The organism is Pseudomonas sp. JL2, assembly GCF_031570495.1.
GTDB classification, from domain to species: Bacteria; Pseudomonadota; Gammaproteobacteria; order Pseudomonadales; family Pseudomonadaceae; genus Aquipseudomonas; species Aquipseudomonas rhizophila.
Map to the genome: position 1 here is coordinate 228,887 of NZ_JAKUDH010000002.1, position 56,775 is coordinate 285,661.

54 protein-coding genes (1 of these 54 running past the window's edge) are annotated in these 56,775 nt (G+C 60.9%); 26 read left to right on the plus strand and 28 right to left on the minus strand.

What is annotated here, in order from left to right:
- The 8 genes from hisG to MKS85_RS05105 all read right to left on the minus strand — a co-directional run.
- On the minus strand, nt 1–58 hold the 5' end (the start) of the coding sequence (gene hisG, locus MKS85_RS05070; protein ID WP_047228656.1) for an ATP phosphoribosyltransferase. It extends 578 nt beyond the left edge of the window; 58 of the gene's 636 nt are visible here — the first part of the coding sequence; it begins with the start codon at nt 56–58; its stop codon lies beyond the left edge, outside the window.
- Nucleotides 59–187: 129 nt separating this feature from the next.
- Nucleotides 188–1,453 (minus strand): UDP-N-acetylglucosamine 1-carboxyvinyltransferase, encoded by a 1,266-nt coding sequence (gene murA / locus MKS85_RS05075; RefSeq protein ID WP_092394064.1) that lies wholly within the window; start codon nt 1,451–1,453, stop codon nt 188–190.
- 22 nt (nt 1,454–1,475) lie between these two features.
- Complete coding sequence (locus MKS85_RS05080; RefSeq protein WP_047228657.1) at nt 1,476–1,715, minus strand: BolA family protein; 240 nt, start codon at nt 1,713–1,715, stop codon at nt 1,476–1,478.
- A 114-nt stretch (nt 1,716–1,829) separates the two neighbouring features.
- Nucleotides 1,830–2,147: a lipid asymmetry maintenance protein MlaB gene (locus tag MKS85_RS05085; RefSeq protein ID WP_188250974.1), complete on the minus strand. Its 318-nt coding sequence runs from the start codon at nt 2,145–2,147 to the stop codon at nt 1,830–1,832.
- Nucleotides 2,144–2,797 (minus strand): phospholipid-binding protein MlaC, encoded by a 654-nt coding sequence (locus MKS85_RS05090; RefSeq protein WP_047228659.1) that lies wholly within the window; start codon nt 2,795–2,797, stop codon nt 2,144–2,146. The genes MKS85_RS05085 and MKS85_RS05090 overlap by 4 nt, the downstream gene beginning before the upstream one ends.
- An 11-nt stretch (nt 2,798–2,808) precedes the next feature.
- On the minus strand, nt 2,809–3,276 hold the full coding sequence (mlaD, locus tag MKS85_RS05095; protein WP_047228660.1) for an outer membrane lipid asymmetry maintenance protein MlaD: 468 nt from the start codon (nt 3,274–3,276) through the stop codon (nt 2,809–2,811).
- Nucleotides 3,276–4,073, minus strand: a complete 798-nt coding sequence (gene mlaE / locus MKS85_RS05100; protein WP_047228661.1) for a lipid asymmetry maintenance ABC transporter permease subunit MlaE — start codon at nt 4,071–4,073, stop codon at nt 3,276–3,278. The genes mlaD and mlaE overlap by 1 nt, the downstream gene beginning before the upstream one ends.
- Nucleotides 4,073–4,882: an ATP-binding cassette domain-containing protein gene (locus tag MKS85_RS05105; protein ID WP_047228662.1), complete on the minus strand. Its 810-nt coding sequence runs from the start codon at nt 4,880–4,882 to the stop codon at nt 4,073–4,075. The genes mlaE and MKS85_RS05105 overlap by 1 nt, the downstream gene beginning before the upstream one ends.
- A 275-nt stretch (nt 4,883–5,157) precedes the next feature.
- Between MKS85_RS05105 and MKS85_RS05110 the strand changes: the two genes are divergently transcribed.
- The 10 genes from MKS85_RS05110 (at nt 5,158) to MKS85_RS05155 (ending at nt 12,164) form a co-directional block, all read left to right on the plus strand.
- A complete protein-coding gene (locus MKS85_RS05110; RefSeq protein ID WP_047228663.1) occupies nt 5,158–6,132 on the plus strand; it encodes a KpsF/GutQ family sugar-phosphate isomerase in 975 nt (324 codons plus the stop codon).
- Nucleotides 6,133–6,657, plus strand: coding sequence for an HAD family hydrolase (locus tag MKS85_RS05115; protein WP_047228664.1), 525 nt, complete (start codon nt 6,133–6,135; stop codon nt 6,655–6,657).
- Nucleotides 6,658–6,664: 7 nt separating this feature from the next.
- Entirely contained in the window at nt 6,665–7,237 is a 573-nt protein-coding gene (lptC, locus tag MKS85_RS05120) for an LPS export ABC transporter periplasmic protein LptC (RefSeq protein ID WP_047228665.1), read from the plus strand.
- Nucleotides 7,224–7,772: a lipopolysaccharide transport periplasmic protein LptA gene (gene lptA / locus MKS85_RS05125; RefSeq protein WP_047228666.1), complete on the plus strand. Its 549-nt coding sequence runs from the start codon at nt 7,224–7,226 to the stop codon at nt 7,770–7,772. The genes lptC and lptA overlap by 14 nt, the downstream gene beginning before the upstream one ends.
- On the plus strand, nt 7,772–8,497 hold the full coding sequence (lptB, locus tag MKS85_RS05130; protein ID WP_047228667.1) for an LPS export ABC transporter ATP-binding protein: 726 nt from the start codon (nt 7,772–7,774) through the stop codon (nt 8,495–8,497). Before lptA ends, lptB begins: the two co-directional genes overlap by 1 nt.
- A 163-nt stretch (nt 8,498–8,660) precedes the next feature.
- Entirely contained in the window at nt 8,661–10,154 is a 1,494-nt protein-coding gene (locus MKS85_RS05135) for an RNA polymerase factor sigma-54 (RefSeq protein WP_047228668.1), read from the plus strand.
- A gap of 76 nt (nt 10,155–10,230) precedes the next feature.
- Nucleotides 10,231–10,539: a ribosome hibernation-promoting factor, HPF/YfiA family gene (gene hpf / locus MKS85_RS05140; protein ID WP_047228669.1), complete on the plus strand. Its 309-nt coding sequence runs from the start codon at nt 10,231–10,233 to the stop codon at nt 10,537–10,539.
- A 12-nt stretch (nt 10,540–10,551) separates the two neighbouring features.
- On the plus strand, nt 10,552–11,016 hold the full coding sequence (gene ptsN / locus MKS85_RS05145; protein ID WP_047228670.1) for a PTS IIA-like nitrogen regulatory protein PtsN: 465 nt from the start codon (nt 10,552–10,554) through the stop codon (nt 11,014–11,016).
- Nucleotides 11,017–11,018: 2 nt separating this feature from the next.
- Entirely contained in the window at nt 11,019–11,876 is an 858-nt protein-coding gene (gene rapZ, locus MKS85_RS05150) for an RNase adapter RapZ (RefSeq protein WP_047228671.1), read from the plus strand.
- A 15-nt stretch (nt 11,877–11,891) separates the two neighbouring features.
- Nucleotides 11,892–12,164, plus strand: a complete 273-nt coding sequence (locus tag MKS85_RS05155; RefSeq protein WP_047228672.1) for an HPr family phosphocarrier protein — start codon at nt 11,892–11,894, stop codon at nt 12,162–12,164.
- Between the two features lie 122 nt (nt 12,165–12,286).
- Here the strand turns inward: MKS85_RS05155 and pmbA are convergent, their stop codons facing one another.
- Nucleotides 12,287–13,633 (minus strand): metalloprotease PmbA, encoded by a 1,347-nt coding sequence (pmbA, locus tag MKS85_RS05160; RefSeq protein ID WP_047228673.1) that lies wholly within the window; start codon nt 13,631–13,633, stop codon nt 12,287–12,289.
- A gap of 152 nt (nt 13,634–13,785) precedes the next feature.
- Here pmbA and yjgA point away from each other — a divergent pair, with 152 nt between their 5' ends.
- The gene (yjgA, locus tag MKS85_RS05165; RefSeq protein ID WP_003197830.1) at nt 13,786–14,310 is read left to right on the plus strand and encodes a ribosome biogenesis factor YjgA; all 525 of its coding nucleotides are present in this window, start codon (nt 13,786–13,788) and stop codon (nt 14,308–14,310) included.
- Between the two features lie 45 nt (nt 14,311–14,355).
- On the opposite strand, the gene tldD is transcribed toward yjgA, so the two are convergent.
- From tldD to mreB, 8 genes are all read right to left on the minus strand, one after another.
- Nucleotides 14,356–15,798, minus strand: coding sequence for a metalloprotease TldD (gene tldD, locus MKS85_RS05170; protein WP_047228674.1), 1,443 nt, complete (start codon nt 15,796–15,798; stop codon nt 14,356–14,358).
- 5 nt (nt 15,799–15,803) lie between these two features.
- Nucleotides 15,804–16,667, minus strand: coding sequence for a carbon-nitrogen hydrolase family protein (locus MKS85_RS05175; RefSeq protein WP_047228675.1), 864 nt, complete (start codon nt 16,665–16,667; stop codon nt 15,804–15,806).
- A 161-nt stretch (nt 16,668–16,828) separates the two neighbouring features.
- A complete protein-coding gene (locus tag MKS85_RS05180) occupies nt 16,829–20,632 on the minus strand; it encodes a YhdP family protein (protein ID WP_188250975.1) in 3,804 nt (1,267 codons plus the stop codon).
- Between the two features lie 61 nt (nt 20,633–20,693).
- Nucleotides 20,694–22,151, minus strand: coding sequence for a ribonuclease G (rng, locus tag MKS85_RS05185; RefSeq protein ID WP_047228677.1), 1,458 nt, complete (start codon nt 22,149–22,151; stop codon nt 20,694–20,696).
- A gap of 56 nt (nt 22,152–22,207) precedes the next feature.
- Entirely contained in the window at nt 22,208–22,804 is a 597-nt protein-coding gene (locus MKS85_RS05190) for a nucleoside triphosphate pyrophosphatase (protein ID WP_188250976.1), read from the minus strand.
- A 43-nt stretch (nt 22,805–22,847) separates the two neighbouring features.
- Nucleotides 22,848–23,336, minus strand: coding sequence for a rod shape-determining protein MreD (gene mreD / locus MKS85_RS05195; protein ID WP_047228679.1), 489 nt, complete (start codon nt 23,334–23,336; stop codon nt 22,848–22,850).
- Nucleotides 23,336–24,421, minus strand: coding sequence for a rod shape-determining protein MreC (gene mreC, locus MKS85_RS05200; protein WP_188251022.1), 1,086 nt, complete (start codon nt 24,419–24,421; stop codon nt 23,336–23,338). Before mreC ends, mreD begins: the two co-directional genes overlap by 1 nt.
- Nucleotides 24,422–24,563: 142 nt before the next feature.
- Nucleotides 24,564–25,601: a rod shape-determining protein MreB gene (gene mreB, locus MKS85_RS05205; protein ID WP_002555108.1), complete on the minus strand. Its 1,038-nt coding sequence runs from the start codon at nt 25,599–25,601 to the stop codon at nt 24,564–24,566.
- Nucleotides 25,602–25,895: 294 nt separating this feature from the next.
- Here mreB and gatC point away from each other — a divergent pair, with 294 nt between their 5' ends.
- The 6 genes from gatC to MKS85_RS05235 all read left to right on the plus strand — a co-directional run bounded on the left by gatC (nt 25,896) and on the right by MKS85_RS05235 (nt 31,155).
- Entirely contained in the window at nt 25,896–26,183 is a 288-nt protein-coding gene (gene gatC, locus MKS85_RS05210; protein ID WP_047228681.1) for an Asp-tRNA(Asn)/Glu-tRNA(Gln) amidotransferase subunit GatC, read from the plus strand.
- Between the two features lie 16 nt (nt 26,184–26,199).
- Nucleotides 26,200–27,651, plus strand: a complete 1,452-nt coding sequence (gene gatA, locus MKS85_RS05215; protein ID WP_047228682.1) for an Asp-tRNA(Asn)/Glu-tRNA(Gln) amidotransferase subunit GatA — start codon at nt 26,200–26,202, stop codon at nt 27,649–27,651.
- A 10-nt stretch (nt 27,652–27,661) separates the two neighbouring features.
- Nucleotides 27,662–29,107, plus strand: a complete 1,446-nt coding sequence (gene gatB / locus MKS85_RS05220) for an Asp-tRNA(Asn)/Glu-tRNA(Gln) amidotransferase subunit GatB (protein WP_047228683.1) — start codon at nt 27,662–27,664, stop codon at nt 29,105–29,107.
- Nucleotides 29,108–29,289: 182 nt separating this feature from the next.
- Nucleotides 29,290–29,667, plus strand: a complete 378-nt coding sequence (locus MKS85_RS05225) for a septal ring lytic transglycosylase RlpA family protein (RefSeq protein WP_076383559.1) — start codon at nt 29,290–29,292, stop codon at nt 29,665–29,667.
- Nucleotides 29,668–29,716: 49 nt separating this feature from the next.
- Nucleotides 29,717–30,778, plus strand: a complete 1,062-nt coding sequence (locus tag MKS85_RS05230) for a calcium/sodium antiporter (protein WP_047228693.1) — start codon at nt 29,717–29,719, stop codon at nt 30,776–30,778.
- Complete coding sequence (locus MKS85_RS05235; RefSeq protein ID WP_076383558.1) at nt 30,775–31,155, plus strand: carboxymuconolactone decarboxylase family protein; 381 nt, start codon at nt 30,775–30,777, stop codon at nt 31,153–31,155. The genes MKS85_RS05230 and MKS85_RS05235 overlap by 4 nt, the downstream gene beginning before the upstream one ends.
- 139 nt (nt 31,156–31,294) lie before the next feature.
- Here MKS85_RS05235 and MKS85_RS05240 read toward each other — a convergent pair whose 3' ends face one another.
- The 9 genes from MKS85_RS05240 to MKS85_RS05280 all read right to left on the minus strand — a co-directional run bounded on the left by MKS85_RS05240 (nt 31,295) and on the right by MKS85_RS05280 (nt 43,067).
- On the minus strand, nt 31,295–32,236 hold the full coding sequence (locus MKS85_RS05240; RefSeq protein WP_076383557.1) for an AEC family transporter: 942 nt from the start codon (nt 32,234–32,236) through the stop codon (nt 31,295–31,297).
- 259 nt (nt 32,237–32,495) lie between these two features.
- On the minus strand, nt 32,496–34,049 hold the full coding sequence (gene garD / locus MKS85_RS05245; protein WP_188250977.1) for a galactarate dehydratase: 1,554 nt from the start codon (nt 34,047–34,049) through the stop codon (nt 32,496–32,498).
- Between the two features lie 13 nt (nt 34,050–34,062).
- Complete coding sequence (locus MKS85_RS05250; protein WP_047228688.1) at nt 34,063–35,427, minus strand: MFS transporter; 1,365 nt, start codon at nt 35,425–35,427, stop codon at nt 34,063–34,065.
- 85 nt (nt 35,428–35,512) lie between these two features.
- Nucleotides 35,513–36,958 carry an aldehyde dehydrogenase family protein gene (locus MKS85_RS05255; protein ID WP_047228689.1) on the minus strand — a complete coding sequence of 482 codons (1,446 nt, stop codon included), beginning with the start codon at nt 36,956–36,958 and terminating at the stop codon, nt 35,513–35,515.
- 129 nt (nt 36,959–37,087) lie between these two features.
- Nucleotides 37,088–37,999, minus strand: coding sequence for a 5-dehydro-4-deoxyglucarate dehydratase (kdgD, locus tag MKS85_RS05260; protein WP_188250978.1), 912 nt, complete (start codon nt 37,997–37,999; stop codon nt 37,088–37,090).
- Nucleotides 38,000–38,427: 428 nt separating this feature from the next.
- Nucleotides 38,428–39,174 carry a FadR/GntR family transcriptional regulator gene (locus MKS85_RS05265; RefSeq protein ID WP_310662766.1) on the minus strand — a complete coding sequence of 249 codons (747 nt, stop codon included), beginning with the start codon at nt 39,172–39,174 and terminating at the stop codon, nt 38,428–38,430.
- Nucleotides 39,175–39,430: 256 nt separating this feature from the next.
- A complete protein-coding gene (locus MKS85_RS05270) occupies nt 39,431–41,158 on the minus strand; it encodes an ABC transporter ATP-binding protein/permease (protein ID WP_188250979.1) in 1,728 nt (575 codons plus the stop codon).
- A gap of 93 nt (nt 41,159–41,251) precedes the next feature.
- Nucleotides 41,252–41,812 (minus strand): response regulator transcription factor, encoded by a 561-nt coding sequence (locus MKS85_RS05275; RefSeq protein WP_047229017.1) that lies wholly within the window; start codon nt 41,810–41,812, stop codon nt 41,252–41,254.
- Nucleotides 41,805–43,067, minus strand: coding sequence for an ATP-binding protein (locus tag MKS85_RS05280; RefSeq protein WP_047229018.1), 1,263 nt, complete (start codon nt 43,065–43,067; stop codon nt 41,805–41,807). Before MKS85_RS05280 ends, MKS85_RS05275 begins: the two co-directional genes overlap by 8 nt.
- A gap of 366 nt (nt 43,068–43,433) precedes the next feature.
- Here MKS85_RS05280 and MKS85_RS05285 point away from each other — a divergent pair, with 366 nt between their 5' ends.
- On the plus strand, nt 43,434–44,150 hold the full coding sequence (locus MKS85_RS05285; protein ID WP_047229019.1) for an SIMPL domain-containing protein: 717 nt from the start codon (nt 43,434–43,436) through the stop codon (nt 44,148–44,150).
- 148 nt (nt 44,151–44,298) lie between these two features.
- Here MKS85_RS05285 and MKS85_RS05290 read toward each other — a convergent pair whose 3' ends face one another.
- Nucleotides 44,299–44,682: a DUF6124 family protein gene (locus tag MKS85_RS05290; RefSeq protein ID WP_107321874.1), complete on the minus strand. Its 384-nt coding sequence runs from the start codon at nt 44,680–44,682 to the stop codon at nt 44,299–44,301.
- An 853-nt stretch (nt 44,683–45,535) separates the two neighbouring features.
- On the opposite strand from MKS85_RS05290, the gene MKS85_RS05295 reads away from it, so the two are divergent.
- From MKS85_RS05295 to MKS85_RS05330, 8 genes are all read left to right on the plus strand, one after another.
- On the plus strand, nt 45,536–47,161 hold the full coding sequence (locus tag MKS85_RS05295; RefSeq protein WP_076383545.1) for an ABC transporter substrate-binding protein: 1,626 nt from the start codon (nt 45,536–45,538) through the stop codon (nt 47,159–47,161).
- A 380-nt stretch (nt 47,162–47,541) separates the two neighbouring features.
- Nucleotides 47,542–49,143, plus strand: coding sequence for an ABC transporter substrate-binding protein (locus MKS85_RS05300; RefSeq protein WP_047229026.1), 1,602 nt, complete (start codon nt 47,542–47,544; stop codon nt 49,141–49,143).
- Between the two features lie 170 nt (nt 49,144–49,313).
- The gene (locus MKS85_RS05305) at nt 49,314–50,693 is read left to right on the plus strand and encodes an OprD family porin (protein ID WP_139049138.1); all 1,380 of its coding nucleotides are present in this window, start codon (nt 49,314–49,316) and stop codon (nt 50,691–50,693) included.
- 75 nt (nt 50,694–50,768) lie between these two features.
- Nucleotides 50,769–52,364, plus strand: coding sequence for an ABC transporter substrate-binding protein (locus tag MKS85_RS05310; protein ID WP_188250982.1), 1,596 nt, complete (start codon nt 50,769–50,771; stop codon nt 52,362–52,364).
- A 74-nt stretch (nt 52,365–52,438) separates the two neighbouring features.
- Nucleotides 52,439–53,449 (plus strand): ABC transporter permease subunit, encoded by a 1,011-nt coding sequence (locus tag MKS85_RS05315; RefSeq protein WP_047229029.1) that lies wholly within the window; start codon nt 52,439–52,441, stop codon nt 53,447–53,449.
- 11 nt (nt 53,450–53,460) lie between these two features.
- Entirely contained in the window at nt 53,461–54,372 is a 912-nt protein-coding gene (locus tag MKS85_RS05320) for an ABC transporter permease subunit (RefSeq protein ID WP_188250983.1), read from the plus strand.
- 10 nt (nt 54,373–54,382) lie between these two features.
- Entirely contained in the window at nt 54,383–55,351 is a 969-nt protein-coding gene (locus MKS85_RS05325; protein WP_139049136.1) for an ABC transporter ATP-binding protein, read from the plus strand.
- The gene (locus MKS85_RS05330; RefSeq protein WP_047229032.1) at nt 55,351–56,331 is read left to right on the plus strand and encodes a peptide ABC transporter ATP-binding protein; all 981 of its coding nucleotides are present in this window, start codon (nt 55,351–55,353) and stop codon (nt 56,329–56,331) included. The genes MKS85_RS05325 and MKS85_RS05330 overlap by 1 nt, the downstream gene beginning before the upstream one ends.
- A 198-nt stretch (nt 56,332–56,529) precedes the next feature.
- Here the strand turns inward: MKS85_RS05330 and MKS85_RS05335 are convergent, their stop codons facing one another.
- Nucleotides 56,530–56,775 (minus strand): hypothetical protein, encoded by a 246-nt coding sequence (locus tag MKS85_RS05335; RefSeq protein ID WP_139049135.1) that lies wholly within the window; start codon nt 56,773–56,775, stop codon nt 56,530–56,532.

Sequence of the window (56,775 nt, forward strand, 5' to 3'; positions counted from 1 at the left end):
CCAGAAGCGGCAAGGTGTCATCAAGGATGCGGCCCTTGGACAGTGCAATGGTCAACATGGGAAACGTCAGTCCTTATCAAGGTACTCATGCCCGGTCGCAAGCGGCGCCGGACACACATCGAGGGTGTTACCACCCTCGACCTGAAACGAAATCAACAGGCGCGTCCCTGCGCCCATGCAGCCGGACCTAGCCCGGTACGCGACGGATCTTGGCGCCGAGCATCTGCAGTTTCTCTTCGATGCACTCGTAACCACGGTCGATGTGGTAGATACGGTCGATCAGGGTGTCGCCTTCGGCAACCAGGGCTGAAATCACCAGGCTGGCCGAAGCCCGCAGGTCGGTGGCCATCACTGGCGCGCCCTTGAGTTTCTCGGTACCGGTCACGATGGCGGTGTTGCCTTCGACCTGGATCTTGGCGCCCATGCGGTGCAGTTCGTAGACGTGCATGAAACGGTTTTCGAAGATCGTCTCGATCACCGCACCGGTGCCTTCGGCAATGGCGTTGAGGGAGATGAACTGCGCCTGCATGTCGGTCGGGAACGCCGGGTACGGTGCGGTCCGCACGTTGACGGCTTTAGGCCGCTTGCCGTGCATGTTCACTTCGATCCAGTCTTCGCCGCAGGTGACTTCGGCACCGGCTTCCTTGAGTTTCTCCAGGACGGCTTCAAGAATGGTCGGATCGGTGTCTTTGACCTTGACGCGGCCACCGGTGACAGCAGCAGCCACCAGGTAGGTGCCGGTTTCGATCCGGTCCGGCATCACTTTGTAAGTGGCCGAATGCAGGCGCTCAACACCATCGATGGTGATGGTATCGGTGCCGGCGCCGCTGATCTTGGCGCCCATGGCGATCAGGAAGTTGGCGAGGTCCACCACTTCAGGCTCACGGGCGGCGTTTTGCAAAACGCTGCGGCCGCGGGCCAGTGCGGCCGCCATCATGATGTTCTCGGTACCGGTCACACTGACGGTATCGAAGAAGAAGTGAGCGCCACGCAGGCCGCCTTCAGGCGCCTTGGCCTTGATGTAGCCACCCTCGACGTCGATCACCGCACCCATGGCTTCCAGGCCGCGGATATGCAGGTCCACCGGACGCGAGCCGATGGCGCAACCACCCGGCAAGGCAACTTCGGCTTCACCGAAACGGGCGACCATCGGTCCCAGTACCAGGATCGACGCACGCATGGTCTTCACCAGTTCGTACGGGGCGATCAGGGTCTTGATGGTGCGCGGGTCGATCTCGACGCTGAGCTTTTCGTCGATCACCGGTTCAATGCCCATGCGACCGAACAGCTCGATCATGGTGGTGATGTCGTGCAGGTGCGGCAGGTTCGCCACGGTCACCGGGCCATCGCACAGCAACGTCGCGGCCAGGATCGGCAGGGCGGAGTTCTTTGCCCCGGAAATGCGGATTTCGCCATCAAGACGAACGCCGCCGGTAATAATCAGTTTATCCATAAGAATCTCGACGCCCTTGGGCTCAGGTGCGCTCGGCCCAGGCCGCGCGGCTGAAAAATTTCATAGTGACCGCATGGATGCTGCCATCGGCGATCCACGGGTTCAAATGGGCATAGATCTGCTGCTGACGCTTCACCGGGCTCAACGCCGCCAGTTCATCGCTGATCACGTTCAGCTGAAAGTTGCAGCCTTCGCCCTCAACTTCAATGACAGTTTCGGGCAGCTTTCCTTCAAGGAAGCTCTTCACTTCTACGGCCTGCATGCTCAACCTCTATCGGCGCCCTGTGCGCACGGGTCGCACATCATACAAAAAAGCCCCGCGCCTGCGAACCCCGCGAAGCAGGACTCTGACGGGGGGCTTTTTCAGGGATGTGGGTCAGGAGTGCACCAACAGCTCGGTCAGTTCGCTGACCTGGGCTATTTCGCGCATGTCTTCGGGCATCCCACGGATGCTCCAGGTTTTTCCGGCAGCTTTGGCGTCACGCATGAAGCACAGCAGCAGGGACAGGCCGACACTGCTGGACTTCTGCACCGCCGAGCAGTCAATGACCAGCTCTGCGGCGCCGGCAGAGCCGATCAGCGCCTGGCCCTGCTTGCGCAAGACCGGGCCAGTGCGATAGTCCAGCACGCCACTGAGCAACAGCTCGCCAGATTCGCCCAAACGAACGGCCGACTCACTCGCCACCTCACTCATTGCGCCTGCTTCTCTTGAGCATCCTGGGCAACTTCCTTGGCCTTGGCCACTTCACCGGCCCAACCGTCGATGGTTTTGTCCAGATCATTGCCGTTTTGCTGCATCGCATCAGCGAACTGATCGCGGAACAGCTTGCCGATGTTGATGCCATTGATGATCACGTTACGCACCTTCCACTCGCCGTTGATTTTCTCGAGCGTGTAGGACACAGGGTAGATCGCGCCGTTATTGCCCTTGACCTGCATATCGACGCTGGTGCGGTTGCCGCTTTCGTCCTTGGCCGGCGAAACGGTGATGCCCTGGTTGTTATATTCGAGCAAGGCGTTGCCGTAGAACTGCATCAGGCTGCGCTTGAAGTTTTCCTGGAAGCGCGTCATCTGCGCCGGGGTCGCCTTGCGCGAGTACTTGACGGTCATGATGCTTCGGGAAATACCGTCGGCATCCACCACGGGGCCGACGATGCCGTTCAGCGCGTCGTAGAACGCCCCCGGATCCTGCTTGTATTTCTCTTTGTTGGCGGCCAGGTCTGCCAGCAACCGGGTGGTAGTGTCCTGGATGATTTCATGGGCCGAAGGCGCGGCCACGGCGTTGGCCATCAGCGGCAGCGCCGCGAGCAGCACCAACAGGCTACGTCGCAAGATAGAGATCATTCAAAAGCTCCTCATTTGGCGTCTTTGCTAACGGTATTGAGCAGGAATTTACCGATCAGGTCCTCAAGTACCAGCGACGACTGCGTATCGTGGATGGTCCCGCCATCCTTGAGCAAAGCTTCTTCACCGCCAACGCTGATACCGATGTATTTCTCGCCCAGCAGCCCGGCAGTGAGGATCGATGCAGTGGAGTCAGTCGGCAGGTTATCCACGCGCTTTTCCAGCTGCAGCGTCACCCGACCGGTGAAACTGTCGCGGTCCAGATCGATTGCCGTGACCTTGCCGATGGTTACACCAGCCATGGTCACTTTGGCTCTGACCGTCAAACCGGCGATATTGTCAAAATAAGCATAAAGTTTATAAGTGTCGGTGCTTGCGGTCGGCGCCAGGCCACTGACCCGCAGGGCCAACAACAGCAAAGCCAGGATGCCAGCCAGCAAGAAAAGGCCGACACCGATTTCCAGGGTGCGGTTTTGCATCAGAAATCTCCAAACATCAAGGCGGTCAGAATAAAGTCAAGGCCCAGGACCGCCAGCGAGGCGTACACCACGGTCTTGGTTGTGGCACGGCTGATCCCCTCTGACGTGGGCTCACAGTCATAGCCTTGAAACACGGCGATCCAGGTCACCACGAAAGCGAATACGGCACTTTTGATAACGCCGTTGAGCACGTCGTCGAGAAAATCGACACTGTTCTGCATGTTGGACCAGTAGGAACCTTCATAGACCCCCAGCCAGTCTACAGCCACCCACGAGCCGCCCCAGATCCCCACGACGCTGAAAATGATCGCCAGCACCGGCAGGGAAATGAAACCGGCCCACAAACGCGGGGCAATGATGTACTTGAGCGGGTCGACACCGATCATTTCCAGACTGGACAACTGTTCGGTGGACTTCATGTTACCGATTTCGGCCGTCAGCGCCGAACCGGCACGCCCGGCAAACAGCAGCGCGGTCACCACAGGTCCCAGCTCACGCAACAATGTCAGCGCGACCATCTGTCCAACCGCCTGCTCCGAACCGTAGCTGGACAAGATGTTGAACCCCTGCAGCGCCAGGACCATACCGATGAAGATCCCGGAGACCACGATGATCACCAGGGACATCACGCCCACCGAGTGCAGTTGCTTCACCAGCAGCCCAAACCCGCCACCCGTCGTGTTGCGCCCCAGCAGGGCATGCATCAGAAACAGCGAGGAACGGCCCAGCACTGCCACCACATCGATGCCGGAACGACCAAACAGGCGAACTCTTTCTATCAGTGATTTCTTGCGCATCAGCGCTTCCCCAGCAGATCGGTGCGGTAATCCGTGGCCGGAAAATGGAACGCCACAGGCCCGTCCGGATCACCCTTCATGAATTGACGAATGCGCGGGCTGTCCGAGGCCTTCAATTCCTGGGGCGTACCCTGCCCCAGCACCTGGCCATCGCCGATCACGTAGATGTAGTCCGCAATGCTCGCGGTTTCGGCCAGGTCGTGGGACACCACAATACTGGTAATACCCAGCGCATCGTTGAGCAGACGGATCAGGCGCACCAGCACGCCCATGGCGATCGGGTCCTGGCCGACGAAGGGTTCGTCATACATGAGGATCTTCGGATCAAGGGCAATCGCCCGGGCCAGGGCGACGCGGCGCTTCATGCCACCGGACAGTTCGTCCGGCATCAAGTCCAGGGCACCCCGCAGCCCGACCGCCTGCAATTTGAGCAGGACGATGTCGCGAATCATCTCTTCCGGCAGGTCGGTATGGACCCGCAAGGGGAACGCCACATTCTCGAACACGTCGAGATCGGTGAACAGGGCGCCGCTCTGGAACAGCACGCCCATGTGCTTGCGCGCATCGAACAGATCGCTGCGCGACAGCTTTGGAAGATTCTGCCCATTGACCCAGACTTCGCCGGCACTGGGGCGCAACTGTGCACCCATCAGCCGCAACAGCGTGGTCTTGCCGCACCCGGAAGGCCCCATGATGCCGGTGACCTTGCCACGGGGAATGCGGATATCGATGTCATTGAAAATGCTGCGCGCCCCTCGCTTGAAGGACAATCCCTTCAGCTCGACCGCGTAGGCGTTGTCGGCACTCATCTAAACTCCTTGCGATGCAGCCTCACATCCGAATGCCCTGGCCAACCGACAAACGCCGGACTGCCGGGCACCCGAACCGGCGGCGAACTATATCACTGCAACACCCAAGCGCCCAAGGCCCAAGCCCGCGCCCGTTCAGTCCGGATACCGCTAAAAGAAGAGACTTTGTATCAAGCCATGTGAATCGCTCGAACAAAGCATGACGAACTAACGTGAGGGAATTGTTCATTGCCGCTATAATCGCCGCCTTTTCATCGAGCCATGCGATCTCTGACATGAACCAAACCAGCGACCTGATTCAATCGGCACAACGTACCATCCGCCTCGAGCTCGAAGCCGTACAAGGCTTGCTGCCCCATATCGACGCTGATTTCGTACGTGCCTGCGAGATGATTCTGGCCAGCAAGGGTCGGGTGGTCGTGGTCGGCATGGGAAAATCCGGACACATCGGCAACAAGATCGCCGCCACCCTGGCCAGCACCGGCACTCCGGCATTTTTTGTCCATCCGGCCGAAGCCAGCCACGGTGACATGGGCATGATCACCCGGGAAGACATCATCCTGGCCCTGTCCAACTCTGGCTCGACCAATGAGATCATCACCCTGCTGCCGCTGATCAAGCGCCTGGGGATCCAACTGATCAGTGTCACTGGCAATCCGGATTCGCCCCTGGCCAAAGCCGCCGAGGTCAATCTCAATGTTCATGTCGAGCACGAAGCCTGCCCGTTGAACCTGGCGCCGACCTCTTCCACCACCGCCACCCTGGTCATGGGTGACGCCCTGGCCGTGGCGCTGCTGGAAGCCAGGGGGTTTACCGCTGAAGACTTCGCGTTCTCCCACCCCGGTGGCGCCCTGGGCCGTCGCCTGCTGTTGAAAGTGGAAAACGTGATGCACGCAGGTCAGGAGCTGCCACAGGTACCACGCGGCACGCTGCTCAAGGATGCACTCATGGAAATGACCCGCAAGGGTCTGGGCATGACGGTCATTCTCGAAACTGACGGCAAACTCGCCGGGATCTTCACCGACGGCGACCTGCGTCGCACACTGGACCACTCGATCGACATTCACAGTGCGACCATCGAGCAGGTCATGACCCCCCACGGCAAAACGGCCCGCGCCGAGATGCTCGCCGCCGAGGCCTTGAAAATCATGGAAGACCATAAGATCAGCGCCCTGGTGGTGGTCGACGACGAAGACCGCCCGGTGGGCGCCCTGAACATGCACGACTTGCTGCGTGCGGGAGTCATGTAAATGAACACAGACCTGCTGCAACGTGGCAAAGCGATCAAACTGGCCGTGTTCGACGTGGACGGCGTCCTGACCGACGGCCGCCTTTATTTCCTCGAAGACGGCAGCGAATTCAAGACCTTCAACACCCTCGACGGCCAAGGCATCAAGATGCTGATGGCCGCTGGCGTGCAGACCGCCATCATCAGTGGCCGCAAGACCCCGGTGGTCGAGCGGCGCGCGAAGAACCTCGGCATCCCCCACCTTTATCAGGGACGTGAAGATAAACTGGTGGTGCTGGACGAGCTTCTGGGGCAACTCAACCTAAGCTATGAACAGGTCGCCTACCTCGGTGACGACCTGCCGGACCTGCCGGTGATTCGTCGGGTCGGCCTGGGCATGGCGGTGGCAAACGCGGCCGGCTTCGTGCGCGAGCACGCCCACGGCATCACCACGGCGCGAGGCGGCGAAGGGGCCGCCCGTGAATTCTGTGAACTGATCCTTCGCGCCCAAGGCCGCCTCGAGGCGGCCAACGCCGCGTATCTGTGAGCCATTTATGCTAAGCAAGAAAATTCGCACCATCGTGGTGTTCGGCTGCATCGCAGCGATTTTCGCGGCGGTCGGGTATTGGAACATCAGCCCGGAACGCTTCCTCGACCGCCCTGCGGTCAAGGTCCAGGAAAATGATATCGACTGGTATGCGACCAACACGCATACCCTGCAATACCTGCCCGATGGCAAAGTGCAGTATGAAATGACGTCCGACAAAGTCGACCACGTCAAGGCCAGCGAAATCACACTGGTCACCAAGCCAGACCTGAATATGTTCAGGGGCACCGAGTTTCCGTGGCACGTGCAGAGCGAACGCGCCGAGGTCAATCCCGACGGCACCGAAGTGGAACTGATTGATTCGGTACGCATCGCCCGGACCGATGAGAAGAACCGTACGACCATCATTACCAGCAGTCGTATGACAGTCTTCCCGCAGCGAGAATATGCGCAGACCGAGCAACCCGTTAGAATCGACGGCGCCGGTGGTGTGTCGACCGGCACGGGAATGAAAGCGTATTTGAAGGAAAGCAGGATACACCTGCTATCGAACGTAAGAGGACAGTATGAAGCTCGCTAAAACCCTCCCTATTTTGCTCAGTCTGGGCGCAGCACTGGGAAGCGCGAGCGCCTGGGCCCTCCCCACCGACCGCGACCAGCCTATCCGCATCCAGGCCGACGACGCCCAACTGGACGACAAGAACGGTGTAGCCACCTATAAAGGTGACGTGATCATCACCCAGGGTTCGATGAAGGTCACCGGCAACACCGTGACCATCACCCGCACCCAGTCCGGCGACATCGACGTCGTCACCTCGGTGGGCAACCTGGCCTACTTCGAGCAGATGCAAACCGCGGGCGACACCAAGCCGGTTCAAGGCTACGGGGTAACCATTCAGTACCACGCCGCCAAAGACCGCGTGGTGCTGATCGATCGCGCCAAGGTCATCGACAAGGACGGCAACACCACCCAGGGCGAGAAAATCGTCTACGACACGAACAAAAAGCTGGCCAGCGCCGGTCGCGCCACTGGCAGCAAGGTCACCGAGCAGCGTCCACGGATCGACATGGTCATCCAGCCGAAAAAGAAAACCGACGAGCAGAAGGCCCAGTAATGGCAACTCTGAAAGCTCAGCACCTGGCCAAGAGCTACAAGAGCCGCCAAGTCGTGCGTGATGTCAGCCTGTCCATCGACAGCGGCCAGATCGTCGGCCTGCTCGGCCCCAACGGCGCGGGCAAGACCACCTGCTTCTACATGATCGTCGGCCTGGTTCAGGCCGATCAAGGCCGCGTCCTGATCGACGACCTGGACGTCAGCCACCAGCCGATGCATGGCCGGGCGAAGGCCGGTATCGGCTATCTGCCGCAAGAAGCGTCGATCTTCCGTAAACTGTCGGTTGCCGACAACATCATGGCGATCCTCGAGACCCGCAAGGAACTCGACAAAGCCGGTCGCCGCCAGGAACTGGAAAGCCTGCTGCAGGAATTCCACATCAGCCACATCCGCGACAACCTGGGCATGAGCCTGTCCGGTGGCGAACGGCGCCGCGTGGAAATCGCTCGCGCCCTGGCCACCGCACCGAAATTCATCCTGCTGGACGAACCATTCGCTGGCGTGGACCCGATTTCGGTCGGCGACATCAAGCAGATCATCCACCATCTCAAGGCCAAGGGCATCGGCGTATTGATCACCGACCACAACGTTCGCGAGACGCTGGATATCTGTGAAACCGCCTATATCGTCAATGATGGCCAGTTGATTGCCGAAGGCGACTCCGCGACCATCCTGGCCAATGAACTGGTCAAGGAAGTGTATTTGGGCCATGAGTTCCGCCTGTAAGCGAAAAGTGTCTGGTCAATCACCTCGGCGTCGCTAATTTTATTACGTGACGCCCTAGGCAAACACTTCAGTTTCAGGCATATAATTTGCTTAAGTTTGGCGCTTCGGCGCCCTGTAGTGGATGGCGCATGTGCGCCGGCGAATAAGGTGTTAAGCCCCAGCCATGAAACCATCGCTAGTCTTGAGAATGGGCCAGCAGCTGACGATGACACCGCAGCTGCAACAGGCCATCCGCCTGCTCCAATTGTCGACCCTGGACCTGCAACAGGAAATCCAGGAGGCCCTGGAGTCCAATCCGATGCTCGAACGCCAGGAAGAAGGCGACGACTTCGACAACACCGATCCGCTGGCCGATAACGTCGAGCAAAAGACCAACACCGAAATCCCGGAACCGTCCTATCAGGAAACCGCCCCGACGGTGGATAACCTTGAGGATGGCGAATGGAATGAACGCATCCCCAACGATCTGCCCGTGGATACTGCCTGGGAAGACGTCTACCAGACCAGCGCCAGCAGCCTGCCCAGCAGCGATGACGACGAGTGGGACTTCACTACCCGCACCTCCACCGGCGAAAGCCTGCAGAGCCACTTGCTGTGGCAACTGAACCTGGCGCCGATGTCCGATACCGATCGTCTGATTGCCGTGACGCTGATCGACTGCATCAACAATCAGGGCTACCTGGACGAGACGCTTGAAGAAATCCTCGAGGCCTTTGACCCCGAGCTGGACATTGAGCTGGACGAAATCGAAGCCGTCCTGCACCGCATCCAGCAGTTCGAACCCGCCGGCATCGGTGCTCGCAACCTGGGCGAGTGTCTGCTGTTGCAACTGCGTCAGTTACCCGCCAAGACGCCTTGGCTGGCCGAAGCCAAGCGACTGGTCACCGATTACATCGACTTGCTGGGCGGTCGCGACTACAGCCAGTTGATGCGTCGCATGAAGCTCAAGGAAGATGAACTGCGCCAGGTGATCGAGCTGGTCCAGAGCCTCAACCCGCGCCCAGGTTCACAGATCGAGTCCACCGAACCCGAATACGTGGTTCCCGACGTGATCGTGCGCAAGCACAACGACCGCTGGCTGGTGGAACTGAACCAGGAATCGGTGCCCAAGCTGCGGGTGAACGCCCAGTACGCCGGTTTCGTAAAGCGCGCGGACACCAGCGCCGACAACACCTTCATGCGCAACCAGTTGCAGGAAGCGCGCTGGTTCATCAAGAGCCTGCAAAGCCGCAACGAAACCCTGATGAAAGTAGCCACCCAGATCGTCGAGCATCAGCGCGGCTTCCTGGAGTACGGCGACGAAGCCATGAAGCCGTTGGTCCTGCACGACATTGCCGAGGCAGTGGGCATGCACGAGTCGACGATTTCGCGGGTGACCACCCAGAAATTCATGCATACCCCCCGGGGCATATATGAACTGAAATACTTTTTCTCCAGCCACGTCAGCACCTCCGAAGGCGGTGAATGCTCGTCCACAGCCATCCGCGCGATCATCAAAAAACTGGTGGCCGCGGAAAATCAGAAAAAGCCGTTGAGTGACAGCAAGATCGCTGGTTTACTGGAGGCACAAGGCATTCAGGTGGCCCGCCGTACCGTCGCCAAATACCGTGAATCCCTCGGGATCGCACCTTCGAGCGAACGCAAGCGGTTGATGTAACAGGCCACGCCACAGCGTTCCAGTGGCAGGCATTTCTGCCTGCCGCTTTATGCACTGGCAACGAAGGAGAAGCTGTATGCAAGTCAACATCAGTGGACACCAACTGGAAGTGACCGAACCTCTTCGCGAATACATCGGCGAAAAACTCGAACGATTGGAGAGGCATTTCGACAAGATCACCAACGTGCAAGTCACGATGAACGTCGAGAAGCTGCTGCAGAAAATCGAAGCCACGTTGCATATCCCCGGCGGAGAGGTGGTTGCCAATGCTGCGCATGAAGACATGTATGCCGCGATTGACCTGCTGACCGACAAGCTGGATCGCCAACTCAAAAAGCATAAGGAAAAGACCCAGAGCCTCCTCCAGGGCGCGACCGGTCGTTAACCCCCCTAATCCATGATCCGACTAGAATCCATCCTGACCCCCGGCCGTTCCCAGGTGAACGTGCCGGGTGGCAGTAAAAAGAAAGCCCTCGAACAAATTGCCAACCTGATCCACCGAGAGGTACCGGATCTGGAAATGCAGGATGTCTTCGAGGCCCTGTTTGCCCGTGAAAAACTGGGCTCCACCGGCTTTGGCAACGGTATCGCCATTCCCCATTGCCGCCTCAAGGCCTGTACAGCGCCGATCAGTGCGCTGCTGCACCTTGAAGCCCCCATAGATTTCGACGCCATCGACGGCGCACCGGTCGACCTGCTGTTTGTACTGCTGGTACCGGAAGCGGCGACCGATGCGCACCTTGAGCTGCTGCGCCAGATCGCCAGCATGCTGGACCGCAAGGAAGTGCGCGAGAAATTGCGCAGCGCGCCGAGCAACGAAGCCTTGTATCAGGTTGTCCTGGACGAGCAGAACGGTCATTAAACATGCGCATGATCATTGTCAGCGGACGCTCCGGCTCCGGTAAAAGCACGGCGCTTAACGTGCTTGAGGACAGCGGCTACTACTGCATCGACAACCTGCCGGCCGGCCTGCTGCCGGAACTGGCCGAGCGCGCCCTGATCCATACCGAACTGGCGCAACCGCTGGTGGCGGTCTCCATCGATGCACGTAATCTGCCGAGCCACCTGTCGCGGTTCCCGGAGCTGCTCGCGGAAGTGCGCAATCGGCACATCCAGTGCGATGTGCTGTATCTGGATGCCGATGAGGAGACGCTGCTCAAGCGTTTCTCCGAAACCCGTCGGCGTCATCCCCTGAGCAACGCAAGCCGCTCCCTGGCCGAAGCCATTCATGACGAGAGTCAGCTGCTGGGGCCGATCGCCGACTTGGCGGACCTGAAGGTCAATACCACCCACCTGAACCTGTATCAACTGCGCGACACCATCAAGTTGCGTCTGCTGAACCAGCCGGAACCGGGTACGGCATTTCTGGTGGAGTCGTTCGGTTTCAAGCGCGGAATGCCGGTAGACGCCGACCTGGTGTTCGATGTGCGCTGCCTGCCCAATCCTTATTGGAAACCGGAGCTGCGCGAACAATCGGGGCTCGACCAGCCGGTGATCGACTACCTGGCCGCCCAGCCGGATGTCGAGGAAATGTACCAGGACATCTCCAGCTACCTGCTCAAATGGCTGCCGCGCTTTGCCGCGAGCAACCGCGCCTACGTCACGATTGCCATTGGTTGTACCGGTGGTCATCACCGCTCCGTCTACCTGACCGAACGATTGGGTCAGCTCCTGCAACAGTCCCTGAAGAACGTCCAGGTTCGCCACCGCGACCTCAGCTAAAGGATTCACATCGCGATGCCCGCTCTGGAAATTGAAATCATCAACAAGCTGGGCTTGCATGCCCGCGCGTCAGCCAAGTTCGTCGGTGTGGCAGGTCAGTTTCCTTGCGAAATACTCGTGGGCCGTGACCCCGAGAAAATGATCAATGGCAAAAGCATCATGGCCATGATGATGCTGGCAGCCGGCCAAGGCACCAAAATCCATCTGCGAACCGAAGGTGAACAGGAGCAGGAGGCGCTGGATGCGTTGGTGGGGCTGATCAACAACTACTTCGATGAAGGCGAATAGCCTTAAGCTCTGAAGCAGATTCATTGTGGCGAGGGGATTTATCCCCTCGCCACAAGGTTCCTCTAAATATAAAAAGGCGCGTCATCCACTTGGATGACGCGCCTTTTTTACTGCGCTGAAGGTCAGCTACCCGCTACCGTCATTCGCTCGATCAACACCGAGCCGGTGCGGATGTTGCTGCGCAGTTCCAGGTCGTTACCCACCGCCAGGATCTGCTTGAACATATCGCGCATGTTACCGGCGATGGTGACTTCCTGGACGGCAAACTGAATCTCGCCGTTCTCGACCCAGAACCCCGCCGCGCCGCGAGAATAGTCCCCGGTGACCATGTTCAGGCCATGACCCATCAGTTCCGTCACCAGCAGGCCACGGCCCATGCGACGCAGCAAGGCTGCCTGGTCCTCTTCGCCATGGGTCACGAACAGGTTATGCACGCCACCGGCATTGGCGGTGCTGGGCATGCCGAGCTTGCGACCTGAATAGGTGCCGAGAATATAGGACACCAGTTCGCCATTCTCCACGAATGGCTTGGCGTAGGTGGCCAGGCCATCGCCGTCGAAGGCCGAGCTGCCCATGGCTTGCATCAGGTGCGGACGCTCATCGATGGTCATCCACTCCGGGAACAGTTTCTGGCCGAGTGCCCCTTCGAGAAACGATGATTTGCGATACAAATTGCCGCCGGAGACCGCCGACAAAAAGCTGCCAAACAACCCGCCGGCCAGTTCGGCGGCAAACAGCACCGGCACTTCACAGGTCGGCACCGGCCGCGCACCCAAGCGGCTGGCCGCCCGCTGCGCGGCTTTGCGGCCAATACTCACCGGGTCTGCCAGACGATTGCCCTGACGGTTCACGTCATACCAGTAGTCGCGCTGCATCTGGCCGTTGGCTTCGGCGATCATGACGCAACTGAGGCTGTGCCGGGTCGACGCATAACCACCGATAAAACCGTGGCTGTTACCGTATACACGGCAGCCCTGATGGGTATTGAGGGTCGTGCCGTCGGCGTTTTTGATTCGCGGGTCGGCGTCGAAAGCCGCCGCTTCACAGCGCAACGCCTGCTCGATGGCTTGTTCCGGGGTGATGTCCCAGGCGTGGAACAGGTCGAAGTCTCGCAGTTCCTTGCACATCAGCGCAGCATCGGCCAGGCCCGAAGCTTCGTCCTCGGAGGTGTGCTGGGCGATCGCCAGCGCAGCGGCAACGGTTTCGCGAATGGCGTCAGGACCACTGGCCGACGTGCTGGCCGAGCCCTTGCGCTGGCCGGCATACAACGTGATGCCAAACCCCTGGTCGCGATTGAATTCGACGGTCTCCACCTCGCGCTGGCGTACCGATGTCGACAAACCTTGTTCCAGAGAGACCGCCACCTCACACGCACTGGCGCCCTGTCGCTTGGCTTCGGCAAGGATCTGCTCGACTTGTTCCTGCAGTGCCGGCAATGCTTGCGGGCCGACGCTCTGAACTGCACTCATGGTGTATCTCCACTCAAATTCTGCTTTCGGTCAGGTTTGTACGAATAGTGCCTTCGCGACTTTGCGTACAAACCTGAGGCCTTCGTGCGACCGGGCCGGACAAGCGGCCCCCGACTGGTTATCATGGCGGCGTTTCTTTGCGGACTGCCACCATGGTTGATTCTTACGACGACTCCCTCTACGAGGGTGAAAAAAGCAAATCCCAGGTCAAACGCGAGCTGCATGCTCTGGTTGACCTCGGCGAGCGCCTGACAACACTCAAGCCTGACTTGCTGGCCAAACTGCCTCTGACCGACGCCTTGCGCCGGGCCCTGGCCGATGCGCCCAAGCACACCGCGAATATCGCGCGTAAACGGCACCTGCAATTCATCGGCAAACTGATGCGCGATCAGGACACTGACGCCATCCTGGTTCTGCTCGATCAACTCGATGCCTCTACCCGGCAGTACAACGAACGCTTCCATAACCTGGAACGCTGGCGCGATCGCCTGATCGCAGGCGATGACGGCGTACTGGAAAAATTCGTCATTGACTACCCGGAGGCTGACCGTCAGCAACTGCGCTCCCTGATCCGTCAGGCCCAGCACGAGTTGGCGCAAAACAAGCCACCGGCCTCGAGCCGTAAAATCTTCAAATACATTCGTGAGCTGGACGAAACTCAACGCGGCCTGCGCTGAGTAACGACCGCGGGTGGAGGCCTCGCACTCCACCCAGCGCTCCCATCATGCGCCCGTGCCACCCACGGTAATCGCATCAATCTTCAGGGTCGGCTGACCGACACCCACCGGTACTGACTGCCCATCCTTGCCGCACGTCCCCACGCCACTGTCCAGCGCCAGATCGTTACCGACCATCGACACCTTGCTCATCGCCTCCGGCCCGTTGCCGATCAGGGTCGCGCCCTTGACCGGCGCAGTGATCTTGCCGTCTTCGATCAGGTAAGCCTCACTGGTGGAAAACACGAATTTGCCGCTGGTGATATCCACCTGGCCGCCGCCGAGGTTGGCGCAGTAAATACCCTTTTTCACCGAAGCGATGATTTCCGCCGGATCGCTCTGACCGCCCAGCATGTAGGTGTTGGTCATGCGCGGCATCGGCAGATGCGCGTAAGACTCGCGGCGACCATTGCCGGTACGGGCCACGCCCATCAGGCGGGCGTTGAGCTTGTCTTGCATATAGCCCTTGAGCACGCCGTTCTCGATCAGGGTGGTGCATTCGGTCGGGGTGCCTTCATCGTCGACACTCAGGGAGCCGCGACGTCCGGCCAGGGTGCCATCATCGACGATGGTGCAGAGTTTCGAAGCAACCATTTCGCCCATGCGGCCGCTGTAGGCCGAACTGCCTTTACGGTTGAAGTCGCCTTCCAGACCGTGCCCCACCGCTTCGTGCAGCAGCACACCGGACCAGCCAGAACCCAGCACCACCGGCAATGTGCCGGCCGGCGCCGGGATCGCTTCAAGATTGACCAGGGCCTGGCGCAGCGCTTCGCGGGCGTAACCCATGGCGCGATCTTCGCTGAGGAAATAACGGTAATCGGTGCGTCCGCCGCCACCATGGCCGCCGCGCTCGCGACGACCGTTCTGCTCGACGATCACACTGACATTGAAACGCACCAGCGGCCGGACGTCCGCCGCCAGACCGCCGTCGGTGGACGCCACCAGGATTCGCTCCCAGACCCCGGCCATGCTCACCGATACTTGCTGGATGCGTGGATCAAGGGCGCGAGTGGCGACGTCGATGCGCTTGAGCAGCTCGACCTTTTCGGCGCGGCTCATGACTTCCAGCGGGTTGTCCGGCGCATACAACTGCGTCACGTCCTGGCTGCTGAAGGCCTGTACCTTGCCGTTCTGCCCGGCCCGGGAAATCGAACGAGCGGCACGGGCTGCGGCGCCCAGTGCTTCAAGGGTGATGGCGTTACTGTAGGCAAAGCCGGTTTTTTCCCCGGACTGGGCACGCACACCCACGCCCTGGTCAAGGTTGAAACTGCCCTCCTTGACGATGCCGTCTTCCAGCGACCAGGACTCGGAGATCATCCCTTGGAAATACAGGTCGGCTGCATCGATGCCCGGGCCGGCCAGGTCGCCCAGCACCCCTTGCAGGCTTTCGAGGGTGACGCCACCGGGGGCTAAAAGGTGTTCACTGACTGAGGATAACAACCCGCTCATATGTTCTACGCCTTGAATTCGTCGTCTTGGACAGGCCGCTGTCGAGCGCCCTGCGAGAAAAAGCGCCGATGGCTAGCCACCGGCATACGCGCCCGGATGGACGCCTGTTCGCTGCTGTCGCGCTCGGCCAGCAAAACAGCCTCGCCTTGATCCTGTTGCGCCAGCACACGGCCCCACGGATCGACTATCGCTGCATGGCCAAAGGTTTCCCGTGGCCCTGGATGCAGCCCACCCTGAGCGGCTGCCAGCACATAACACTGGGTCTCGATAGCCCGGGCGCGAATCAACACCTCCCAATGGGCAGCGCCAGTCACTGCGGTAAACGCCGAAGGCGCGGTGATCAATTCAGCCCCGGCGGCGCGCAGCTCGCTATAGAGTTCCGGGAAACGCAAGTCATAACAAACCGTCAGACCAACCCGCCCTACAGGTGTATCGGCCACTACCACGTTGTAGCCATAAGCATAGTCATCAGACTCGCGATAACGACCGCGATTGTCTGCCACGTCCACATCGAACAGGTGCAGCTTGTCGTAGCGCGCGACAATCTGGCCCTGATCATCGATCAGCAACGAACAGGCATGCACCCTGGCGTCCGGTTGTTCCATCGGCGGCAACGGCAACGTGCCGGCCACAATCCATAACTTGAGGTCACGGGCGGTCTGTTTCAACCAGGGCAGGATCGGTCCCTGACCAAAGGCCTCGGCACGACCGATGTCCGCCACATCCCGCCGACCCATGGCCGCGAAGTTTTCAGGCAGCACCGCCAGCCTTGCGCCGCCAGCGGCAGCCTGTTCCAGCAGCACACGGGCGCGGGCCAGATTGGCGAGCACATCGCTTTGACTGACCATCTGAATCACTGCCACTGGCATGGTGCTTCCCTCTTTTTTATCCTCGCCCGAGGCGGCTGTGGGAGCAAAGCTTGCTCGCGATGAGGCAGGTACATCCAACATATAGGCTGGCTGATACACCGCAATCGCGAGCAAGCTGTGCTCCCACAGGCTCGCCCCCACAAGGGGGATGTCATCGCCTGTCAGAACGGCTTGTCGAAGGTAATCTTCGGCTCTTTCCACGGCCCCTTGACGTCGTATCTTACGCTGGCAAAGCGCGCCACACGGTCGCCAATCAATTTGTCGATCAGAAACAGCGCCCCACCCACCGCTGGCGCGCCGACAATCAGCGCTGCAATCGGCAGGTTGTTGGTCACCGGCAGCGTCACCTGCAACTTGGCGTCGACCCGATCGGCCACCATGTCCAGTGTGCCGTTGAGCTCCAGGTTGCTCGACGGTCCCGTCAGGGTGATGGGTTCACGGGTCACGTAGACACCGTCGCTCGCCACCAGCAACCCCTTGACCCGATCGTAACTCAAGCCTTTGCCGAACAGGTCAGAGAAGTCCAGGCGCAATCGGCGGCCGATGGAGTTGAAGTTCAGCAAGCCAAATACCCGCAGCGCCTGGGCGCCGCCTTCCAACTCGACGAACTGGCCCTTGCTCAGCGACGCATCCAGACTCCCGGAGAAGCGCTTCGTGGCGACCCACGCTGGCGAGCCAGGCCAGCGACCATCGACGTCCAGGCGGAATTTCTCGCTGGTCACGCTCGGCGCATAGCCCCAGCCCTTGAGCACATCGGCCAGGTTCTTGCCACCAATGCGGCCTTTGTACCAACTGCTGGTGGAGCCGGGGACGCCTTCCCAGCCACCATTGCCGCTCAAGACCATGCCCTTGAGGCCCATATCCAGGTTGTTCAAGGCAATGCCCTTGCCTGTCGGACGCACCTTCAACGACCAGGCACCAATGAGGTCGGGCCCCTGGAACAACTGGTCAATGACAATATCCATGGCCGGAATGTTGCGGGGATCGACCGAGGCCAGCGGGTCCGGCGCGTTTTCGTCGGTCTGGACCGTCGGGTCGGCGGCCGGCAGGCGAATGTAGTCAAGCTTGATACCGATCGGTGCGGCCTTCGCGTCCGGCAGACTGGCGGTGCCCTTGGCCTGCTCGCTGGCAAGTCGCAAAGCCCAGGCGTCAGGCTTGCGGTCCAGTTGCACCGAAGCCCGGTCCAGGGTCGTGCCCATGGCGGTGAGCTTGCCGATGTTCAGATCGACGCTGCTAAGCAGTTGTTTGGCGCTACCGCCCGGATCCTGCCCCGCATACTTGCCCACCAGCTCCTGCCACGGACTCACATCCATCTGCGACAGCGTCCCGCGCAGGCGCAGGCCCTTGCCGCCCGGCAGAATCGCATCACCGTTACCGAGCAAGAGTTCACCGCGACCGTCTGCAACCTGTCCATTCGGCGCCGCGTAGGTGAAGCTGGCCAGGTCGCCATAATCCACCCAGTAACGGCGCTCCGCGCCTTGCAAGGTCATGCGAAACACCGTGTCACGCCCGGCATCGGGCGCCAACCCGAAGGGCGCGGGCAGATCCACGGCCACGCCCTTGAGACTGGAACTGACCGACAGTTGGCTGTCGGCACCGTCGAGGATCACCTGCAACTGATACGGCACCACGCCAGTCACCGGCAATGGTTGTGTAACCTTCAGCCAGTCAGTGAGTTTCTTGACCTCCACCTGTCCGGAGGCGGCCACCCGCGTAGTCAGTTCACCGGCACGGCCTTCGGCAAAAATCTGCGCGGTCACGGGCCGGTCGAACGCTCGGGCCGCGATATTCTTGCCGCTCAGTCCTTTGTTGCTGTCGAAGCGGAAATCGCCCTTGAGCTGCGTCAGCTCCAGCACCGGCTCGCTGAGCTTGAGCCGGGCCTTGTCGGTCTTGAAGTCCACCAGAATCTTCGGTTGCTCGCCTTTCGCCAAAGGAATATCCAGCTTCACACTGCCCAGCAGGTCGCCCTCGCCTTCCCAGCCGGCGAACGTCTGCGCCGTACCGATCGGCGCCGTCTGCAGGATCTTCAAGCCGTCACCCAAGCCTCCGGCGAACTCGCCGTCCAACAGCAGATGGGAATTCTGGCCGCTGGGCACATGGGGGATGTTCACCGAAACATTCCTGACCTGGGTGTCCAGCAACTGCCCTTGACTTGCAAAGATACGCACGCCGCTGTCTTCGACGAAAACATCACCGCTGACCTTGCTCACCGAAGGCCAACCCGGCTGGAAGGCCAGCTCGGCATCATGCACCTTGAAAAACAGGCTGATGCTGCGAGCCGCGTCTTCAGCGCCCTGGTTCAGCGAACCTTGATACTGGAAAAAACCCTGATCCACCGCGCCCTTGACGATTGCCGTGCGCAGCCACTCATCCAGCGCAGGACTCAGGACAGCAGGCAGATACTTGGCGGTATAGCGACCGTCGCCATCCACCAGGCCGACCCGCAGGTCCATGTAGTCTTCCTGGCTGTGGTCGAAATGCAGGCGAATCAGGAAGTCACCGGCAATCCGGCCCTCCTCCCCCAGTACCTTCAGGTACGGCGCAATCAGCGTGAAACCCTGCTTGTCCAGTTTCCAGGTCAGCCGGGCGTTAGCCTGCAAGTATTGCCAGGGCTTGGCGAAGATCGGGTCCAGGTGCAGGGAAAAATCTTTGCTGTCCATGCGCAGCTCACCGCCGCCCAGGTCGCCGCTCAGGCTCCCGGACACGTTGCGCGCCGCCGGGGCACCGCGATAGGCATCAAAGCCTACGGTGTCCAGGTTGGTGGCGAAGCTGACTTTCTGATCACCGCTGTTCTGCGGGCGGTAGTCCAGCAGCACGTTGCGCAGGCCGCCCGTGAACTTGAGCCGGTCGATTGCCGTGGCAACACCTTCGGGCAACGGCGCCAGGGCATGGAGCAACGGCGTCAGCGGCGTGAGGTCGAGGCGATCAGCCTGCACGTGCCAGAGTTCTTCGGTTTTTTCGGTGGCGTTGTTCTGTTGCAACTGCAGGCGCGATTCCCAACGGGTTTCGCCCAGGCTCATTGCCAGGGAATCGAAGGTTGCGCTGAATCCCTGGTCGCTGCGCTGGAAATACCCGTTGAGCGCCAGGTTATGGATCTGCACCGGCTTGCGCTCGGCATAGGCGCCCTGGATGTCCGGCGCGTTCAGTCGAATGGCCGCGCTTTGCACGGTGCCCGCCCCCCAGCTCAGCCAGAACTCTGCGCCAGCCTTGATCCGGGAAAAATGCCATTGTCGAGTCAGGCGTTCCGGCAGCCATTTGGACCAATCGCTTTGCGGCAGACTCAGGTAGACATCAGCCTGGCCGTTCTTCCAGTCGCTGGCGCGGATACGGGTGCGCAGGTTGATCGCGACGGGTTGGCCGTCAGGCAGGGTCAGTCGAGCATCCAGACGCTGACGGGCAACACCGGTGCGCAGGCTCAGGCCAACATAGGTCAGGGTCAGCGGCGGTTGTTCCAGCGGCTGCAAGGTCACCTGACTGTCGAGCACCGACAGCTTCGAGATCATCTGCATGCGCTCGAGCAGTTGCTGGGGATCCAGGGGCTGATCGTCCTGCACCGGCAGCCCCTCCAGGGCCCACTTGCCGTCGGCGCCTTCCTTGAGGCTGATCTTCAGGCCGCTGAGTTCCAGGTGAGCAATGCGCACCTGACGCGCCACCAGGCTGCCCCACAAGTCCGGCACGGCCCGCACCTGATCCAGATGCAAGGTATTGGCGCCCTCGCCGACCATCACGTCGTGGGCCAGCAGGATGGGGGCCAGGGCGCTCCAGCTACCGTCCAGGCTGCCGATATGCACGGGGATGCCCAACGCTTCGCTGGCGCGGGTCTGGACCTCGGCGCGGTATTCGGCCACCAGCGGAGCCAGTTCTCGCCCGAGGCTGACATACAGTGCCACCAGCACCAACAGCAGCGCGCACAGGCCCAGGCCCCAACGGGTCAGCGCGGCCAAAATGCGTGTCAGACGCTCCATGTCAGCGGGCTCCCCTGGCAAAAGTATTCAAATCCGCGGGGCTGCCGCTCATGAAGCCACTTCAGAGCAGCACCACGTCGTATTGTTCCTGGGAATACATGGTTTCCACCTGAAAGCGAATCGTGCGACCGATAAAGGCCTCCAGTTCCGCAACATTCCCTGACTCTTCATCGAGCAGGCGATCCACCACTTTCTGGTTCGCCAACACTCTATAACCTGTGGCCTGGTAAGCGCGTGCCTCCCGGAGGATTTCCCGGAAGATTTCGTAACACACGGTTTCCGGGGTCTTGAGCTTGCCCCGGCCCTGGCAACTGCTGCACGGTTCACACAGCACCTGCTCAAGGCTCTCGCGAGTGCGCTTGCGGGTCATCTGCACCAGGCCCAGTTCGGTGATCCCGATGATGTTGGTCTTGGCGTGGTCGCGCTCGAGTTGTTTTTCCAGGGTCCGCAGCACCTGGCGCTGGTGCTCTTCATGCTCCATGTCGATGAAGTCGATGATGATGATTCCGCCCAGGTTGCGCAGGCGCAGCTGACGAGCGATGGCGGTGGCCGCTTCCAGGTTGGTCTTGAAGATGGTTTCTTCGAGGTTGCGATGGCCGACGAACGCCCCGGTGTTGACGTCAATGGTGCTCATGGCCTCGGCCGGGTCCACCACCAGGTAGCCGCCGGACTTGAGCGGCACCTTACGCTCCAGGGCCTTCTGGATTTCGTCTTCGACGCCGTACAGGTCGAAAATCGGCCGCTCGCCGGGGTAATGCTCGAGACGATCAGCGATTTCCGGCATCAGCTCCGCCACAAACTGGGTGGTTTTCTGGAAGGTTTCCCGGGAATCGATGCGGATTTTCTCAATCTTGGGGCTGACCAGATCCCGCAGGGTCCGCAACGCCAGACCGAGGTCTTCGTAGATCACGCTGGGGGTGGCGATGGTCTTGATCTGATCGGCGATCTGGTCCCAGAGCCGGCGCAAATAGCGGATGTCCATGAGAATTTCATCGGCCCCGGCCCCTTCGGCGGCAGTGCGCAGGATGAAACCTCCAGCTTCCTTGATGCCCTCTTTCTCCACGCAATCGCTGACCACCTGCTTGAGGCGCTCGCGCTCGGCTTCGTCTTCGATCTTCAGGGAAATGCCGACGTGGGCGGTGCGCGGCATGTACACCAGGTAGCGCGACGGAATCGACAGCTGCGTGGTCAAGCGCGCGCCCTTGGAACCGATGGGGTCCTTGGTGACCTGGACCACCAGGCTCTGGCCTTCATGAACCAGGGCACTGATGCTCTCCACGGCCGGGCCTTCACGCATGGATATTTCCGAGGCATGAATGAATGCCGCGCGATCCAGGCCAATATCGACGAACGCCGCCTGCATGCCCGGCAACACCCGCACCACCTTGCCTTTATAGATATTGCCGACGATGCCACGTTTTTGCGTGCGCTCGACGTGAACTTCTTGCAGAACACCGTTTTCAACCACCGCCACGCGCGATTCCATCGGCGTGATGTTGATCAGGATCTCTTCACTCATGGCAGGGTCTCGTTCAGGCGTGTTCACGATAATGGCCGCATCAAGTCAGACGGCGCTCAGCGCGCGCTCAGGGTTTGCCAACAGGGTATGCCGAAATGGCCCAACAGCTCCGAGGTTTCGCACAACGGCAGGCCGACCACGGCTGAATAGCTGCCTTCAAGCCCGGCGACGAACACCGCCCCCAAGCCCTGAATACCATAACCGCCGGCCTTGTCCCGGGGCTCACCGCTGTTCCAATAGGCTAGCGCTTGTTGCTCAGTGATGGAGCGAAAGCTGACCCGGCTGCGCACCACACAGGACTCACAACGTTGCCCGTCCAGTACTGCAATGGCGGTCAGCACCTCATGGTCACGACCGGACAGGCTCAAGAGCATCGCCATCGAGTCGGCCTGATCCAGCGGCTTGCCCAGAATCCGCCCGTCCAGCACCACGGCGGTGTCGGCACCCAGCACGCAGCCGTCCACGCCTGCGGGCAAAGCACGTCGCCCGGCCTCGGCCTTGCCGCGCGCCAGACGTTCGACATAGGCCGAAGGGGTTTCGTCATCCAGGGGAGTTTCGTCGATGTCTGCGCTGACGGCGGTGAATGGCACACCGATCTGCGTGAGCAACTCACGCCGACGCGGCGAGCCCGAGGCGAGGTAAAGCGGTTTCATCAAGACATCTCCCTCTCAAGGTGCGGGCCAATGCCTGACCGAATCAGTTGATTTTGAAACGCAGGCGCAAGCCACGCAAACCGAAGCTGACCCACGGCCAGAGCAAGGCACTGACCAGTGCCGGCAACACCAGCGCCAGGGTCGGCTGGCGATTGCCGGTCAGCGCGCTGAGCCACAGTTGCACCAGCTGCGCCAGGCCGAAAATCACCAGGATCACCAGGCACTGCTGCCACATGGGGAACATCCGAAGGCGTTGTTGCAGCGATAGCACCAGGAACGTGATCAGCGTCAGGATCAGCGCGTTCTGCCCCAGCAACGTGCCATAAAGCACGTCTTCGGCCAGCCCCAGGCACCAGGCGGTGACCATGCCGACCTTGTGCGGCAGCGCCAGTGCCCAGAATGCCAGCAGCAGCGCCAGCCACAGCGGGCGCAGGATTTCCATGAATTGTGGCAGCGGCGAAACGCTGAGCAACAGGCCGATGGCGAACGTCAGCCAGACCATCCAGCCGTTACCGGAATGTGTACTGCTCATTATTCTCGTGCTCCCCTGGTGGCTGGCGCGGTGGCCGGCGTGGAGACAGGCGGTTTGGCCGCGGGCCTTGCGGGTTGAGTCGCCGGCGCTTGGGTGGCCGGCGTAGCAGCCGGAGCGGTCGCTGGCGTTGGCGCCGGGGTCGTTGCAGCCGGGGCAGGTGCCGGGGCTGTCGCCGGGGTAACCGGGGTCGCGGTCGAGTCGCTGTTCTGCCGGTCCTCGGCCTCCTGGGCCACGGCGGCGTCGTTGGCGCGCTCTTCCGGGGTGCGGTTGTCGCTGAATACCAGCAGCAGGTATCGGCTGCGATTCAGCGCAGCCGTTGGCACCGCACGCACGATGGCGAACGGCTGACCTGAGTCGTGTATGACCTCCTTGACCGTCGCCACCGGATACCCGGCCGGGAATCGCTGACCGAGACCGGAACTGACCAGCAGGTCGCCTTCCTTGATGTCGGCGGTGTCTGCGACGTGCCGCAGCTCCAGGCGCTCCGGATTACCGGTGCCGCTGGCAATCGCCCGCAAGCCGTTGCGGTTGACCTGCACGGGAATGCTGTGGGTGGTATCGGTCAGCAACAGCACGCGAGAGGTGTAGGGCATCAACTCCACCACCTGCCCCATCAGGCCGCGAGCATCGAGTACCGGCTGGCCGAGGACAACACCGTCGCGCTCACCCTTGTTGATGATGATGCGGTGGGTAAAGGGATTGGGGTCCATGCCGATCAACTCGGCCACTTCGACCTTCTCGTTGACCAGCGCCGAGGAATTGAGCAGCTCGCGCAGCCGCACGTTTTGCTCGGTGAGGGCCGCCAGCTTCTGCATGCGTCCCTGCAACAGCAGGTTCTCGGTCTTGAGTTTTTCGTTTTCGGCCACCAGCTCGGTCCGGCTGCCAAACTGGCTGGCCACACCCTGCCACAAGCGCTGCGGCAAATCGGTGATCCAGTAGGATTCCATCAATACCAGCGACATCTGACTGCGCACTGGCTTGAGCAGCGTGAAACGGGCATCGACCACCATCAGCGCGACCGACAGCACGGTCAGCACCAGCAGGCGCACACCCAATGAGGGGCCTTTGGCGAAAAGCGGTTTAATAAGCCGCTCCTCCCAGGCAAATGTTTTCTTTATTCATACGGCATCAAACCGGCCTGGATACGAATGACAGAAGATAAACGTCAACGGGCAGCACTGCAAAGTGCTGCCCGGGGAGCGAACAACATAGACCATCCAGGCGGGCTTATTCGCTGGAGAGCAGATCCATGGTGTGCTTGTCCATCATTTCCAATGCACGGCCACCGCCACGGGCAACGCAAGTCAGCGGGTCTTCGGCAACGATCACCGGCAAGCCGGTTTCCTGGGCCAGCAGCTTGTCGAGGTCACGCAGCAGCGCGCCACCACCGGTCAGCACCAGGCCGCGCTCGGCGATGTCCGACGCCAGTTCCGGCGGCGACTGCTCCAGAGCACTCTTGACCGCCTGCACGATGGTCGCCAGCGACTCTTGCAGTGCTTCGAGCACTTCGTTGGAGTTGAGGGTGAAGGCACGTGGAACGCCTTCAGCCAGGTTACGGCCGCGAACGTCGACTTCACGTACTTCGCCGCCCGGATAGGCCGTGCCGATTTCCTGCTTGATGCGCTCGGCGGTGGATTCGCCGATCAGGCTGCCGTAGTTGCGGCGCACGTAGGTGATGATCGCTTCGTCGAAACGGTCGCCGCCCACACGTACGGACTCGGCGTAGACCACACCGTTGAGGGAGATCAAGGCGATTTCAGTGGTACCACCACCGATGTCGACGACCATCGAACCACGGGCCTCTTCGACCGGCAGGCCGGCACCGATGGCAGCGGCCATCGGTTCTTCGATCAGGAACACTTCACGGGCACCGGCGCCAAGGGCCGACTCACGGATGGCACGACGCTCCACCTGGGTGGACTTGCAGGGCACGCAGATCAGCACGCGAGGGCTGGGCTGCAGGAAACTGTTTTCGTGAACTTTGTTGATGAAGTACTGCAGCATCTTTTCGCAGACGCTGAAGTCGGCGATCACGCCGTCCTTCATGGGGCGAATGGCTGCAATGTTGCCCGGAGTACGGCCCAGCATGCGCTTGGCTTCGGTACCGACAGCCACGACACTCTTCTGGTTACCATGGGTGCGGATGGCCACTACCGAGGGTTCATTCAGGACGATACCGCGCTCGCGCACGTAAATAAGGGTGTTGGCAGTGCCCAGGTCAATGGAAAGATCGCTGGAAAACATGCCACGCAGTTTCTTGAACATGGGAAAGGGACCCTAGGCAACGCGTGGGTAAAAAAGTGCGGCAAACTCTAACAACGACAGGGATTTTGGGCAAGGCGCCAATATGTTAAATTGGCCGCTTTTCTGTGCACCAAACCCCGAAATCGCGGCCAATGCCCTGTTTCACAGATACGTTCCTTTGTTGACGACAATAGAGGCCGTCAAAAAGGAACAGTATTTGTGATACAGGGCACTGGACCGTAGAAATGCGGTAGTGTTCCGACAATCTAACACACGGACAGATTGCGTCCGTTTTGTTTTCCACTGGAGAATCCCATGGCGCTTGAACGCTCCGACGTGGAAAAAATCGCTCACCTGGCCTGTCTGGGCCTCGATGAAGCCGATCTTCCACACATTACTTCTGCCCTGAACAGCATTCTGGGGCTGGTCGACGAGATGCAGGCGGTCAACACCGACGGCATCGAACCCCTGGCCCACCCACTGGAAGCCAGCCAGCGCCTGCGCGCCGACGTCGTGACCGAGTCCAATCACCGCGAGGCCTACCAGTCCATCGCACCAGCGGTCGAAAACGGCCTGTACCTGGTTCCGAAAGTCATCGACTAAAGGGAAAGAGCCTCTCATGCATCACATGACCCTGGCCGAGATCGCCCGCGGACTCGCCGATAAAAAGTTTTCTTCCGAAGAGCTGACCCAGGCCCTGCTGGCGCGCATCGCCCAGCTCGACCCGCAGCTCAACAGCTTCATCAGCCTCACCGAAGAACTGGCCCTGAGCCAGGCCAAGGCCGCCGACGCCCGTCGCGCCAACGGTGAGAGCGGCGCCCTGCTCGGCGCACCGATTGCCCACAAGGATCTGTTCTGCACCCAGGGCATCCGCACCAGTTGCGGCTCGAAGATGCTCGACAACTTCAAGGCCCCGTACGATGCCACCGTGGTCGCCAAACTGGCCGCAGCCGGCGCCGTGACCCTGGGCAAGACCAACATGGACGAATTCGCCATGGGTTCGGCCAACGAGTCGAGCTACTACGGCGCAGTGAAAAACCCGTGGAACCTGGAACACGTACCGGGTGGCTCGTCCGGTGGTTCCGCCGCCGCCGTGGCCGCGCGCCTGCTGCCGGCCGCCACCGCCACCGACACTGGCGGTTCGATTCGCCAGCCGGCGGCGTTTACCAACCTCACGGGCCTCAAGCCGACCTATGGCCGCGTATCGCGCTGGGGCATGATCGCCTACGCCTCCAGCCTCGACCAGGGCGGTCCGCTGGCCCGCACCGCCGAAGACTGCGCGATCCTGCTGCAAGGCATGGCTGGCTTCGATCCGAACGACTCCACCAGCATCGATGAACCGGTGCCGGACTACAGCGCCAGCCTCAACGGCTCGTTGCAGGGCCTGCGCATCGGCGTGCCGAAGGAATATTTCAGCGCCGGCCTGGACCCGCGCATCGCCGAGCTGACCCACAACAGCATCAAGGCGCTGGAGAAGCTCGGCGCGGTGATCAAGCCAATCAGCCTGCCGAACATGCAGCACGCGATTCCGGCGTACTACGTGATCGCCCCGGCGGAAGCGTCCTCGAACCTGTCGCGTTTCGACGGCGTGCGCTTCGGCTATCGCTGCGAAAATCCGGACAACCTGATGGACCTGTACAAGCGCTCCCGTGGCGAAGGCTTCGGCGCCGAAGTGCAGCGCCGGATCATGGTCGGTGCCTACGCGCTGTCCGCCGGCTACTACGATGCCTACTACCTCAAGGCGCAGAAAATCCGTCGCCTGGTGAAGAACGACTTCATGGCCGCCTTCAACGAGGTCGACATCATCCTTGGCCCGACCACGCCGAACCCGGCCTGGAAACTCGGCGCCAAGAGCAGCGACCCGGTCGCTGAGTACCTGGAAGACGTCTACACCATCACCGCCAACCTCGCTGGCCTGCCGGGCCTGTCCATGCCGGCCGGTTTCGTCGATGGCCTGCCGGTGGGCGTGCAGTTGCTCGCACCGTACTTCCAGGAAGGCCGCCTGCTCAATGTGGCGCACCAGTATCAGTTGAACACTGACTGGCACACCCGCACCCCAACCGGCTTCTGAGGAGAAACACATGCAATGGGAAGTCGTGATCGGGCTGGAGATTCATACCCAGCTCACCACCCGGTCGAAAATCTTTTCCGGTAGCTCCACCACGTTCGGCTCCGAGCCCAACACCCAGGCCAGCCTGGTCGACCTGGGCATGCCCGGCGTGCTGCCGGTGCTCAACGCCGAAGCCGTGCGCATGGCGGTGATGTTCGGTCTGGCGATTGACGCCGAGATTGGCCAGCACAACGTATTCGCCCGCAAGAACTACTTCTACCCGGACCTGCCCAAGGGCTACCAGATCAGCCAGATGGAATTGCCGATTGTCGGCAAGGGCCACCTGGACATCGCCCTGGAAGACGGTACGGTCAAGCGCGTCGGCATCACCCGTGCGCACCTGGAAGAAGACGCCGGCAAGAGCCTGCACGAAGAATTCAACGGTGCCACCGGCATCGACCTGAACCGTGCCGGCACGCCGTTGCTGGAAATCGTCTCTGAACCGGACATGCGCAGTGCCAAGGAAGCCGTAGCCTACGTCAAGGCGATCCACGCGCTGGTGCGCTACCTGGGCATTTGCGACGGCAACATGGCCGAAGGCTCGCTGCGTTGCGACTGCAACGTGTCGATCCGGCCCAAGGGCCAGGTTGAATTCGGCACCCGCTGCGAGATCAAGAACGTCAACTCGTTCCGCTTCATCGAGAAAGCGATCAACAGCGAGATCCAGCGCCAGATCGAACTGATCGAGGACGGCGGCAAGGTCATCCAGCAGACTCGCCTGTACGACCCGAACAAGGACGAAACCCGTCCGATGCGCAGTAAAGAGGAAGCCAACGACTACCGTTACTTCCCCGACCCGGACCTGCTGCCCGTGGTGATCGAGGACTCGTTCCTCAATGACGTACGTGCCACCTTGCCGGAACTGCCACCCCAGAAACGCGAGCGCTTCCAGGCGCAGTTCGGGCTGTCGAGCTATGACGCCAACGTCCTGGCCACCAGCCGCGAACAGGCCGATTACTTCGAAAAAGTCGTGAGCATCGGCGGCGACGCCAAGCTGGCGGCCAACTGGGTGATGGTCGAGTTGGGCAGCCTGCTGAACAAGCAGGGCCTGGAGATCGACCAGTCGCCGGTATCGGCCGAGCAACTGGGCGGCATGCTGTTGCGGATCAAGGACAACACCATTTCCGGCAAGATCGCCAAAATGGTCTTCGAAGCCATGGCCAATGGTGAAGGCAGCGCTGATGAGATCATTGAGAAGCGCGGCTTGAAGCAAGTCACCGACACCGGTGCGATCAGCGCCGTACTCGATGAAATGCTCGCGGCCAACGCCGAGCAAGTCGAGCAATACCGTGCGGCAGACGAAGCCAAGCGCGGCAAGATGTTCGGTTTCTTCGTCGGCCAGGCCATGAAAGCCTCCAAGGGCAAGGCCAACCCGCAACAGGTCAACGAACTGCTTAAAAGCAAGCTCGAGGGCTGATTGCCATGGAGCCAGTACCTGCATCTGGCTCATTCCCCTGTGGCGAGGGAGCTTGCTCCCGCTGGGCTGCGCAGCAGCCCCCAAATCCGGCAGCGGAAATGGGGGCCGCTTCGCGCCCCAGCGGGGGCAAGCTCCCTCGCCACAATGCATTCCACAACCACATTGATGTGGGAAACCCCAACATGAAGCGTCTCCTCGCCGCCTGCGCCCTGCTGTCCCTGCTGGCCGGTTGTGCCAGCCAGAGCGGGACGGTCGATCCACACGGCTATGACCAGACCGGCGTCGCCTCTTATTACGGTGCCAGGCACCATGGCAAGCGCACCGCCAGCGGCGAGCGCTTCAACCAGCATGGCCTGACCGCCGCCCATCGCCAGTTGCCGTTCGGCACTCGGGTGAAAGTCACCAACCTGAAAAACAACGACAGTGTCGTGGTCCGCATCAACGACCGTGGCCCCTACACTCGTGGCCGCCTGATCGATGTATCCCGCGCTGCCGCCGAGCAACTGGGCATGCTACGCAGCGGCACCGCACGGGTGCGTGTGCAAGCCCTCGACGATTGATAGACGGAGCCCGGACATTTCCCTACTCAATGCCATCCCGCTGCTGAGCCTGATTGAGCTGTTCGGTGGCCTGCTGTTGCTGATCGCTGGTGCCGAGCTGCTGGTGCGCGCCGCCGTGGGCCTGGCGGCACGTTTGCAGGTGCGTCCGCTGATCATCGGCCTGACCGTGGTCGCCTTTGGCAGCAGCGCCCCGCAAATGGCCGTCAGCCTGCAAGCGACCCTGGCGCAGAACGCCGACATCGCCGTGGGCAGCGTGATCGGCAGCAGCATCTTCAACATCCTCGTCACCCTCGGGTTGTCGGCCCTGATCATTCCGTTGCGCGTCTCGCGTCAACTGGTGCGCCTGGACATCCCGCTGATGATCGGCGCCAGCCTGCTGGTGTTCGTGCTGGCCTGGAACGAGGAACTGACGCAACTGGACGGCGCGTTGCTGTTGATGGCCCTGGCGGTGTACCTGGGCCTGTTGCTGCGCCAGTCGCGGCATTCGGGGCGACCGCATGGGATGGGCGTGGACGTGGCGCAAGTGTCATGGCCCAAAAGCCTGTCGATGATGGTCGTGGGCCTGGCGATGCTGATTTTCGCCGGGCACTTGCTGTTGGGCGCGGCGGTGGAAGTGGCGACGGACCTGGGGCTGTCGGAACGCATCATCGGCCTGACCATCGTCGCCGTCAGCACCTCGCTGCCGGAACTGGCCACCTCGCTGATCGCCGCCCTGCGGGGCCAGCGAGACATTGCCGTGGGCAACGTGATCGGCAGCAACCTGTTCAACCTGCTGGGCGTGCTGGGGGTGACGGCCCTCGCCGCGCCCTCGCCGCTTTCGGTGTCCCCCAATGCTCTGGATTTCGACCTGCCGGTGATGCTCGGCGTGGCGGTACTGTGCCTGCCGGTGTTTTATTCCGGCTACCGCGTCACCCGCGCCGAAGGTCTGCTGTTTTTGGGCTTGTACCTGGCCTATGGGCTGCATGTGGTGTCGTTCACTACCGGCATGCCTCTGGCCGGCCAACTGGAACGACTGATGCTGTTCTATGTGCTGCCGGCCCTGCTCGCGTTTTTGCTGTTCAGCTCCTTGCGCGCCTGGCGCCGTCAACACCACAAGAGGGATTTGCCATGACCGACACTCCAAAGACCGGCCTGGACATGCGCCGCCAGGTGATGGGCGACGCGTTCGTCGACCGTGCCTTGGGCAACGCCACCGAATTCACCCAGCCGCTGCAGGACTTCGTCAACGAGCACGCCTGGGGCAGCGTTTGGAGCCGCGAAGGCCTGCCGCTCAAAACCCGCAGCCTGATCACCCTCGCCGCCCTCACCGCCCTCAAATGCCCGCAGGAATTGAAAGGCCACGTGCGCGGGGCCTTGAACAACGGCTGTACAGTGGAAGAGATTCGCGAGGCGTTGCTGCATTGCGCGGTGTATGCGGGGGTGCCGGCGGCGATTGATGCATTCAGGGCGGCGCAGGAAGTGATCGATAGTTATCAGAAATCTGAGTGACTGGGAGATCGCTATCGCGAGCAAGCTCGCTCCCACAGTGGATCTTCGGTGTACATAAAATTCCGGTACACCTGCGATTACCTGTGGGAGCGAGCTAGCTTGCTCGCGATTGGCCCTCAAGAACACCACAACCCAGAACCTAGATCCACCCACCCCACTGCAACACAAAAATCCCCAGGTTGGTGGTAATCGCCGCCATCAGCGTGGTGATGACGATGATCGCCGCGGCCAGTTCATGGTTGCCATCGGCCGCGCGGGCCATGACGTAACTGGCGGCGGCGGTGGGACTGCCAAAGTACAGGAACAGAATTCCCAGCTCCGCCCCACGAAAACCCCAGAGCCAGGCGCCGAGGGTCGCCAGCAGCGGCAGGCCGATCATTTTCACCAGGCTCGAACTCAGGGCCATCTTTCCGCTTTTGCGCAGCGCCGCCAGCGACAGCGTGCCGCCGATGCAGATCAACGCCAGCGGCAAAGTCATCTGGGCAAGGTATTTGGCCGAGGTTTCAAACCAGTTCGGCAGGCCTATCTGCCAATAGGCCAACGGCGCGGCTACGACCACACTGATGATCAGCGGGTTGCTGACCACGCTTTTGCAGATGCTCCAGGGGTCGGACTTGATCACTGGGCTGTAGACCGCCAGCACGATGGTCGACAGGGTGTTGTAGAACAGGATCACCAGCGCCGCGAGTATCGACCCCAAGGAAATCCCGTAGTCGCCATACATGCTCGCCGCCAGTGCCAGGCCGATCACGCCGTTGTTGCCGCGAAAGGCGCCCTGGGTATAGATGCCACGGTCCTCACGCGGGCAACGCCAGATCGCCCAGCCCCAGGCCACGGCAAAGCACACCAGGGTGGCAATGGAGAAATAGATCAGCAGGTCCGGCTGCAATGCCGCGTGGAGATCGGCATGCAGGATGCCGAGGAACAACAGCGCCGGCATGGTGACGTTGAACACCAGGGACGAGGCGATGTGAATGAAATTGTCGTTGATCCAGTAAATGCGCTTGAGCAGTGTCCCCAGAAACAACATGGCAAACACCGGTGCGGTGATGTTCAGGGTTTCGAGGAAAATTGCCAGCATGCCGGGGACCTTGAGAAGGGTGTCGTTAGGTGGCTAATGATAGCCACTAACGACACTGGCGTCTGGTAGACCGCTATCGCGAGCAGGCTCGCTCCCACATTTGTTCCTGGGTGAACACAAAATCCATATTCACCACAAACTCCTGTGGGAGCGAGCTTGCTCGCGATAGCGGTGTGTCAGCTTGCATAAATGCTGAATGTACCGCCGTCATCGCGAGCAAGCTCGCTCCCACACTGGATCTCCAGCGATCACGAAATCATCAAGTAATCGGCGCCGGGTTGAACAAGGTGATGTCGTTGTACAGCTTGTGCCGCTCGGCCCAGGTCTGTTTCTTGCCGCTGGCCACGTCCAGGTAGTAATGGAACAGTTCCCAGCCCAGTTCCTCGATGGAGGCGCGCCCGGTGGCGATCCGGCCGGCGTCGATGTCGATCAGGTCCGGCCAGCGCTGGGCCAGTTCGGTGCGGGTCGAGACCTTTACGACCGGCGCCATGGCCAAGCCGTACGGCGTGCCACGGCCGGTGGTGAATACGTGCAGGTTCATCCCCGCCGCCAGTTGCAACGTGCCGCAGACAAAATCACTGGCCGGCGTGGCGCAGAAGATCAGGCCCTTTTGCTTGAAGCGCTCGCCCGGACCCAGCACGCCGTTGATCGCACTGCTGCCGGACTTGACGATCGAGCCCAGGGATTTTTCGACGATGTTCGACAGCCCGCCTTTCTTGTTGCCCGGCGTGGTGTTGGCACTGCGATCGGCCTCGCCCTTGGCCAGGTAACGGTCGTACCAGTCCATCTCGCGTACCAGCTCCTGGGCGACTTCCCGGGTTTGCGCCCGGGAGGTCAGCAGGTAGATCGCATCGCGCACTTCGGTGACTTCGGAAAACATCACCGTCGCCCCGGCCCGCAGCAGCAGGTCCGAGGCATAGCCCAGGGCCGGGTTGGCGGTGATGCCGGAAAACGCATCGCTGCCACCGCACTGCATGCCCAGGATCAGCTCCGAGGCCGGCACGGTTTCGCGGCGGCGCAGATCGAGCTTCTTCAGCCGGGTTTCGGCCAGTTCCATGATCTGCTCGATCATTTCGGTGAACCCGTGACTGGAATCCTGCAAGCGATACAGCCACGGCTCGCTGAGGTCCACCGAGCTGTCGTTCTCATGCATCACCTGCCCGGCCTGCAATTTCTCGCAGCCCAGGCTGATCACCAGTGCTTCGCCCCCCAGGTTCGGGTTGCGTGCCAGATTGCGCACGGTGCGGATCGGGATGTACGCGTCGGTGGCGGTGATTGCCACGCCGCAGCCATAGCTGTGGGTCAGCGCCACCACGTCATCGACGTTCGGGTACTTGGGCAGCAATTCGTCCTTGATGCGCTTGACCGCATGGTCCAGCACCCCGGTCACGCACTGCACCGTGGTGGTGATGCCCAGGATGTTGCGCGTGCCCACGGTACCGTCGGCGTTGCGATAGCCCTCGAAGGTGTAGCCTTGCAACGGCGCATCGGCCGCCGGCACGTCGGTGGACAGCGGCAGGCTGTCCAGCGGCGGCGCGGTGGGCATGCGCAGTTGGTCTTCCTTGACCCAACTGCCACGGGGGATCGGTTGCAATGCATAGCCAATGACCTGGCCGTAGCGAATCACCTCGCCGCCCTCGGGAATATCTTCCAGGGTGACCTTGTGGCTCTGCGGTACAAAGTCCACGGTGACCAGGCCATCCGGGAACTCAGTCCCGGCTGGCACGCCCTGGTCGTTCACCACAATGACCACGTTGTCCCGCTCGTTCAGGCGGATGTAACGGGGCGAATCGGCATGTTCAATCAGTTGCATCGACATCGCTCCTTCAGGATTTCGCTTCAGACAGGCTGGAAAGTTGATCATCCCGGGCCGCGGGCTCTTTGAGCACGACACGCTTGATCGGCCCGACGATCACCAGGTAACTGAACACCGCCATCAGCGCGTTGCAGCCCACGAACACCAGCGCCCATTTGAACGAACCGGTGGAGCTGATGATGTAGCCGATGACGATCGGCGTGGTGATCGATGCCAGGTTGCCGAAGGTGTTGAACAGGCCGCCACTCAGACCGGCGATCTGTTTTGGCGAAGTGTCGGACACCACGGCCCAACCCAGTGCGCCTACGCCTTTACCGAAGAAGGCCAAGGCCATGAAGCCCACCACCATCCATTCGATGTCCACGTAGTTGCACGCCACGATGCTGCTGGACACCAGCAGGCCGGCGATGATCGGCGCCTTGCGAGCGAAGGTCAGCGAGTGGCCCTTGCGCAGCAGGTAGTCGGAAATCACCCCGCCGAGCACGCCACCGATGAAGCCGCAGATCGCCGGCAAGGAGGCGATGAAACCAGCCTTGAGGATGGTCATGCCGCGCTCCTGCACCAGGTACACCGGGAACCAGGTCAGGAAGAAGTAGGTGATGCCGTTGATGCAGTATTGGCCCAGGTACACGCCGAGCATCATGCGGTTGGTCAGCAGTTGGCGGATGTAATCCCACTTCGGACCGTCGGTCTTCTTACCCCTGCCCTTGTCCTGGTCCATGTCGACCATCGCGCCGTTGGCGGCGATGTGATTGAACTCGGCCTCGTTGATCATCGGGTGCTGACGCGGGCTGTGGATAACCTTCAGCCAGACCAGCGAGAACACGATACCGACCACGCCCATCACGATGAACACGTGCTGCCAGCCAAAGCGGTAGACGATCCAGCCCATCAGCGGCGCAAACAACACCGTGGCGAAATACTGGGCCGAGTTGAAAATCGCCGAAGCGGTGCCGCGTTCAGCGGTGGGGAACCAGGCCGCGACGATGCGGGCGTTACCCGGGAAGGAAGGCGCCTCGGCCAGCCCCACCAGAAAACGCAGCATGAACAGCGCCACCACGGCGGTGGAGACACCGAATTCACCGACATAGCCTTGCAGCACGGTGAACAGCGACCAGGTAAAAATGCTCAAGGCATAGATTTTTTTCGACCCGAACCGGTCAAGCAGCCAGCCGCCCGGGATCTGCCCGGCCACGTAGGCCCAGCCGAAGGCGGAGAAGATATAACCGAGGGTAACGGCATCGATGCCGAGGTCTTTCTGCAGGCTGGAGCCGGCGATAGCGATGGTTGCGCGGTCGGCATAGTTGATCGTTGTCACCAGAAACAGCATGAGCAGGATCAAATAGCGGACGCGAGTCGGCTTGGTTTCTTGCATTTAAATCTACTTCCACTATTTATTTTTATACGGGAAATCTGGTTGTACGGCCGGGCGGGTTGTCCCGCTCCGGCCGGTGTCGCAATTACGATCCGATGTAAGAAGTTTTCACCACGGTGTAGAACTCTTGCGCATAGCGACCTTGCTCGCGCGAGCCATAGGACGAACCTTTGCGGCCGCCGAACGGTACATGGTAATCCACGCCGGCGGTCGGCAGATTGACCATCACCATGCCCGCCTGGGAATGACGCTTGAAGTGGTTGGCATATTTGAGCGAGGTGGTGGCGATACCGGCGGACAGCCCGAACTCGGTGTCGTTGGCCATCGCCAGCGCCGCTTCATAATCGGCCACACGCACGACGTTGGCCACCGGGCCAAAGATTTCTTCGCGGCTGATGCGCATCGAGGCTTCGCTGTCGGCAAACAGTGTCGGTGCCAGGAAATAACCTTCGGTGTCGCACGTCACCAGGCCGCCACCGCTGACCAGCCGCGCACCTTCGCTCTGGCCGATGTCGATGTACTTCAAGTCCTGGTTGAGCTGGGCTTCGGAAACCACCGGCCCGATATCGGTGCCGGCCTTCAAGGCATGACCGACCTTGATCGACTGCATGCGCTCGGCCATGGCAGCGACGAACTTGTCGTGGATGCCGGCGGTCACGATCAGGCGGCTCGAAGCCGTGCAACGCTGGCCGGTGGAGTAGAACGCGCTCTGCACCGCCAGTTCGACAGCCTGTTTGAGATCGGCGTCGTCGAGGATGACCTGCGGGTTCTTGCCGCCCATCTCCAGTTGCACCTTGGCCTGGCGCGCCACGCAATTGACCGCGATCTGCCGCCCCACGCCCACGGAACCGGTGAAGCTGATACCGTCGACCTTCGGGCTGTTGACCAGGACTTCACCGACCACACGGCCGCTGCCCATCACCAGGTTGAACACACCGGCCGGGAAACCGGCGCGGGAAATGATGTCCGCCAGGGCCCAGGCACAACCTGGCACCAATTCGGCGGGCTTGATCACCACACAGTTGCCGTAGGCCAGCGCCGGGGCGATCTTCCAGGCAGGGATCGCGATCGGGAAGTTCCACGGCGTGATCAAACCGACCACACCCAACGCTTCACGGGTGACTTCGACGTTGACACCCGGGCGCACCGACGGCAGGTAATCGCCCGACAGGCGCAGGCACTCGCCAGCGAAAAACTTGAAAATGTTGCCGGCGCGGGTCACTTCGCCAATGGCTTCGGGCAGGGTCTTGCCCTCCTCCCGGGCCAACAGTTGGCCGAGTTCTTCGCGGCGGGCGAGGATCTCGCTGCCGACTTTGTCCAGCGCATCGTGACGGGCCTGGATGCCCGAGGTCGACCAGGCCGGGAAGGCGGCGCGGGCGGCTTCGATGGCGGCATTGACTTGAGCTGCATCAGCCTTGGCGTATTCACCAATGACATCGGACAAATCAGACGGGTTGATGTTGGTGCAATAGTCGGCACCGGCCACCCACTGACCGTTGATGTAGTTATCGAAACGCTTTGAATCTGCCACGGAGCTACTCCTTCTACAATAGCTGTCTAGGAACGCAGAGCGTCCCTGGCTGCGTGCCCACGCGGAGCGTGGGAACGATCAAGCCTTACGCAAAAAGCCGCTGATTGCTCAGCGGCTTTGTCGGGTCTGTTACTGCTTGCCTTGCTTGTCGATCAGCGCGGCCAGGGCTTCGTATTCTTCCGGCAGCAGGTCGGTCAGCGGCGTACGCACAGGACCTGCGTCGTAGCCGACGATCTTCGCGCCAGCCTTGACGATGCTCACGGCATAACCGGCCTTGCGGTTACGAATGTCCAGGTAAGGCAGGAAGAAGTCGTCGATGATCTTGCCGACGGTCGCGTGATCTTCACGGGCAATGGCGTGGTAGAAATCCATCGCGGTTTTCGGAATGAAGTTGAACACCGCCGAGGAGTAGACCGGCACGCCCAGGGCCTTGTAGGCCGCGGCATAGACTTCTGCGGTCGGCAGGCCGCCCAGGTAGCTGAAACGATCGCCGAGACGACGGCGGATCGACACCATCAGTTCGATATCGCCCAGGCCATCCTTGTAGCCGATCAGGTTCGGGCAGCGCTCGGCCAGTTGCTCCAAGTGCGTGGCGTTCAGGCGGCAGACGTTGCGGTTGTAAACCACCACGCCGATCTTCACCGATTTGCACACGGCTTCAACGTGGGCGGCTACGCCGTCCTGGCTGGCTTCAGTCAGGTAGTGCGGCAGCAGCAACAGGCCCTTGGCGCCCAGACGCTCGGCTTCCTGAGCGTACTCGATGGCCTGGCGGGTAGCACCGCCGACACCGGCGAGGATTGGCACGCTGGTGGCGCAGGTATCAACAGCTGTCTTGATGACTTGCGAATACTCGCTGGCGGCCAGGGAGAAAAACTCACCAGTGCCACCGGCCGCGAAAAGTGCCGAGGCGCCATACGGGGCCAGCCACTCGAGGCGCTTGACGTAGCTGTCGCGATTGAAATCGCCTTGAGCAGTGAAATCGGTGACCGGGAAAGACAGCAGGCCAGACGAGAGGATGGACTTCAGTTCTTGTGGATTCATTATTCGAACACCCTGGACGCAAATGTTGTGTTGTAGGAAACGGTTCAGCTTCAAGAGAAGTTGTAAGTCATCGTACAACTTAAAATACGAACGTCAACTGCATTTCGTCTTTTGTCGGGGGTCAGGTGCGCGGAGTTTGGCGAAAAGCCTTTGAGATCGGGCCTTAGAGGTTTGCTGGCAAACTGAGGAATCTTGCCCTGCGAGGCTGCGGACCGCTCTTCAAGTTGCGGATTAAGGTGTAGGGCTTATTGCACTCGAACCAAACACGGGACCGCTGTGGCGAGGGAGCTTGCTCCCGTTCGACTGCGAAGCAGTCGCCAACCTGTTGAACGGCGATCGACCGAAAGAGCTGAGGGGCCGCTTCGCAGCCCAGCGGGAGCAAGCTCCCTCGCCACGACAGCATCCTTGCCAGCAGAGCAGTGAGCGATTCAGCCCTGCGCTTGCGCCTCTTCATGCGCCTGGCGCAGCCGTTCGCGGCTGTTGGTCAGGTGCAAGCGCATGGCCGCACGGGCCGCGTCGGAGTCCTGGCGGGCGATGGCTTCGTAGATTTCCTCGTGCTCACGGCGCAGGCGATCCATGTAGTGCTGGTGGTCGTCGTGAGCCAGGCGCGCCGAATTCAGCCGGGTGCGCGGGATGATGCTGGTGCCCAGGTGGGTCATGATGTCAGTGAAGTAGCGGTTGCCGGTGGACAGGGCGATTTCCAGGTGGAAGGCGAAGTCCGAGGCCACCGCGTCGCTGGCGTGAGCGGCGCTTTCGTTCAGCGCATCCAGGGCCGCGCGCATCGCAGCCAGTTGCTCGTCGCTGCGGCGCTGGGCTGCAAGGCCTGCCGATTCCACTTCCAGACTGATGCGCAACTCCAGGATCGCCAGCACATCACGCAAGGTGACCACCGTCGCCGGGTCGATGCGAAAGCCGCTCGGGCTGGGCGTGTCCAGCACGAAGGTGCCGATGCCGTGGCGGGTTTCCACCTGGCCGGCGGCCTGCAAACGGGAAATCGCCTCGCGCACCACGGTGCGGCTGACGCCATGGGCTTCCATGATCGCCGACTCGGTGGGCAATTTATCGCCACGCTTGAGCAGACCGTCGCGAATCTGCTCGGTCAACACCGTCACCAGCTCCTGCGCCAGGCTGCGGCGCTTGCGGGGAAGGCGTGGTACGTCGATCGGTCTTTCCATGTGTCTGTGTCTCGGCAAGCGGCTGAATGCGCATCATGATAGCGCAACGTGGTTGTACGATCACCGTGCTCCCTGACGGTCTTGGCAAAGTTTGCCGCCATGCACCGTTGTGGCGAGGGGATTTATCCCCGCTGGGCTGCGGAGCAGCCCTCTTGATCTACCAGCAGATCAATATCGTTGACCTTTGATTTTGAAGGGGCGCTTCGCACCCAACGGGGATAAATCCCCTCGCCACAAAGGTGTTCGACAATGACAATCAGGCGGTTACGGTGCGCTCCACCAGTTGGCCATTTTCGATACGCACATGTCGCGGATGGAACCGTTTCAAACTGCTGCGATGGCCAACGCTGACAATGCTCAGCCCCGGCAACTGGTCAATCAGCGCCTGGTACAGCGTCGCTTCATCTTCTTCGTCCATCGCCGACGTGGCTTCGTCCATATACAACCATTGTGGTGCGTAGAGCAATGCGCGGGCGAACGCCAGGCGTTGCTGCTCGCCGGGCGAAAGCATGCGCTGCCAGTGGTTGGCTTCGTCCAGGCGCGCCACCAGATGCGGCAGGCGACAGGCTTCCAGCACTTGGGCATACCGCTCTGGTGGGTACGTGTCGCCCGGTTGTGGATAACTCAGCGCTTCGCGCAAGGTGCCAATGGGCAGATAGGGTTTTTGCGGCAGGAACAGATAACGCGCCGCGGGCAACCGGATCGCGCCGTGGCCATCCGGCCACAAATGCCCCATTGCCCGGAACAGGGTGGATTTACCGCTGCCCGAACGCCCGCTGAGCATCACCCGCTCGCCCGGTTCGACGGTCATGTCGGTATGGCTGAGCAAATGGCGGCCGTCGGCCAGGTCCAATCCCAGGTTTTGCACTTTCAATGCATGGCCTTGGTTCTGCACATCGATGGCCGGCACGCGGTCTTCGTTGTCGCTCATGGCCTGGCGGAAGCTCAGCAGACGGTCACACGTGGCGCGCCACGCTGCAAGGTCGGTGTACGCGCTGATGAACCAACTGAAATTCTCCTGCACATTGCCGAACGCCGAGTTGATCTGCATAAGCTCGCCCAGCTGGATCTTGCCGGCGAAGTAGCGTGGCGCGGCGACGATGAACGGGAAGATGATCGCAATCTGGCCGTAGCCGGAGGTGAAGAAGGTCAGGCGCTTGGACACCCGCATGATGTCCCAGAAGTTATGCCAGACCAGACCAAAGCGGCCACTCAAGCGGCGGTTCTCGTTGGGTTCGCCGTTGTACAAGGCAATGCTCTCGGCGTTCTCACGCACCCGCACCATGGAAAAACGCAGGTCGGCTTCAAAGCGTTGCTGGTTGTTGTTCAGGCTGATCAAGCGACGACCGATCAGGTGCGTCAGCCAACTGCCCACCGCCGCATACACCAGCGCACACCAGAACATGTAGCCGGGGATGGTGTAGCCAAATACCTGGATGCTGCCCGACACGCCCCACAAAATGATCGAGAACGACACCAGGCTGACCACGGTGCGCAGCAGCCCCAGGCCCAGGCCCAAGGTGTTGCTGGTAAAACTGTTGAGGTCTTCGGAAATCCGCTGGTCCGGGTTATCGGTGTAACCGCCCTGCTCCAGTCGGTAGTAATTCTTGTCATTGAGCCAACGGGCGAAGTGTTTCTCCGTGAGCCAGGCCCGCCAGCGGATGGTGAGCATCTGCGTGAGGTACAAGCGATACACCGCGCCCAGGATCGCCACCGCGGCGATGCCGCAGAAATACAGGATCAACCGCCAGAACGCGACGCTGTCCTTCTCCTGCAAGGCGTTATAGAAATCCTTGTACCAACTGTTGATCCACACCGAAATCGCCACGCTGAACAGCGACAGCACGATGACGGCAATCAACAGCGTCCAGGCCTTGCCCTTCTCCTCACTGCGCCAGTACGGCGTGGTCATTTGCCAGACACGGCGGAAAAACTGCCCGCGCACCGCATCATTGACCGCGGAATATTCAGCGTTCTGATTCATGGTTAAGGCTCTGTAAAGAAAAAAAACTCGGGCCGATCATAGAACAACGGCCCGATTTGCCGCGAGGGTGGACAACATCTGTTCAGCGCAGGTTCAGCGACGCACGGGGCGCTTCTGCAATTTGCGCTGCAAGGTGCGCCGGTGCATGCCCAGGGCGCGGGCAGTGGCGGAAATGTTGCCTTCGTGCTCGGTCAGCACCCGCTGGATGTGCTCCCATTGCAGGCGGTCCACCGACATGGGGTTTTCCGGCACCAGGGTGTCCAGATCGGCGTGTTCGGACAACAGGGCCGCCAGCACATCATCGGCGTCGGCCGGTTTGCACAGGTAATTGCAGGCGCCACGTTTGATCGCCTCCACCGCGGTGGCGATGCTCGAGTAACCGGTGAGGATCACCACGCGCATTTCCGGGTCCAGCTCCAGCAGTTTGGGCAACAGCACCAGGCCCGAGTCGCCGTCCATTTTCAAATCCAGCGCGGCGTAGTCCGGCAGGTCGGCCTGGGCGATGCTCAAGCCCTCCTCGGCGGAACCGGCGGTGCTCACGCGAAAGCCCCGACGGGACATGGCCCGGGCCATGACGCGGGTGAAGGTGGCGTCGTCGTCCACCAGCAACAGATGCGGCAGTTCTTCGCCGTCGACTTGGATCTCGTCACTCATGTTCGTCTCCTCGGTCGGCATGGGGCAGGCGCAGCTCGGTGAGCGTGCCGCCCTCCTCATGGGGGTAGAGTTTCACCGAGCCGCCGGCGCGTGTCACGCTGGCCTTGCTCAAAAACAGGCCCAGGCCGAAACCTTTGCCCTTGGTGGTGTAGAACGGCTTGCCGATTTGCTCGGCAATCGCCAGCGGCACACCGGCGCCATGGTCGCGAATGCTTATGGTCAGCTCGTAGGCATTCCAGTCCAGCGCCACTTCCAGGCCTTCGGGGCAGGCGTCGGCGGCGTTGTTCAACAAGTTGAGCAACGCCTGGGTCAGGTCCGGTGGCGGCGCCATGCGCGGCACCGGTCCTTGACCCAGACGCTGGAAGCGATAACTGGCCTCCGGGCGCATCAGGTGCCAGCGATTCAGGGCCTCGTCGAGCCAGTCGGTGACGTCCTGCATGTCGATGGCCAGCCGGCGGTTGGCCTCGGCGGCACGCACCAGGTACTGCAGGGTTTCCTTGCAGAGCTGGACCTGATCCTGCAATACACCGAGGTCTTCCTGCAGCGCCGGGTCGTGATGATCCTGGCGCATCTCCTTGAGCAGTACGCTCATGGTGGCCAACGGCGTGCCCAACTCATGGGCGGCACCCGCGGCCTGGGTCGCCACGGCCAGCAATTGCTCGTCCCGCAGGCCCTCTTCACGGCGAATGGCCCGCAGCTCTTCTTGACGACGCAACTCTTCGGCCATGCGCGCAGCAAAAAACGTAATGACCGCCGCCGCCAGGGCGAAACTCAGCCACATGCCGTATATCTGCAGGTTTTCCCGGGCAATGGGGAAGGTTTCCAGCGGATAGAAGCGCGCCAGCAACAAGGTGTACAGCGCCAGGGCGATGCCGGACAGGATCAGCGAATACCGCCACGGCAACGTCACCGCGGCGATGGTCAGCGGCACCAGGTAATAGGACACGAAAGGGTTGGTGGAGCCGCCGGAGAAATACAGCAACGCGCTGTGGATAAACAGATCGCAGGCCAGTTGCACGGCGTATTCCAGCTCAGTCACCGGCCACGAGGTGCGCAGGCGGATGGCGGTCAGCGCGCACAGTATCGAAGAGCAGGCCAGGGTGATCGCCAATTGCAGCCACGGCAGCGGCAGCAGCTCGAACCAATAGGCGAGCCCCACGGACCCGGCCTGGGCGGCCAGGACCAGAATGCGGATAAACGTCAGACGCCAGAGGTTCTGGCGAGAGGCGGAAGTCATTTGCAAAGGGGCGAGCATGAGCTCTCCTGATGAGCGCTCCAGGCGGATCGCACGGAGTATAACCAAGGCGCGGCTTGCACAGGCAGCTATGCGGCAAAGCGCCACAGCCCCGAAATGACACACTAACCATTGTGGCGAGGGGATTTATCCCCGCTGGGGCGCGAAGCGGCTCCCAAAATAAGGTCGGGCACCACGCTGAGCTAGATCATGACAATTCTGGGACTGCTGCGCAGTCCAGCGGGGATAAATCCCCTCGCCACAAAAAGCCTCTCACCCGCAATCTGTATAGAAGTTGTAACTGTGCGAACCCGCCCATAAAAGCTAGAGTCTTACCGTTCACGCAGGCCCGGATCTCACCCCTGCGCCTCATCCCAAGGAGCTTTCATGCAAACGTTCAGTCGTCACGCCGCCCTGCTCGCCCTCAGCCTCGGCACCGTCGCCAGCCTGCCGGCCCTGGCCGCCGATGAGCTTCACTACAACCAGATTTCCCTGCGCGCCGAAGCCAGCCAGGAAGTCGCCCGCGACCTGATGATCGTCACCCTCTACACCGAGGAACAAAACACCGACCCGGCCAAACTCGCCGCGGCCGTCACCACCACGCTGAACAAAGCCATCGGCCAGGCCAAGCAGGTCAAGGACATCACCCTGCGCCAGGGCAGCCGTAACAGTTACCCGGTCTACGACAACAAAGGCCAGAAAATCACCGGCTGGCGCGAACGCGCCGAACTGCGCCTGGAAAGCGCCGACTTCGCGGCCCTGTCCAAACTCACTGGCGAGTTACTCACCGACCTGAAAATGGGCGGCATGGACTTCACCATCTCCACCGCCACCCGCCAGACCAGCGAAGACGCCCTGCTCAAGGACGCCGTCAACGCCTTCAAAGCCCGCGCCCAACTGGCCACCGAAGCCCTGGGCGGCAAGGGTTACAAAATCGTCAACCTGAACCTCAACAGCAACGGCTACCCACAGCCCTACATGCGCCCGCAGATGATGATGAAAGCGGCGTCCATGGATGCCGAGTCGGTGACGCCTGAAGTGGAAGCGGGCACCAGCAAAGTGAACATGACGGCGGATGGGGTGGTTGAGGTGTTGATGCAGTAACCCGCCTGATCGTTGCCGATCGTTCCCACGCTCCGCGTGGGAATGCCTCCACGGACGCTCCGCGTTCGGCTTTGGAAAGGGACGCAGAGCGTCCCGGGCTACATTCCCACGCGGAGCATGGGAACGATCAACTTCCGTGGCGAGGGGATCAAGGTGCCGGGCTGGCCGGCACTTCAAGCTGATCCAACGCCTTGTCCACCAGCAACTGACACAACTCCACCAACTGATGAATCCCCAGCGCCACACTTCGCCGCGTGCCCTCCACTTCAAAGGCCAGGTCCTCGGCCATGGCTTTTATCGAGGCCAGGGTTTCGGAGGTGCTGGTCAGCAGCGTGTCGGCGTCGGCTTCCGCTGTGACGGAAAACAGGCTGTCGATGCGCGGATCGGTGCTTGGCTCTGGTTTTTTTGGATTGAGGTAATGATTGAGTGCCCGCTCTGCGGCGGCTCGGTCTTTGAGTAGGTCTTCGATGGAATCGAAATCCGCCAATGGATTTGTTCTGTTGAAGTTCGGTTCAGTCTTTCCTTCGTTCATGTGCATGCTCCTGATGAAATTGGAGCCATCACTTGCCGTTATGGTCGTGAGGCTTACGACCTATTAATTTCGGGTTCCCACTCCCGGTCGCTGAATCGCAGCGACAAGAAAAAGGTTAGAGAGCCCACTTCCGAGCGGCAACCCTAAAAAACTGTGGGATGTTTCGGTTCGGGGCCGGTGATCCTTCCGACACAAATGAATGACTCGTGCCGCTTCGCTTCCTGACGCCGCAAACCCCGTGGCGAGGGAGCTTGCTCCCGCTGGGGCGCGAAGCGGCCCTAAAAACAGCGACGCCATTCATCTGACAAACCGAGGTGTCAGGTTTTGGGCTGCTACGCAGCCCAGCGGGAGCAAGCTCCCTCGCCACGGGTCTGGTGTTCGACGAAGCGTAGGCGTCGGTTGCCGGACCGCCCTCGCGAGCAGGCTCGCTCCCACCATTGGATCGGGGTACAACCGCAAGAAACAGGCCGGCTAGCAGGCCGCCACGTCACCAACCCGAGCTAACCCAGTAGCGCGCAATACACACAAAGGCCGCGTCGATAAACACATAAAGACCCTTGGGTTGCACCCCTCTATCTCGCGGGTTTCATGGGGTGATACCTGCCCCAATGCGGTGCACAAATACCTTCGAGGCGCACAGGAATCGGGCGCGACTTGTATCAGAAACGGCCACGCAAACGATCAAATGCGTCAGAAGTTACACAGATGCGACATTAAGGTACGTTCGTGCCACTGTTTCAGGCCTGTAACCGCTCTGGATCTTGCATTGGGTATGGGGCCTGCATAAGTATCCGCAGGACGACTCACGAGGTCGCCCTCAAATCCAAAAATGACAACAAATCATGAGGCCAACATGCTTAAACACGCGGTCATTCCGTTTTTAGTCGGCGCAGGCTTGTTAGCCAGCGCACCTTTCGCCCATGCGGCGACTAACCTGGTGTTCTGCTCCGAAGGGAGTCCGGCCGGTTTTGACCCTGGTCAGTACACCACCGGAACCGACTTCGACGCCTCTGCAGAAACCATGTTCAACCGCCTGACCCAGTTCGAACGCGGCGGCACCGCTGTGATTCCTGGCCTGGCGACCAAATGGGACATTTCCGAAGACGGCCTCACCTACACCTTCCACTTGCGTGAAGGCGTCAAGTTCCACACCACCCCGTATTTCAAGCCGACTCGTGAATTCAACGCCGACGACGTGCTGTTCACCTTCAATCGCATGATCAGCAAGGATGACCCGTTCCGTAAGGCCTACCCGACCGAATTCCCGTACTTCACCGACATGGGGATGGACACCAACATCACCAAGATCGATAAAGTCGACGACCACACCGTCAAGTTCACCCTCAAGGATGTTGACGCCGCGTTCATCCAGAACATGGCCATGAGCTTCGCCTCGATCCAGTCCGCCGAGTACGCTGCCCAGCTGCTCAAGGAAGGCAAGGCCCCCGACATCAACCAGAAACCGGTCGGCACCGGCCCGTTCGTGTTCAAGAGCTACCAGAAAGACTCCAACATCCGCTACACCGGGAACAAGGACTACTGGAAGCCTGAAGACGTGAAGATCGACAACCTGATCTTCGCCATCACCACCGACCCATCGGTACGTATCCAGAAGCTGAAGAAGAACGAGTGCCAGGTCACCCTCTTCCCACGCCCAGCCGACCTCAAGGCGCTGAAGGAAGACAAGGCACTGAAGATGCCTGACCAGGCGGGTTTCAACCTGGGCTACATCGCTTACAACGTGATGGACAAGATCAAGGGCAGCAACGAGCCGAACATTCTGGCCGACCTGAAAGTTCGCCAGGCGCTGGACATGGCGGTCAACAAGCCACAGATCATCGATTCGGTCTACCAGGGCGCTGGTCAACTGGCGGTCAACGCCATGCCGCCGACCCAATGGTCCTACGACACCACCATCAAGGACGCCAAGTACGACCCTGAGAAAGCCAAGACGCTGCTCAAGGAAGCCGGCGTCAAGGAAGGCACCAACATCACCCTGTGGGCGATGCCGGTACAGCGTCCGTACAACCCGAACGCCAAGCTGATGGCTGAAATGCTGCAGTCCGACTGGAAGAAGATCGGCCTGAACGTCAACATCGTCAGCTACGAATGGGGCGAGTACATCAAGCGCTCCAAGGGCGGCGAGAACCAGGCCATGATCATTGGCTGGAGCGGTGACAACGGTGACCCGGACAACTGGCTCAACGTGCTGTTCGGCTGCGACTCGCTGGCCGGTAACAACTTCTCCAAATGGTGCGACAAGAAGTTCGACGACCTCGTCAAGCAGGCCAAGCGCACGACCGACCAGGCCAAGCGCACCGAACTGTACAAACAGGCGCAACACGTCCTCAAGGACGCTGTGCCGATGACACCTATCGCTCACTCGACGGTGTATCAACCCATGCGCGCCAATGTGCAGGACTTCAAGATCAGCCCGTTTGGCTTGAACTCCTTCTACGGCGTCAGCGTCAGCAAATAAAGTGACCTGTGGCGAGGGAGCTTGCTCCCGCTGGGCTGCGTAGCAGCCCCTTTTTAAGCGCGATGGCGGTGTACCAACAACGCCATCGCGAGCAGGGCTCGCTCCCACGGCATACCGTTGCTTTAGGCCAAGACTCAGGAAAACGCCTACATCCAAAAGCACTGCGTACCACAGCAGCTGGTTTAGGACGTATCGCCTTTTCCCACAAGTCTTTCAGGCGTTACGCATTTACTGCCTGGCCCGCGGCCCATACCGTCGGGAGCCAGGTCGATCTGCTGGCGCTGCGGCATCGCTGTTCGCAATGGATTGAACTCAGTGCCCGGACAGGTCCTGCACGGGCGCCGGTCACTGTTAAACACCCCATAGAGAGAGGGAGCGTCATGCGCCATACCTTGGTTTTATCCGCATTGCTGGGCACCGGCCTGCTGGCCGCCACTTCCATGGCCCAGGCCGCCGGCGGCAGTCTGGTGTTCTGCTCCGAAGGCAGCCCCGCCGGTTTCGACACCGCGCAATACACCACCGCCACTGACAACGATGCCGCCGAACCGCTGTACAACCGCCTGGCCGAGTTTGAAAAGGGCGCGACCAACGTCGTACCTGGTCTGGCGACTAGCTGGGACATTTCCGAAGACGGCCTGAAATACACCTTTCACCTGCGCGAAGGGGTGAAGTTTCATACCACCGATTACTTCACGCCGACCCGGGATTTCAACGCCGACGACGTGCTGTTCACCTTCAACCGCATGCTTGACCCGCAGCACCCCTTCCGTAAGGCCTACCCGACCGAGTTTCCATACTTCAACGGCATGAGCCTGAACAAGAACATCGCCAAGGTCGAGGCCACCGGGCCGCTGACCGTGGTCATGACGCTCAACAGTGTGGACGCCGCGTTCATCCAGAATATCGCCATGAGTTTCGCCGCGATCCTGTCGGCCGAATACGCCGATCAGTTGCTCAAGACCGGCAAGCCCAGCGACATCAACCAGAAGCCGATCGGCACCGGGCCGTTCGAGTTCAAGAGCTACCAGAAAGACTCCAACATCCGCTATGTCGCCAACAAACAGTACTGGGCGCCGGAGCGGGTCAAGCTGAACAACCTGATCTTCTCCATCAACACCGATGCCTCGGTACGGGTGCAAAAACTCAAGGCCAACGAATGCCAGGTCACCCTGCATCCACGTCCAGCCGATGTGCCGGCCTTGAAGAACGACCCGAAACTGCAACTGATCGAGAAACCCGGTTTCAACCTCGGCTACATCGCCTATAACACCCGTCACAAACCGTTCGACCAGGTCGAAGTGCGCCGGGCGCTGGACATGGCGGTGAACAAGCAGAGCATCCTCAACGCCGTGTACCAGGGCGCAGGGCAACTGGCGGTCAACGCCATGCCGCCGACCCAGTGGTCTTACGACGATACGATCAAGGACACCGCCTACAACCCGGAAAAAGCCAAAGAGTTGCTCAAGGCTGCCGGGGTCAAGGAAGGCACCGAAATCACCCTCTGGGCCATGCCGGTCCAACGCCCGTACAACCCCAACGCCAAGCTGATGGCCGAAATGCTTCAGGCCGACTGGGCGAAAATCGGCCTGAAGGTGAAGATCGTCAGCTATGAATGGGGCGAATACATCAAGCGCACCAAGAACGGCGAGCACGATGTCAGCCTGATCGGCTGGACCGGTGACAACGGGGACCCGGACAACTGGCTGGGCACGCTGTACAGCTGCGATGCCATTGGCGGCAACAACTACTCCATGTGGTGTGATCAGGACTACGACAAGCTGATCAAGCAGGCCAAGGTCGTCACCGATCGCGACCAGCGCACCGTGCTCTACAAACAGGCCCAGCAATTGCTCAAGCAGCAAGTGCCGATCACCCCTGTCGCTCACTCGACGGTCAACCAGCCGCTGAGCGCCAAAGTCGAAGGGTTCAAGGTCAGCCCCTTCGGTCGCAACGTATTCTCGGGCGTCAGCCTGAACCCATAACTGATTAGCCATACAGCAGGGCCCCATTTGGGGCCCTCACGTAGACGTCTTGCCGAAATTCACCGTTCAGGCGTGGTGCAAACGTTTGCGAAGCCAAGATGAGTTGTAAAAACCGATAGCCGTATCACTAAAAAAGACCGGCATTAAAAGAAAGAAAAGGAGCGTTACCCATGAAACTTAGCAGCACCGCGTTACTGGCCTTGGCCATCAGCAGCGTCACCGCCACGGCGTACGCAGAATCGCAGAGCCAGGCGTTCAATCCGGTGACCGTCAAGACCACCAGCGCTCAATCCGAAGCCACCGGTTTCGTAGAAGGACAGTCGGTCAGTGGCAGCACTCGCAACTGGTATTCGAACGAATTGCGACGCCGCGGCGGCGCCTTCAGCTACACGCGCGACGGCGTTACACACAGCGATTCGCGCCGTACCAACTGGGTTCAGGGCACCATCCTGAACTACACCTCCGGCTTCACCCAAGGCACCGTTGGCTTCAGCACCGAAGTCGCGGCCTATAACGCTATCGCGTTGCTTGGTGATCACGATGACATCATGGGCGGTTCCAACCGTACCCTGGCGCACTCCGACGGCGACGCCGTCGACCAGTGGAGCAAACTGGGCCTGGCGAACGTCAAGGCGCGGGTTTCCAACACCACCCTGACCGCCGGTCGTCAAAACTTCAGCAGCCCGATGGTCGACGTCATCGGTAACCGTGCCCTGCCTTCGAGCTTCCAGGGCGTGAGCTTGCACAGCGAAGAACTGGAAAACCTGGCATTCGACGTCGCGACCTTCGACCGCAATTCTCCACGTACCGAGCAAAGCCTCGCCAAGTTCCGCTCCGAATACGGCAGCTCCTCGGCCGAAGCTGATCATGTGAACACCGCCGGTATCACCTACCAGCCGTTCGCCAGCCTCACCACCAGCCTGTGGGGCACCCAGGCCGAAGACCTGTGGAACCAATACTACTTCGGCGCCAGCCACGTATTGGGCGACAGCTCGGTGCTCAGCCTGACCACCGGCCTGAACTACTACAGGACCGTGGATTCGGGCAAAAGCAAACTGGGTGATATCGACAACAATACCTACTCCCTGTCGTTTGGCCTGACTCACCAAGCCCACAGCCTGACGTTCTCGTACCAGGAAGTGGACGGTAACGAGTACTTCGACTACCTGCACGAAACCAACGGCATCTACCTGGCCAACTCCCTGCTGTCGGACTTCAACGGCCCGAACGAGAAGTCCTTCCAGATCGCCTATGGCCTGAATATGGCTGAATACGGCGTGCCAGGCCTGAAATTCAACATCTATCAGGCTCGCGGCTGGGGCATCGACGGTACGCATTACAACAGCACCGGCTATACCGATGTGAGAGCCATGGACGGTGAACATCACTACGAATACGGCATCGGTGCGTCTTACGCCGTACAAAGCGGCCCACTGAAAGCCACCGCGGTACGCGCGACCTACACCACGCACCGCGCCAGCGAAAACCAGGCCGACGGCAGCCTCAACGAATTCCGCCTGGTCACCACCATCCCGTTCAACATTCTCTAAACCATCCACCGAACGGCCGACTCACAAGGTCGGTCGTTCGGTTTTTGCCATTGAACCGATTGCAGAGGATTGCCGATGAACATGAATCCCCTACGCGCAGCCATCGCCGCTGCGTTGCTGAGTGTCGCCGTAGGCGCCACGGCCAAACCCCTGGTGGTTTGTACAGAAGCCAGCCCGGAAGGCTTCGACATGGTCCAGTACACGACTGCAGTCACTGCCGATGCCGTGGCAGAAACCATTTTCAATCGCCTGGCCGACTTCAAGCCCGGCACCACCGAAGTGATTCCGGCCCTGGCCGAATCCTGGGACATCAGTGACGACGGCCTGACGTACACGTTTCATCTGCGCAAAGGCGTCAAATTCCACACCACCGATTATTTCAAGCCGACCCGCGACATGAATGCCGACGACGTGGTCTGGAGTTTTCAGCGCCAGCTGGACCCGAATCATCCCTGGCACAAGCTGTCGAGCGTAGGCTTCCCCTACTTTGAAAGCATGGGCTTCAAAGAGCTGCTCAAGAGCGTCGAGAAAGTCGACGAGCACACAGTCAAGTTCAGCCTGACCCGCCGCGAAGCGCCATTTCTGGCGGACATCGCCATGGCCTTCTCCTCGATCTACCCGGCCGAATACGCCGACCAGTTGCTCAAGGCAAACAAGACCGGCGACCTCAACAGCAAGCCGATCGGCACCGGCCCGTTCATTTTCCAGCGCTACAACAAGGATGCCCAGGTTCGTTTCAAGGCCAACCCGGACTACTTCCGTGGCAAGCCACCGGCCGATGCGCTGATCCTGGCCATCGCCACCGACAACAACGTGCGCATGCAAAAGCTCAAGACCAACGAGTGCCAGATCGCGCTGTATCCAAAACCCGATGACATCCCCAGCATCAAGAAAGACCCGAACCTGAAGGTGGCGGAACTGGACGCGATGACCGTTTCCTACACCGCCCTGAATACCAGCCACAAATACATGAGCGATGTGCGGGTGCGCAAAGCCATCGACCTGGCCTTCGACAAGGAAGCCTACGTCAACGCGCTGTTCGGCAAGGGCAACGCCACCGTGGCGGTCAACCCGTACCCACCGACGCTGCTGGGCTTCAATCATGATTTGAAAAATCCGCCCCGGGACCTGGACAAAGCCCGTCAACTGCTCAAGGAAGCCGGCGTACCTGAAGGCACCGTGTTCACCCTGTTCACCCGTAACGGCGGCGGCCCGACCAACCCCAACCCGATGCTCGGCGCGCAGATGATGCAGGCCGACCTGGCCAAAGTCGGGATCAAGGTCGACATCCGCGTGATGGAGTGGGGCGAAATGCTCAAGCGCGCCAAGAACGGCGAGCACGACATGGTTTCCGCCGGATGGGCGGGCGATAACGGCGACCCGGATAACTTCCTGACGCCTATGCTCAGTTGCGAAGCGGCCAAGAACGGCGAAAACTACGCGCGCTGGTGCAACGAGCAATTCCAGGCGCTGATCGACCAGGCCCGCGCCACAGTGAACCCCGAGGAGCGCACCAAGCTCTATGAACAGGCTCAGGTGCTTTTCAACCAGGACCAGCCGTGGATCAGCATGGCCCACACCCGAATGTTTACCGCAATGCGCAAGAACGTAGAGGGTTATGTGATTAGCCCGCTTACGACCAATAACTTCGCCACCACCCAGGTGAAGTAGATAAGAAAACGCCCGGCAACTCTTACCCAGGAGCTGTCGGGCACGCCTAACCGGCTGATGAGGTACACCTTAAGATGTTTAGTTTTATTGCCCGCCGACTGGGATTATTGATCCCCACGTTCTTCGGCATCACCTTGCTGACATTCGCGTTGATTCGCATGATCCCCGGCGACCCCGTGGAAGTGATGATGGGCGAACGTCGGGTCGATCCCGAAATGCACGCTCAGGCAATGGAACGCCTTGGCCTGAACAAACCGCTGTATGCCCAGTACCTGGACTACATCGGCAAACTGGCCCAGGGCGATCTCGGCGAATCGCTGCGCACCCGCGAAAGCGTCTGGACCGAGTTCAGTTCCCTGTTTCCCGCGACCCTGGAGCTGTCCATGGCCGCCCTGTTGTTCGCCGGTATCCTGGGCCTTTTGGCCGGGGTGATCGCGGCACTCAAGCGAGGATCCCTGTTCGACCACGGGGTGATGGGCATCTCCCTGGCGGGGTATTCGATGCCGATCTTCTGGTGGGGCCTGATCCTGATCATGTTCTTCTCGGTGTCCCTGGGCTGGACGCCGGTGTCGGGACGGATCGACCTGCTCTACGACATCGAGCCGAAAACCGGCTTCATGCTGATCGACACGCTGCTGGCCGATGAGCCGGGTGCGTTCCTCGACGCCCTGCACCACCTGATCCTGCCGGCCATCGTGCTGGGCACTATTCCGCTGGCGGTGATCGCCCGCATGACCCGCTCCTCGATGCTCGAAGTGCTGCGCGAAGACTATATCCGCACCGCGCGCGCCAAGGGCCTGTCGCCTTCGCGCGTGGTATTCGTGCATGGCCTGCGCAACGCGCTGATCCCGGTGCTGACCGTGGTCGGCCTGCAAGTCGGCACACTGCTGGCCGGTGCGGTGCTGACCGAAACGATCTTCTCCTGGCCGGGCATCGGCAAGTGGCTGATCGAAGCCATCGGCGCCCGGGACTATCCCGTGGTGCAGAACGGCATCCTGTTAATCGCCTGCCTGGTGATTCTGGTCAACTTCGTCGTGGACGTGCTCTACGGCTTTGCCAACCCACGTATCCGTCACCAGCGCTGAGATCAAAAACCATGAGTACTCCAACTACCTCGGTAGCAGTCGATCAAAGCCTGCTGTACCCGTCCCCCTACAAAGAATTCTGGCAGGCGTTTTCCCGCAACAAGGGCGCCGTGGCCGGGCTGATGTTCATGACCCTGATCGTGTTCTGCGCGCTCTTCGCCCCGTGGGTCGCCCCCCATGACCCGAGCGAACAATACCGCGACTTTTTGCTGACACCGCCGGTCTGGCTCGAAGGCGGTCAGATGCAATTTTTGCTGGGCACCGACGAACTGGGGCGCGATTTGCTGTCGCGGCTGATCCAGGGCTCGCGTCTGTCGCTGCTGATCGGCTTGTCGTCGGTAGTGATGTCGCTGATCCCGGGCATCCTGCTGGGACTGTTCGCCGGGTTCTTCCCGCGCCTGCTCGGCCCGACCATCATGCGTTTGATGGACATCATGCTCGCCCTGCCCTCGCTGCTGTTGGCCGTGGCGATTGTCGCCATCCTCGGCCCTGGCCTGATCAACACCGTGATCGCCATCGCCATCGTGTCGCTGCCGTCCTACGTGCGCCTGACCCGCGCCGCGGTGATGGGCGAACTCAACCGTGACTACGTGACCGCCGCCCGCCTCGCCGGTGCCGGCCTGCCGCGCCTGATGTTCATCACCGTGCTGCCCAACTGCATGGCGCCGCTGATCGTGCAGGCAACCTTGAGCTTTTCCTCGGCGATCCTCGACGCCGCCGCCCTGGGCTTCCTCGGCCTTGGCGTCCAGCCGCCCACCCCGGAGTGGGGCACCATGCTGGCCTCGGCCCGAGACTACATCGAACGCGCCTGGTGGGTGGTGAGCCTGCCTGGCTTGACCATTTTGCTCAGCGTGCTGGCAATCAACCTGATGGGCGACGGTTTGCGCGATGCGCTGGACCCGAAACTCAAGAATGCCGCCTGAGGAGATTCCCATGTCACTGCTAGAAATCAAGAATCTCAACGTTCGCTTCGGCGACGCCACCGCCGTGCCGGTGGTCGACGGCCTGGACCTGAGCGTGGAAAAGGGTGAAGTACTGGCCATCGTCGGTGAATCAGGCTCGGGTAAATCCGTGACCATGATGGCGCTGATGGGGCTGATCGAGCACCCTGGCATCGTCACCGCCGACGCGCTGAACTTCGATGGCAAGAACATGCTCAAGCTGAGCAACCGCCAGCGTCGGCAGATCGTCGGCAAGGACCTGGCGATGGTGTTCCAGGACCCGATGACCGCGCTCAACCCCAGCTACACAGTGGGTTTCCAGATCGAAGAAGTGCTGCGCCTGCACCTGAAGATGTCCGGCAAGGCCGCCCGTCAGCGCGCCATCGAACTGCTGGAGAAAGTCGAAATCCCGGGCGCCGCCAGCCGCATGAACGCCTACCCGCACCAACTGTCCGGCGGCATGAGCCAGCGTGTGGCGATTGCCATGGCCATTGCCGGCGAGCCGAAACTGTTGATCGCCGACGAACCGACCACCGCCCTCGACGTGACCATTCAGGCGCAAATCATGGACCTGCTGCTGGCCCTGCAGAAAGAGCAGAACATGGGTCTGGTGCTGATCACCCATGACCTGGCCGTGGTGGCTGAAACCGCCCAGCGCGTGTGCGTGATGTACGCCGGCCAGGCGGTGGAAGTGGGCAAGGTCCCGGAGCTGTTCGACATCCCGGCCCACCCGTACAGCGAAGCACTGCTGGCGGCGATTCCGGAACACAGCATGGGCGCCGAGCGCCTGGCGACGCTGCCAGGTATCGTCCCCGGTCGCTACGACCGTCCGCAGGGCTGCCTGCTGTCGCCGCGCTGCCCGTATGTGCAGGACAACTGCCGTCAGCAGCGCCCCAACCTTGACCCGAAAGCCGCCAGCCTCGTCCGCTGCTTCTACCCGTTGAACCAGGAGGTGGCGTGATGGCCGTCGTACTTACCGCCCGTGACCTGACCCGTCATTACGAAGTGTCCCGTGGCATGTTCAAGGGCCATGCCACCGTACGTGCCCTCAACGGTGTGTCGTTCGAACTGGAGGCCGGCAAGACGCTCGCCGTGGTGGGTGAATCCGGTTGCGGCAAATCCACCCTCGCCCGGGCCCTGACGCTCATCGAGGAACCGTCCACCGGCTCCCTGAAGATCGCCGGCCAGGAAGTGGCCGGGGCGAACAAGGCCGAGCGCAAGCAGTTGCGCAAAGACGTGCAGATGGTGTTCCAGAGCCCGTACGCGTCCCTCAACCCTCGGCAGAAAGTCGGTGATCAACTGGCCGAGCCCTTGCTCATCAACACCAACCTGTCGGCCACCGAGCGGCGGGAGAAAGTCCAGGCGATGATGAAGCAGGTGGGCCTGCGCCCCGAGCATTACCAGCGCTACCCGCACATGTTCTCCGGCGGCCAACGCCAGCGCATCGCCCTGGCCCGCGCCATGATGCTGCAACCCAAGGTGCTGGTGGCGGACGAACCGACATCGGCGCTGGACGTGTCGATCCAGGCCCAGGTGCTGAACCTGTTCATGGATCTGCAGCAGGAGTTCAACACCGCTTACGTGTTTATCTCCCACAACCTGGCGGTGGTGCAGCACGTGGCCGACGACGTGATGGTGATGTATCTCGGCCGTCCGGTGGAAATGGGCCCTAACGAGTCCATCTACAGCCGTCCGCTGCACCCGTACACCCAGGCGCTGCTGTCGGCCACCCCGACCATCCACCCGGACCCGAACAAGCCGAAGATCAAGATCGTCGGCGAACTGCCCAACCCGCTCGACCCACCGTCCGGCTGCGCCTTCCACAAGCGCTGTCCGTATGCGACCGAGCGCTGCCAGACCGAAGAACCGGCCCTGCGGTTGCTGGATAACCGGCAGGTGGCCTGTCACTACGCCGAGCAATTCCTCGACGGCGCGGCGTAAACCAAAAGGCAATACAGCACTTGTGGCGAGGGAGCTTGCTCCCGATGGACTGCGCAGCAGTCCTGAAAAACAGGGCCGCTTCGCGCCCCAGCGGGAGCAAGCTCCCTCGCCACGCGTAATGCATCTGCGAACATGAAAAACCCCTGCTGCCCGGTCAAATATAGGATCGGGCAGCAGGGGTTTTTTGTTGTCTGAACCCTACGTCTGGCTATCACCCTCACCACCATCATCGGCATCCGGGTCATCATCAATCGTCGAATCGTCATCATCCTGATCGCCGGGTTGCTGTTCTTCATTGGCGGCAAGCATCAATTCGCCCTGCGCCACGTGTCCGTTCGCCGCTTGTTTTTCATGCTCATCGCACTCGGCCCAAGCCGCTGACGAACCGAGGGACAGCATCAGCAAAACCTTCAACAAAATCATCGCGCGTAGAAATGCGTTCAT

What these genes read in the sequence shown, in the direction of transcription:
- murA (WP_092394064.1), bottom strand. Translation starts at nt 1,453, where the DNA reads ATGGATAAACTGATTATTACCGGCGGCGTTCGTCTTGATGGCGAAATC.
- MKS85_RS05080 (WP_047228657.1), bottom strand. Translation starts at nt 1,715, where the DNA reads ATGCAGGCCGTAGAAGTGAAGAGCTTCCTTGAAGGAAAGCTGCCCGAA.
- MKS85_RS05085 (WP_188250974.1), bottom strand. Translation starts at nt 2,147, where the DNA reads ATGAGTGAGGTGGCGAGTGAGTCGGCCGTTCGTTTGGGCGAATCTGGC.
- MKS85_RS05090 (WP_047228659.1), bottom strand. Translation starts at nt 2,797, where the DNA reads ATGATCTCTATCTTGCGACGTAGCCTGTTGGTGCTGCTCGCGGCGCTG.
- mlaD (WP_047228660.1), bottom strand. Translation starts at nt 3,276, where the DNA reads ATGCAAAACCGCACCCTGGAAATCGGTGTCGGCCTTTTCTTGCTGGCT.
- mlaE (WP_047228661.1), bottom strand. Translation starts at nt 4,073, where the DNA reads ATGCGCAAGAAATCACTGATAGAAAGAGTTCGCCTGTTTGGTCGTTCC.
- MKS85_RS05105 (WP_047228662.1), bottom strand. Translation starts at nt 4,882, where the DNA reads ATGAGTGCCGACAACGCCTACGCGGTCGAGCTGAAGGGATTGTCCTTC.
- MKS85_RS05110 (WP_047228663.1), top strand. Translation starts at nt 5,158, where the DNA reads ATGAACCAAACCAGCGACCTGATTCAATCGGCACAACGTACCATCCGC.
- MKS85_RS05115 (WP_047228664.1), top strand. Translation starts at nt 6,133, where the DNA reads ATGAACACAGACCTGCTGCAACGTGGCAAAGCGATCAAACTGGCCGTG.
- lptC (WP_047228665.1), top strand. Translation starts at nt 6,665, where the DNA reads ATGCTAAGCAAGAAAATTCGCACCATCGTGGTGTTCGGCTGCATCGCA.
- lptA (WP_047228666.1), top strand. Translation starts at nt 7,224, where the DNA reads ATGAAGCTCGCTAAAACCCTCCCTATTTTGCTCAGTCTGGGCGCAGCA.
- lptB (WP_047228667.1), top strand. Translation starts at nt 7,772, where the DNA reads ATGGCAACTCTGAAAGCTCAGCACCTGGCCAAGAGCTACAAGAGCCGC.
- MKS85_RS05135 (WP_047228668.1), top strand. Translation starts at nt 8,661, where the DNA reads ATGAAACCATCGCTAGTCTTGAGAATGGGCCAGCAGCTGACGATGACA.
- hpf (WP_047228669.1), top strand. Translation starts at nt 10,231, where the DNA reads ATGCAAGTCAACATCAGTGGACACCAACTGGAAGTGACCGAACCTCTT.
- ptsN (WP_047228670.1), top strand. Translation starts at nt 10,552, where the DNA reads ATGATCCGACTAGAATCCATCCTGACCCCCGGCCGTTCCCAGGTGAAC.
- rapZ (WP_047228671.1), top strand. Translation starts at nt 11,019, where the DNA reads ATGCGCATGATCATTGTCAGCGGACGCTCCGGCTCCGGTAAAAGCACG.
- MKS85_RS05155 (WP_047228672.1), top strand. Translation starts at nt 11,892, where the DNA reads ATGCCCGCTCTGGAAATTGAAATCATCAACAAGCTGGGCTTGCATGCC.
- pmbA (WP_047228673.1), bottom strand. Translation starts at nt 13,633, where the DNA reads ATGAGTGCAGTTCAGAGCGTCGGCCCGCAAGCATTGCCGGCACTGCAG.
- yjgA (WP_003197830.1), top strand. Translation starts at nt 13,786, where the DNA reads ATGGTTGATTCTTACGACGACTCCCTCTACGAGGGTGAAAAAAGCAAA.
- tldD (WP_047228674.1), bottom strand. Translation starts at nt 15,798, where the DNA reads ATGAGCGGGTTGTTATCCTCAGTCAGTGAACACCTTTTAGCCCCCGGT.
- MKS85_RS05175 (WP_047228675.1), bottom strand. Translation starts at nt 16,667, where the DNA reads ATGCCAGTGGCAGTGATTCAGATGGTCAGTCAAAGCGATGTGCTCGCC.
- MKS85_RS05180 (WP_188250975.1), bottom strand. Translation starts at nt 20,632, where the DNA reads ATGGAGCGTCTGACACGCATTTTGGCCGCGCTGACCCGTTGGGGCCTG.
- rng (WP_047228677.1), bottom strand. Translation starts at nt 22,151, where the DNA reads ATGAGTGAAGAGATCCTGATCAACATCACGCCGATGGAATCGCGCGTG.
- MKS85_RS05190 (WP_188250976.1), bottom strand. Translation starts at nt 22,804, where the DNA reads ATGAAACCGCTTTACCTCGCCTCGGGCTCGCCGCGTCGGCGTGAGTTG.
- mreD (WP_047228679.1), bottom strand. Translation starts at nt 23,336, where the DNA reads ATGAGCAGTACACATTCCGGTAACGGCTGGATGGTCTGGCTGACGTTC.
- mreB (WP_002555108.1), bottom strand. Translation starts at nt 25,601, where the DNA reads ATGTTCAAGAAACTGCGTGGCATGTTTTCCAGCGATCTTTCCATTGAC.
- gatC (WP_047228681.1), top strand. Translation starts at nt 25,896, where the DNA reads ATGGCGCTTGAACGCTCCGACGTGGAAAAAATCGCTCACCTGGCCTGT.
- gatA (WP_047228682.1), top strand. Translation starts at nt 26,200, where the DNA reads ATGCATCACATGACCCTGGCCGAGATCGCCCGCGGACTCGCCGATAAA.
- gatB (WP_047228683.1), top strand. Translation starts at nt 27,662, where the DNA reads ATGCAATGGGAAGTCGTGATCGGGCTGGAGATTCATACCCAGCTCACC.
- MKS85_RS05225 (WP_076383559.1), top strand. Translation starts at nt 29,290, where the DNA reads ATGAAGCGTCTCCTCGCCGCCTGCGCCCTGCTGTCCCTGCTGGCCGGT.
- MKS85_RS05235 (WP_076383558.1), top strand. Translation starts at nt 30,775, where the DNA reads ATGACCGACACTCCAAAGACCGGCCTGGACATGCGCCGCCAGGTGATG.
- MKS85_RS05240 (WP_076383557.1), bottom strand. Translation starts at nt 32,236, where the DNA reads ATGCTGGCAATTTTCCTCGAAACCCTGAACATCACCGCACCGGTGTTT.
- garD (WP_188250977.1), bottom strand. Translation starts at nt 34,049, where the DNA reads ATGCAACTGATTGAACATGCCGATTCGCCCCGTTACATCCGCCTGAAC.
- MKS85_RS05250 (WP_047228688.1), bottom strand. Translation starts at nt 35,427, where the DNA reads ATGCAAGAAACCAAGCCGACTCGCGTCCGCTATTTGATCCTGCTCATG.
- kdgD (WP_188250978.1), bottom strand. Translation starts at nt 37,999, where the DNA reads ATGAATCCACAAGAACTGAAGTCCATCCTCTCGTCTGGCCTGCTGTCT.
- MKS85_RS05265 (WP_310662766.1), bottom strand. Translation starts at nt 39,174, where the DNA reads ATGGAAAGACCGATCGACGTACCACGCCTTCCCCGCAAGCGCCGCAGC.
- MKS85_RS05270 (WP_188250979.1), bottom strand. Translation starts at nt 41,158, where the DNA reads ATGAATCAGAACGCTGAATATTCCGCGGTCAATGATGCGGTGCGCGGG.
- MKS85_RS05275 (WP_047229017.1), bottom strand. Translation starts at nt 41,812, where the DNA reads ATGAGTGACGAGATCCAAGTCGACGGCGAAGAACTGCCGCATCTGTTG.
- MKS85_RS05280 (WP_047229018.1), bottom strand. Translation starts at nt 43,067, where the DNA reads ATGCTCGCCCCTTTGCAAATGACTTCCGCCTCTCGCCAGAACCTCTGG.
- MKS85_RS05285 (WP_047229019.1), top strand. Translation starts at nt 43,434, where the DNA reads ATGCAAACGTTCAGTCGTCACGCCGCCCTGCTCGCCCTCAGCCTCGGC.
- MKS85_RS05290 (WP_107321874.1), bottom strand. Translation starts at nt 44,682, where the DNA reads ATGAACGAAGGAAAGACTGAACCGAACTTCAACAGAACAAATCCATTG.
- MKS85_RS05295 (WP_076383545.1), top strand. Translation starts at nt 45,536, where the DNA reads ATGCTTAAACACGCGGTCATTCCGTTTTTAGTCGGCGCAGGCTTGTTA.
- MKS85_RS05300 (WP_047229026.1), top strand. Translation starts at nt 47,542, where the DNA reads ATGCGCCATACCTTGGTTTTATCCGCATTGCTGGGCACCGGCCTGCTG.
- MKS85_RS05305 (WP_139049138.1), top strand. Translation starts at nt 49,314, where the DNA reads ATGAAACTTAGCAGCACCGCGTTACTGGCCTTGGCCATCAGCAGCGTC.
- MKS85_RS05310 (WP_188250982.1), top strand. Translation starts at nt 50,769, where the DNA reads ATGAACATGAATCCCCTACGCGCAGCCATCGCCGCTGCGTTGCTGAGT.
- MKS85_RS05315 (WP_047229029.1), top strand. Translation starts at nt 52,439, where the DNA reads ATGTTTAGTTTTATTGCCCGCCGACTGGGATTATTGATCCCCACGTTC.
- MKS85_RS05320 (WP_188250983.1), top strand. Translation starts at nt 53,461, where the DNA reads ATGAGTACTCCAACTACCTCGGTAGCAGTCGATCAAAGCCTGCTGTAC.
- MKS85_RS05325 (WP_139049136.1), top strand. Translation starts at nt 54,383, where the DNA reads ATGTCACTGCTAGAAATCAAGAATCTCAACGTTCGCTTCGGCGACGCC.
- MKS85_RS05330 (WP_047229032.1), top strand. Translation starts at nt 55,351, where the DNA reads ATGGCCGTCGTACTTACCGCCCGTGACCTGACCCGTCATTACGAAGTG.
- MKS85_RS05335 (WP_139049135.1), bottom strand. Translation starts at nt 56,775, where the DNA reads ATGAACGCATTTCTACGCGCGATGATTTTGTTGAAGGTTTTGCTGATG.